This is a genomic window from Vibrio floridensis (assembly GCF_021852965.1).
GTDB classification, from domain to species: Bacteria; Pseudomonadota; Gammaproteobacteria; order Enterobacterales; family Vibrionaceae; genus Vibrio; species Vibrio floridensis.
Genome location: NZ_JAKGCY010000007.1, coordinates 173015 through 213530 on the forward strand (window position 1 = coordinate 173015; position 40516 = coordinate 213530).

Annotated in this window: 32 protein-coding genes; 24 read left to right on the forward strand and 8 right to left on the reverse strand. The window is 47.2% G+C overall.

Annotation, left to right across the window (positions count from 1 at the left end; genetic code table 11):
* Window positions 1-122 precede the first annotated feature (122 nt).
* From LZU85_RS12900 to LZU85_RS12920, 5 genes are all read left to right on the forward strand, one after another.
* Window positions 123-923 (forward strand): GGDEF domain-containing protein, encoded by an 801-nt coding sequence (locus tag LZU85_RS12900; RefSeq protein ID WP_237287225.1) that lies wholly within the window; start codon window positions 123-125, stop codon window positions 921-923.
* Between the two features lie 236 nt (window positions 924-1159).
* A complete protein-coding gene (locus tag LZU85_RS12905; protein WP_206625271.1) occupies window positions 1160-2644 on the forward strand; it encodes an AGE family epimerase/isomerase in 1485 nt (494 codons plus the stop codon).
* 210 nt (window positions 2645-2854) lie between these two features.
* The gene (gene cadC, locus LZU85_RS12910; RefSeq protein ID WP_176298611.1) at window positions 2855-4435 is read left to right on the forward strand and encodes a lysine decarboxylation/transport transcriptional activator CadC; all 1581 of its coding nucleotides are present in this window, start codon (window positions 2855-2857) and stop codon (window positions 4433-4435) included.
* A gap of 821 nt (window positions 4436-5256) precedes the next feature.
* Window positions 5257-6594, forward strand: coding sequence for a cadaverine/lysine antiporter (gene cadB, locus LZU85_RS12915; protein ID WP_237287226.1), 1338 nt, complete (start codon window positions 5257-5259; stop codon window positions 6592-6594).
* Window positions 6595-6707: 113 nt separating this feature from the next.
* Window positions 6708-8843 carry a lysine decarboxylase CadA gene (locus tag LZU85_RS12920; protein ID WP_011079948.1) on the forward strand — a complete coding sequence of 712 codons (2136 nt, stop codon included), beginning with the start codon at window positions 6708-6710 and terminating at the stop codon, window positions 8841-8843.
* A gap of 115 nt (window positions 8844-8958) precedes the next feature.
* Here LZU85_RS12920 and LZU85_RS12925 read toward each other — a convergent pair whose 3' ends face one another.
* On the reverse strand, window positions 8959-9945 hold the full coding sequence (locus LZU85_RS12925) for a sensor domain-containing diguanylate cyclase (RefSeq protein WP_237287227.1): 987 nt from the start codon (window positions 9943-9945) through the stop codon (window positions 8959-8961).
* A gap of 195 nt (window positions 9946-10140) precedes the next feature.
* Between LZU85_RS12925 and LZU85_RS12930 the strand changes: the two genes are divergently transcribed.
* The 3 genes from LZU85_RS12930 to udp all read left to right on the forward strand — a co-directional run bounded on the left by LZU85_RS12930 (window position 10141) and on the right by udp (window position 14015).
* Complete coding sequence (locus LZU85_RS12930) at window positions 10141-10557, forward strand: CBS domain-containing protein (RefSeq protein ID WP_011079950.1); 417 nt, start codon at window positions 10141-10143, stop codon at window positions 10555-10557.
* A 135-nt stretch (window positions 10558-10692) separates the two neighbouring features.
* Window positions 10693-13008 (forward strand): zinc/cadmium/mercury/lead-transporting ATPase, encoded by a 2316-nt coding sequence (locus tag LZU85_RS12935; RefSeq protein ID WP_237287228.1) that lies wholly within the window; start codon window positions 10693-10695, stop codon window positions 13006-13008.
* Window positions 13009-13256: 248 nt separating this feature from the next.
* Window positions 13257-14015 (forward strand): uridine phosphorylase, encoded by a 759-nt coding sequence (udp, locus tag LZU85_RS12940; RefSeq protein WP_011150849.1) that lies wholly within the window; start codon window positions 13257-13259, stop codon window positions 14013-14015.
* Between the two features lie 109 nt (window positions 14016-14124).
* On the opposite strand, the gene LZU85_RS12945 is transcribed toward udp, so the two are convergent.
* Together LZU85_RS12945 and LZU85_RS12950 are read right to left on the reverse strand one after the other, a co-directional pair.
* Window positions 14125-15285: a DUF1887 family protein gene (locus LZU85_RS12945; protein ID WP_065090198.1), complete on the reverse strand. Its 1161-nt coding sequence runs from the start codon at window positions 15283-15285 to the stop codon at window positions 14125-14127.
* Window positions 15286-15450: 165 nt separating this feature from the next.
* Complete coding sequence (locus tag LZU85_RS12950; RefSeq protein ID WP_237287229.1) at window positions 15451-17442, reverse strand: methyl-accepting chemotaxis protein; 1992 nt, start codon at window positions 17440-17442, stop codon at window positions 15451-15453.
* A 235-nt stretch (window positions 17443-17677) separates the two neighbouring features.
* Here LZU85_RS12950 and hinT point away from each other — a divergent pair, with 235 nt between their 5' ends.
* The 7 genes from hinT (at window position 17678) to LZU85_RS12985 (ending at window position 23836) form a co-directional block, all read left to right on the forward strand.
* Window positions 17678-18028, forward strand: coding sequence for a purine nucleoside phosphoramidase (hinT, locus tag LZU85_RS12955; protein ID WP_176298607.1), 351 nt, complete (start codon window positions 17678-17680; stop codon window positions 18026-18028).
* A gap of 113 nt (window positions 18029-18141) precedes the next feature.
* Window positions 18142-19488 carry a COG3014 family protein gene (locus tag LZU85_RS12960; protein WP_176298732.1) on the forward strand — a complete coding sequence of 449 codons (1347 nt, stop codon included), beginning with the start codon at window positions 18142-18144 and terminating at the stop codon, window positions 19486-19488.
* Window positions 19488-19877: a YcfL family putative periplasmic lipoprotein gene (locus LZU85_RS12965; protein WP_176298606.1), complete on the forward strand. Its 390-nt coding sequence runs from the start codon at window positions 19488-19490 to the stop codon at window positions 19875-19877. The genes LZU85_RS12960 and LZU85_RS12965 overlap by 1 nt, the downstream gene beginning before the upstream one ends.
* An 18-nt stretch (window positions 19878-19895) precedes the next feature.
* The gene (gene lpoB, locus LZU85_RS12970; protein ID WP_011079958.1) at window positions 19896-20486 is read left to right on the forward strand and encodes a penicillin-binding protein activator LpoB; all 591 of its coding nucleotides are present in this window, start codon (window positions 19896-19898) and stop codon (window positions 20484-20486) included.
* 17 nt (window positions 20487-20503) lie between these two features.
* Complete coding sequence (thiK, locus tag LZU85_RS12975; protein WP_237287230.1) at window positions 20504-21379, forward strand: thiamine kinase; 876 nt, start codon at window positions 20504-20506, stop codon at window positions 21377-21379.
* 180 nt (window positions 21380-21559) lie between these two features.
* On the forward strand, window positions 21560-22102 hold the full coding sequence (gene ycfP / locus LZU85_RS12980) for an alpha/beta hydrolase YcfP (RefSeq protein WP_038939822.1): 543 nt from the start codon (window positions 21560-21562) through the stop codon (window positions 22100-22102).
* A 444-nt stretch (window positions 22103-22546) separates the two neighbouring features.
* The gene (locus LZU85_RS12985) at window positions 22547-23836 is read left to right on the forward strand and encodes an NAD(P)/FAD-dependent oxidoreductase (RefSeq protein ID WP_237287231.1); all 1290 of its coding nucleotides are present in this window, start codon (window positions 22547-22549) and stop codon (window positions 23834-23836) included.
* A gap of 85 nt (window positions 23837-23921) precedes the next feature.
* Here the strand turns inward: LZU85_RS12985 and LZU85_RS12990 are convergent, their stop codons facing one another.
* The 4 genes from LZU85_RS12990 to LZU85_RS13005 all read right to left on the reverse strand — a co-directional run bounded on the left by LZU85_RS12990 (window position 23922) and on the right by LZU85_RS13005 (window position 29400).
* The gene (locus LZU85_RS12990) at window positions 23922-24470 is read right to left on the reverse strand and encodes a GNAT family N-acetyltransferase (protein ID WP_011150842.1); all 549 of its coding nucleotides are present in this window, start codon (window positions 24468-24470) and stop codon (window positions 23922-23924) included.
* 114 nt (window positions 24471-24584) lie between these two features.
* Complete coding sequence (locus LZU85_RS12995) at window positions 24585-25352, reverse strand: peptidoglycan binding protein CsiV (protein WP_176298603.1); 768 nt, start codon at window positions 25350-25352, stop codon at window positions 24585-24587.
* A 7-nt stretch (window positions 25353-25359) separates the two neighbouring features.
* On the reverse strand, window positions 25360-28821 hold the full coding sequence (gene mfd / locus LZU85_RS13000) for a transcription-repair coupling factor (protein ID WP_237287232.1): 3462 nt from the start codon (window positions 28819-28821) through the stop codon (window positions 25360-25362).
* 9 nt (window positions 28822-28830) lie between these two features.
* Window positions 28831-29400 (reverse strand): PilZ domain-containing protein, encoded by a 570-nt coding sequence (locus LZU85_RS13005; protein WP_176298602.1) that lies wholly within the window; start codon window positions 29398-29400, stop codon window positions 28831-28833.
* Between the two features lie 263 nt (window positions 29401-29663).
* Here LZU85_RS13005 and lolC point away from each other — a divergent pair, with 263 nt between their 5' ends.
* The 3 genes from lolC to lolE are packed head-to-tail and all read left to right on the forward strand — an operon-like array spanning window position 29664 to window position 32801.
* On the forward strand, window positions 29664-30869 hold the full coding sequence (lolC, locus tag LZU85_RS13010; protein ID WP_237287233.1) for a lipoprotein-releasing ABC transporter permease subunit LolC: 1206 nt from the start codon (window positions 29664-29666) through the stop codon (window positions 30867-30869).
* Window positions 30862-31545 (forward strand): lipoprotein-releasing ABC transporter ATP-binding protein LolD, encoded by a 684-nt coding sequence (gene lolD, locus LZU85_RS13015; protein ID WP_011079967.1) that lies wholly within the window; start codon window positions 30862-30864, stop codon window positions 31543-31545. The genes lolC and lolD overlap by 8 nt, the downstream gene beginning before the upstream one ends.
* Window positions 31546-31556: 11 nt before the next feature.
* Window positions 31557-32801, forward strand: coding sequence for a lipoprotein-releasing ABC transporter permease subunit LolE (gene lolE / locus LZU85_RS13020; protein ID WP_237287234.1), 1245 nt, complete (start codon window positions 31557-31559; stop codon window positions 32799-32801).
* Between the two features lie 195 nt (window positions 32802-32996).
* On the opposite strand, the gene LZU85_RS13025 is transcribed toward lolE, so the two are convergent.
* A complete protein-coding gene (locus LZU85_RS13025; protein ID WP_011079969.1) occupies window positions 32997-33506 on the reverse strand; it encodes a DUF2062 domain-containing protein in 510 nt (169 codons plus the stop codon).
* A gap of 83 nt (window positions 33507-33589) precedes the next feature.
* Between LZU85_RS13025 and LZU85_RS13030 the strand changes: the two genes are divergently transcribed.
* The 6 genes from LZU85_RS13030 to LZU85_RS13055 all read left to right on the forward strand — a co-directional run bounded on the left by LZU85_RS13030 (window position 33590) and on the right by LZU85_RS13055 (window position 40388).
* Window positions 33590-35767, forward strand: coding sequence for a DNA internalization-related competence protein ComEC/Rec2 (locus LZU85_RS13030; protein WP_336886308.1), 2178 nt, complete (start codon window positions 33590-33592; stop codon window positions 35765-35767).
* A gap of 31 nt (window positions 35768-35798) precedes the next feature.
* Window positions 35799-37550: a lipid A ABC transporter ATP-binding protein/permease MsbA gene (msbA, locus tag LZU85_RS13035; protein WP_237287236.1), complete on the forward strand. Its 1752-nt coding sequence runs from the start codon at window positions 35799-35801 to the stop codon at window positions 37548-37550.
* Window positions 37550-38557 (forward strand): tetraacyldisaccharide 4'-kinase, encoded by a 1008-nt coding sequence (lpxK, locus tag LZU85_RS13040; RefSeq protein WP_237287237.1) that lies wholly within the window; start codon window positions 37550-37552, stop codon window positions 38555-38557. Before msbA ends, lpxK begins: the two co-directional genes overlap by 1 nt.
* Entirely contained in the window at window positions 38538-38717 is a 180-nt protein-coding gene (locus LZU85_RS13045) for a Trm112 family protein (protein ID WP_011079973.1), read from the forward strand. Before lpxK ends, LZU85_RS13045 begins: the two co-directional genes overlap by 20 nt.
* Entirely contained in the window at window positions 38717-39469 is a 753-nt protein-coding gene (gene kdsB, locus LZU85_RS13050; protein ID WP_176298598.1) for a 3-deoxy-manno-octulosonate cytidylyltransferase, read from the forward strand. The genes LZU85_RS13045 and kdsB overlap by 1 nt, the downstream gene beginning before the upstream one ends.
* Before the next feature lie 118 nt (window positions 39470-39587).
* The gene (locus tag LZU85_RS13055; protein WP_237287238.1) at window positions 39588-40388 is read left to right on the forward strand and encodes a GGDEF domain-containing protein; all 801 of its coding nucleotides are present in this window, start codon (window positions 39588-39590) and stop codon (window positions 40386-40388) included.
* The last annotated feature ends 128 nt before the right edge of the window (window positions 40389-40516 follow it).

Here is a 40516-nt window from a genome sequence, read left to right on the forward strand (position 1 = left end):
CTTCTTCATTCATGCTTGTGCTAGGAAGTTTTTCGGCGTGCGTAAATTTCATCGGCGTTTGGTTACTAAAAGAGAACAAAAATGCCATGGCATCGAAGTGGCTTTCGGTGATGATAGTGGTTATGTCTAGCTTGCTATATATCGCAAACACTAACGGGCACAACAATGAAATATTGGCGATTGCATTTACGTTGGTTGTGCCTGTTTTTGCGATATTTGTGTTGGGTTATCGAGTTGGCTCCATTGTTGCCGCAGTCAATTTTTTCGTTATTTTGTATATTTGCAACATTAATTCAACGGGATGGGTTTTGGGAACTGCCGAAACTTACAGGTTGATGCATTTAACGACGATTTACTTCTTACTCTCGGCAATATCCTATTTTTACGATTCTGGCCGCCGTCGAGTGATGACGTTATTGAAGCTTTCCAACTCAAAGTTGCAGCATTTGTCGGTGACCGATGCACTGACTCAACTTCCCAATCGTTACTATCTAGAAGAGAAGATCATCAATTCTGATGATGTACGTTGGATAGTGGTTTTGGATATTGATAATTTCAAGTTGATCAATGACACCTATGGTCATGATAAAGGTGACGATGTTCTGCAAAAGGTGGCAAGACAAATACAAACTAAGGTTGGTCAAGATGGCGTTGCATGTCGTTGGGGAGGCGAGGAGTTTCTTATTGCGTTTTATACACAAGAGAAAAACGATTTGGTGAGAAAAATTAATGAGCTACAGCAAGACGTTAAATCGTTGGATTGTGGTTTAGATGCACCGGTGACGTTTAGCTGTGGTTGTGCCTATCTAGGTTGTGAAGATTATAAAAGAGTATTCCGTCGAGCCGATGAGGCGCTCTATCTCGCTAAAAAAGCCGGTAAAGACTGCTTTAAGTTTGATACCTCTTACGCATTGCCGGTATGAGCCTGAAAATTGCTTCTGCGCAGCAAACGGTGTACGTGCGACAGCAAGATGCCCTGTTGAATAAGTTTATTGTTTGATGTCATTCTGAATCACTCTTTTGAAGATCAGCCCAGCCCATATCGGCTGGGCTTTTTTTGTCTTGTATTTACTGAGCATGCCAGAGTGTGACAACGGCAATGATATGTGCAGGCGGTCTTGGCTATAGTCAGCTCTCGTTCAGTTGTTGAGTAATAAAAATGATTAAAAACAAAGTGTTGTCCAAATTTTCTTTTGCGCTTTGCCTTGTGGTGAATACATCAAGTGTTTACGCTGACTCTCAGCCTCTTTCTTTGCCCAGTGGTGAGGAATGGCTAACGCATGCCGCGCAGGGGCTCGCGCCTTATTGGATGATGGAAAGCGCGCAGGGTGTGCCTGTGGGCAATTTCCCCACCTTTCGCTGTGATGATGGCTCGGTATTAAAGCGGGACAGTGTTTGTCCGGAGTTAGATCGAAGTTGGATTTCTCCCTACTTTACAAGGGACTACACGCGAATGAAATCGCGACAGATCTATGGTTATAGCGTGCTGTACCATCTTACGGGCGATACTGAAGCGCTAAAACTGGCCAAGCAAGGGGCTGACTATCTGATTCGCCATTTGCGAGACCAAGAGCATGGCGGTTTTGTCAGCTATACCGAGCAAGGCAAACCAGGCTTGGCGTGGCAGCAACGTACATCGCAAGATCAAGCGTATGCTTTGGTGGGTTTGGCGATGCTTTATTACCTAACCCGCGATGAACAATTGCAAGCTGTATTAGTAGAGCAGCAGCGGTTTATTTTTGACCAATACCGATTGTCAGATGGGCAAGGTCTGGCTTGGGTGCTGGCCGATGGTGATGAGCAAAGTACCAAACAACGTGAGTTGGTGGCGCAGCTTGACCAAATTAATGGCTACTTATTGTTGGTGGCCCCTTTACTGCCAGAGCCGCACAAAACGCGCTGGTTGAAGGATCTTGCTTGGTTAACCGACATTATGGTTAACCAGTACCACTCCAAAGAGGAACAACGTTTTTATGGGGCGATTCATCACAAAGCGATGATGATGCAAGAAGCGAAACACAATGACTTCGGTCACACCATTAAAGCGTATTGGATGACGTATCTGGCTGGTGAAAAACTGAACCGATCTGATTGGCAGGCGTTCGGTAAACAAGGTATGCAAGTGACCTTGCAGCGCGCGGAGTACGTTCCTTATTGGCCTGATATTGAAGCCTGGATTCCTGACGATTTGAAAGCGCGTTGGCAAGGGCATGACATCTCTACTTGGCGTGGCCGACCTGACAGCAATGGTATTTCCTCGTGGGAATGGGCAGAGTTAGATCAAGCTGCGCTCACGGTGTCGATGCTGGAGGGTAAGCCAAAGCCAGTGTTGTATTACACCTTACCGAGTTACCTGCAAATTTGGGTGGATCCAAAACACGGTGGCGTTGGGCTAGACCCGCAAAGTACCAAAGCGTTTCATTGGGGCAATGCTTATCATCAATTTGAACATGCACTCGTTGGGTATGTTGCAAGCCAAGCTTTAGCAAAGCAGCCCGCCATTTTGTATTACGCGATGTCCGCGCAGAAGGCTGATAACTTGAACCCTTACTATTTTTCAGGGGATGCCGTCAGCGTTGAATCTATATCATCCAATAGCGCGGCGCCGAAAATCAAAGTGACGTTTAGCAACGTTCGGCCGTAATCGTTTTAGGCTTAGCAACCGCTAAGCCTTTTCTCTTACCGTCTTTGCGCTACGTCGCTTTTTCGCCTGATTAAACCGCGAAACTTAGTTTACGTTTTTCGCGGCTATCATTCTTAGGTGAACAGGCGTAACGGGCTTATAATCTCGCCCTCATTGGGTGAGAGAACCTCTCTGTATCCAATGCTATCTGCCTGATACAAAGAGCGTTCTATGATTGGAATCTATTTTCAAATCAATGACTGGGTTTTGTGCATTGATGAGAACAAGCTGTATCGACAAGATAGGGAAGTCTCCGTCGAGCCACGTCTAATAAATTTACTGCATTTCCTTGCTGAACACGTTGGAGAGGTGTTTGGTCGCGAGGAACTGATCCAGCACGTTTGGGATGGGGCCATTGTTACCGACCAAGTGGTAACGCAATCCATTTTTGAGCTCCGCAAATTACTGCGCGATGGGCGAGAAGAAAATCTCAGCTATGTGGTGACCGTACCAAAGCGCGGTTACAAGCTGGTGGCCAATGTTGAGCGTTTAACGGCCAATCCTTATTTGTTGCGTCAGGCAGAACCTGCCGAGGTTGAGTTGTTGGAGCCGGCAATGACCGAGCCATTGACCGCGGTGCTAGCAGCCGAAGCCCCCAGCGCAAATGAAATGGTTTTTCCAGCAGGGCCACTCACACGCGCCATGTGCCAAAGTCAGCAACAGAAAAAGCCGAATCGACCCAATATCTCTCGTTGGCGTGTGAACGCATTCAATGCGCTGTGGATTGGTTTGGTGATCATTGCGATGGGCTTTTTTACCATCAAACAATCACAAGTGCGCATTACGCAAGTCGTGGATACTCATCTGATTGAATTCATGTTTCAAGATGACTATCACGCCCAAGCGTTAAGCCACGATCTGGCCGATGGTATTGCACAGAAGCTGATGGCCGACATCACTCAAGTGACCGACTATCGCGTGATGTTGAGTAAAACCGCGTTTACGTCTGGCATTTTGCCCGGTAAATCGATCATGGTTCGAGTGAGCGATAAAGAAGGTCACGCCTTTATTGAACTGGAGTTAAAAAACAACTCCTCGGGCGCGGTGTTGTTTAGCCGCCAATACCCGTTGGATACATCGCATCTTTCGTCGGTTTTGCACCGAGCGGAAGTCGATATTATGCAGGCGTTACGTTTGCCAAACGCAGAGCAACAAGCGCAAATCTTGCTGGTGGATTTTCCTCAGCAGCCAGCGGCGTTGGCCTTGTATGTGCGAGCGAATCACTACCTCAATCTCTCTGATCAGCAGCAGGTACAAAAGGGGATTGATTTGCTTGAACAGGTGCTTAACTTAGAGCCGAACAATCATTATGTTCAGGCGGAGCTCTTGATTGCTTACCATGTTCAGCAAGCCTTGTCGGACATGCCGACGCTAAACCAAGAACGCATTTTATTGCTGAGCAGCAAATTGCAAAGCGCCAGTGAAGCACTGGACGCAGTGGTTCAACCTAGAATTTACGAAGCGTTAGCGCTGCAAGCGACAGTGGATGAAGATCTGCCCTCGGCTGAGCGGTATTTAGCCAAAGCGCAGCAATTGCGTGAGTCGGTGCTCTCATATGTACTGCAAGGAAAACACGCTGAACTGCGTGGTGATCTTGATGGTGCCAGTGATGGTTACAGCGAAGCTTTTTATATGGACACATCACTAGAAACCTATTTGTTGTGTGAGAGGCTGGTATTTCAATCGAATCTAAAATCGATTGATTACGCCATGTATCGCTCAGTGCATCCTTCGGTGGTGCGTTTGATGTAACGACCCAGTTTGGGTTTGCCTTTGACCTTTGCTCTCAGACATCGCTGCGTCTGAGAGCGGTTCATTTTCTTATCTTTCCCTTCTTTGTGTGTGAACCTCATTGTGAGTTGCACGTCTTGTTCCATCGTCTATACCCTTCCTACTTGAAGCTGCAGCGGTGTTGGCTACGCTCGTTCACTGGCACGCCAGCCCGGCCCAATCACATAGTCTGTCTATGTTCATGGGGATGACCTCACTTGCCGCCTACCTGCAACTCCAAGTAGTTTGGGTATATTCTCTTATTCTCTTATTCTCTTATTCTCTTATTCTTTTATTCTTTTACTCTTTTACTCTTTTACTCTTTTACTCTTTTACTCTTTTACTCTTTTCCTAGCTTCCTAGCTTCCTAGCTTCCTAGCTTCCTCGCTTCCTCGCATTTCGGCTTGGATAAATTCGATATCAACGCATTATCAACTTCCCCCTTAATGGCAAGTTGATGTACTTGATGGCTAATGAAAGAGCGGGTTGATAATTTTATTGCCATGAGTTTATGTTTTTAGGTTTTTTCTTAACTATCTGAAAACGTTGGTTTATATGCTGGGTGTTTATCACCTTGATATCAAGAAACTCATTTTTGTCTCATCATTTTATTGATAATCGTAAGTTTATTTTTTTTATCTGCTTTGGGCGTAATCTCCACTTCGAACATTAACGAGGTCACGGAGAAAGTTTTCTCTCTATCGCGTTAATAACATCAAAAGAGCAGCGACAAGGTTGCTTCGCGTTGCGGTTATTTATTCGTTTGAGTTTTGTAACTTAAGTTGAATCGAGTTGGAGATGTTATGTCATCTAATACTAATAAAATCGGCCTAATTGCCTGTACAGGTGTCGTGGCTGGTAACATGATGGGCAGTGGTATTGCCTTACTTCCTTCTACACTGGCGAGTGTAGGTTCTATCTCTATTTTTAGTTGGGCGATTTGTATTGTTGGTGCATTGAGCCTGGCATTCGTGTTTGCTCGTTTGGCAACCAAAAACCCTCAAGAGGGTGGCCCTATTGCGTATGCAGGTGAGGTGTCACCAGTGTTTGGTTTCCAAACGGGCGTGCTTTACTACCACGCGAACTGGATTGGCAACTTAGCCATTGCCATTACCGGTGTTTCTTACCTATCGGTTTTCTTCCCAGTACTGAATGACCCAATTCCAGCAGGCCTTGCGACCATCGCTTCTGTTTGGGTGTTCACGCTGGTTAACTTGCTCGGTGGTAGCTGGGTAAGCCGACTCTGTACCGTTGGTTTGGTACTGATTTTGGTTCCAGTATTAGGTACAGCGCTCTTTGGTTGGACGCACTTCGACAGCGCTATTTACAGCCAAAACTGGAACGTTTCTGCAGGTAGCGATGGCCATGCGATCATCACTGCGGTACTTATCTGTCTTTGGTCTTTCGTGGGTGTGGAATCTGCGGCGGTATCATCAGGTATGGTTGAGAACCCAAAACGCACAGTACCACTTGCGACTATGCTAGGTACTGCGATTGCTGGTGTGATTTACGTGCTGTCTACTCAAATGATCAGCGGTATGTTCCCAGCTTCTGAAGTGGCTGCATCAGGTGCACCATTTGCGTTGGCGACCACTGAACTGTTCGGTAGCTGGACTGCGCCATTTGTCTCTGCGTTTACTGCGTTGGCGTGTTTCACCTCTCTTGGTTCTTGGATGATGTTGGTGAGCGAAGCGGGTAAACGTGCCGCAAACGACGGTAACTTCCCTAAAGTGTTTGGCGAAACCGACAAAAACGGCGTGCCTAAGAAAGGTTTGGTTATCGCGTCTAGCATGATGACGATGTTGATGTTGGTACTGATGTTCTTTAGCTCAGAAACCGCGCACGCTTCAGACATGTTTAACCAATTAACCACTGACGCAGTACTACTCACCATGCTGCCTTACTTCTACTCAAGCATTAACTTGATTCGCTTCGAAGGTATGACAACTCGCAATACATTCGTGATGTTGTTCTCGGGCATTGCTAGCTTGTTCTGTATGGTTGCCCTAGCAGGTGCAGAAGGTTCAACCCTCACCGCAACTTTCATCATGTCTCTCATCATCTTGATGTTCTACAGCAAGAAAACAGGCTTGGCACAATACATGGCTGCCCATCCTGAAGAAGCTTCGGCTCAACACTGATTGATTCCGCTGGCGGACTGCCACGCCAGCGTTTCCTAATTTCATCACGGCGCTCGTCTTACTCACTGTGACTAATCACAGAGAGCGCCCTTTTTCGTCTTGGAGATGTCCAAATGAATATTTTCGCTATCTTGAACCACATGGGTGTGTTCTTCAAAGAAGAGCCAGTTCGCCAATTGCATGCAGCACTTGAAAAAGCCGGTTATGAAGTTGTTTATCCAGTGGATGACAAAGATTTGATCAAGATGATCGAAATGAACCCACGCATTTGTGGTGTGCTGTTTGACTGGGATAAATACTCGCTTGAGCTTTGTGAGCGTATTAGCCAAATCAACGAAAAACTGCCAGTACACGCGTTTGCTAACGAGCAATCAACGCTGGATATTTCGCTTACCGATCTACGCCTAAACGTGCATTTCTTTGAATACGCTTTGGGCATGGCGGACGACATCGCCATCAAGATCAACCAAGCGACACAAGAATACAAAGACGCAATTACACCGCCATTCACCAAAGCGCTGTTTAAATACGTGGAAGAAGGCAAATACACCTTCTGTACTCCAGGTCACATGGGTGGTACGGCTTTTCAAAAAAGCCCAGTCGGCAGCATTTTCTACGATTTCTACGGTCCAAATACTTTCAAAGCGGACGTGTCGATTTCGATGCCAGAGCTAGGCTCACTGCTTGACCATTCAGGTCCACACAAAGAAGCGGAAGAGTACATTGCGCGTACGTTCAACGCTGACGCATCGTACATCGTGACGAACGGTACTTCGACATCAAACAAAATTGTCGGTATGTTCTCAGCGCCAGCGGGCAGCACGGTATTGGTTGACCGTAACTGTCATAAATCATTGACTCACCTAATGATGATGACGGACGTAACACCCATTTACTTCCGTCCAACCCGTAACGCTTACGGCATTCTTGGTGGTATTCCACAAAGTGAATTCAGCCGTGAAGTGATTGCTGAGAAAGTCGCTAAAACACCAGGTGCGAGCGCGCCAAGCTATGCAGTAATCACCAACTCAACTTACGATGGTTTGTTGTACAACACACAATTCATCAAAGAGTCTCTCGACTGTAAACACATCCACTTTGATAGTGCGTGGGTGCCTTACACTAACTTCAACCGTATTTACGAAGGCAAATGCGGCATGAGTGGCGAAGCGATGCCAGGCAAAGTGTTCTACGAAACACAGTCCACTCACAAACTGTTGGCGGCGTTCTCGCAAGCGTCAATGATTCACGTAAAAGGTGAATTTGACCGTGAGTCGTTCAACGAAGCCTTTATGATGCACACCTCCACCTCGCCTCAATACGGCATTGTGGCATCAACAGAAACCGCGGCGGCAATGATGCGTGGCAACACGGGTCGTAAGTTGATGCAAGATTCAATCGATCGTGCGATTCGTTTCCGTAAAGAGATCAAACGCTTAAAAGGTGAAAGTGACGGTTGGTTCTTCGATGTTTGGCAACCAGAGAATATTGAGACAACCGAATGCTGGAAACTTGACCCTAACCAAGACTGGCATGGCTTCAAGAACATGGACGATGACCACATGTATCTTGACCCAATCAAAATCACCTTGCTGACTCCTGGAATGAGCAAAGATGGTGAATTGGAAACCAGTGGTATTCCTGCTTCATTGGTGGCGAAATACCTTGATGAACGTGGCATTGTGGTAGAGAAAACAGGCCCTTACAACTTGTTGTTCTTGTTCTCAATTGGTATCGATAAATCAAAAGCAATGCAATTGCTACGTGGTTTGACTGAGTTCAAACGTGGTTACGATCTGAACCTAACGATTCGCACCATGCTGCCTGCGCTGTACCGTGAAGATCCAGCGTTCTACGAAGGCATGCGTATTCAAGAGCTGGCACAAGGCATTCACGATCTGACTCGTAAGTACCGTCTACCAGAATTGATGTACAAAGCGTTCGATGTGCTACCAGAGATGAAAGTCACGCCACACGCAGCTTGGCAACAAGAGCTTCGTGGTCAAACCGAAGAGATCTTGCTGAATGATATGGTGGGCCGTGTCAGTGCCAACATGATCCTTCCTTACCCTCCAGGTGTGCCTCTAGTGCTACCAGGTGAAGTGGTGACAGAAAGCTCTCGTCCAGTACTGGATTTCTTGGAAATGTTGTGTGAAATCGGCGCGCATTACCCAGGCTTCGAGACCGACATCCACGGCCTATACCGCCAAAAAGATGGCCGTTACACCGTAAAAGTACTGAAAGACTGATTTGCCTGAAATCAGGTCAATGATTTAACGCAACGTGACTACCCCAATAGACGCGTGACCCAAAGAGAGCCAAACAAATGGCTCTCTTTTTTTTTTGCTCGGCAGATCCCAACGATTAATGAGAGAGAAAGTGAACAGTGCCACGTTGGGTGTTTTTGGCGTAAAACAGCGCTTTATCCGCTTTGGAAATAAACTGTTCGAGATCTTGGCTATCGCTCGTTAGGCTGGGGTAAAACTGAATGCCGATGGTGAGGGTTAAGGTGTCGGCCACATGAGAATGTTGATTAGGAATGGCCAGTTTCTGAATCGACTGTTGCAGTGAATGCGCCCTAGACTGGCATTCCTCTTGCGAAATATCTTGGATGAAAACCAAGAACTCATCGCCGCCATAACGAAAGCAAATGCCATTGTGACCACTCCAGTGTTTTAGCGCCAGCGAGACCATGCGTAATGCTTTGTCGCCAGTAAGATGACCATAGGTGTCGTTGAGATCTTTAAAACAATCAATATCAACCATAAAGAGCGCGGCACTTTTGCCAGATTGTGCGGTATTGGCAATGGCGCTAGGAAGGTGCACTTCAAGCGCATAGCGATTGTAGAGTTGAGTTAAATGATCAAGGCAGGAGAGTTTCTCCAACTCCAGTTGTTGCCGTTCCAGTTTTTGCAGCGCCGTTTTGTATTCAGTGATGTTTCGCACGGTCCACAGCACCTTGTTTTCTCCAAATACCGGAATGACAAAGGCACTAAAATATTGCAACTCAGTCGGCCCCGCGACACCTTCAAAACAGTTGAGATCTTTCGGATGCAGCGCATATTCCAACTCTTGTGGAGCTTGGGATTCGATCACTTGCGTGATCACGTCAGAAAACCATCGAGCTTTATCGTGAGGGAGCACTTCGAACTGATTTAAGCCAATCACATTGGCTGGATCGTGGTGACGAGAAGTGTCGGTGCCACCCCAAGCCTCAATGTAATAGCCATCGCCATTGATCAAAAAGGTTGGTTCAGGAAGCGCATCAAAAATGTGGTGAATGACCGCCGGGTTGTTGGCGATAACACGCGAAAAAATGGACTGTTCTACCATGCAGCGTACTCCTACCATTTCATTAACTTATAGCTCAATAGCGTGAGCGCCGCGTGACGGGGAACAAAATATTTGTCTTATTTGTAGTACAAGCTCGATCTATTCATTGATAGGTGAGGCCAATAAAGAAAATTGCCGATTCCTATTTAGTAAAAACAAGAAATTAGACGACACTTAAAGAAAGGGCAAAATGACACCGCAAAGGAGCACGCGATGAACTCACTCAAAGTAAAAGATTACATGACCCTACAAGCCGTCACCTTCACAGTTGACATGTCTTTAAGTGCCGCATTGAACAAAGTCATGAAAAGCGTGGTCATGGGTGGTCCGGTGATCAATGAAAAAGAAGAAGTGATAGGTTTCCTTTCAGAGCAAGACTTGCTGGATAAATTGGTGAAGGCCAGTTATCACTGCCAAGATTCGTACACCGTTGGTGAGTGCATGCACAGTGATGTGTTATCGGTTTCGTCCGATATGTCGATCATCGAACTTGCCGACATGATGAAAGTCGGCAAACCGAAAATGTACCCGGTGGTCGACAACAAAAAATTGGTCGGGGTGATCACCCGTCGCGATGTGTTAAAAGCGATTGGGCAAAGTCTCGACGATTGTTTCAAACATCCCGTTTAACCTTCCTTATTACGATGAGCCCTCTAACGAGGGCTTAATTTTATTGCCGATTCCTTGCCGAGTGAAATAACGCTTGACCTTGGAGCTGACTCTAAGGTTTATGCTGACGCCGTACTCACCAATAAGGAAAATGTTATGTGCTCAAAACATACAGCTTGCCAGTCAAATAAAATCATTGCCAAACCTGCTGCGGTATCGTGCTGCAGCCCGAGCTTAGCGGCTAGCAAAATGACCGCAATTTCATCGGTAGCAGACAGTTGTTGCAGCTCAGATGCGTGCTCAAGCTCAGATCCGAATGAAGAGAGTGAGCGGCGAGAGGCACCCTTAGCTCAAAGCGTGTCGGAGCGACAAAGTTGGCTCATCTCCGGTATGGATTGCCCGTCTTGTGCTCAGAAATTGGAAAAAGCCGTCTTGGGTGTGGCCGGAGTTCAGCAGGCGAAAGTGTTGTTTGCCACCGAGAAGTTGGTGGTGGATTTCGCTTCTACGTCATTAATGGCAGAGATTGAACAAGTCGCGGCAAAAACAGGTTTTCCAATCACGCTCGTTGGCTCATCGGCAGCGAAGGCAACTACGGCGCCTCAACCTCAAGGTTGGCTCGGTTTTGTTTACGCCAACTGGCACATTTTAGCCATTGCCTTTTCCATGGCTATCGCCGCTCTATTGGCGACGGTTTCCGAACCGTTAAGTAATGGTTTATTTGTTCTAACCTGTTTGGCGGGTTTATACCCTGTGGCGAAGAAAGCCGTGCGCCTTGCTCGCAGCGGAACCCCTTTCGCCATTGAGACGCTGATGAGCGTGGCGGCCATTGGTGCACTTTATCTTGGTGAAAGCGTGGAAGCGGCCATGGTTTTACTGCTGTTTTTAATTGGTGAGAAATTGGAAGCGTACGCCGCCTCAAGAGCAAGAAGTGGCGTTCAAGCGTTAATGGCCTTAGTGCCGGAAAACAGCATTAAAATTGTCGATGGTCAACGAGTAGAAGTGGCGGCAAGTGAGTTAATGCCAGGTGATGTGGTTGAAATTGCGCCCGGTTCTCGTTTGCCTGCGGATGGCCTGCTCCTTACGCCGACGGCCAGTTTTGATGAAAGTGCCTTGACGGGAGAATCGGTACCCGCAGAGCATACCTCTGGCGCGAAGCTGATGGCGGGTGTGGTGGCTGTCGATAAAGTCGTGCGAATCGAAGTCACCTCAAAACAAGGTGAAAATGCGATCGATCGTATTTTGCATCTCATCGAAGAGGCGGAATCGCGCAAAGCACCACTGGAGCGTTTCTTAGACAAATTCAGCCGCTGGTACACACCATTAATGATGTTGGTGTCGTTGGCCGTGATCGTCGTACCGCCAATGCTCTTCGCCCAGCCTTGGGAAACGTGGGTATATCGCGGTTTGGCTTTACTACTGATTGCTTGTCCTTGTGCTTTGGTGATCTCAACGCCGGCAGCAATTACTTCTGGCCTTGCGGCGGCAGCCAAACGTGGCGCCTTGATCAAAGGTGGCGCGGCGTTAGAACAGCTTGGTAAAGTCGAAGCGGTTGCCTTTGATAAAACCGGCACGCTCACACAAGGCAAACCGCAAGTGACTGATGTGGTGTCATTCCTCTATGACGATGAAACTATGTTGAGTTTGAGCGCAGCGGTGGAAGTGGGTTCGAGTCACCCTTTAGCGGTTGCGCTGGTTAATCACACCGAGAGTTTGGGTTACGCCATTGCGGAAGCAACGGACAAAATGGCTCAAGTCGGGGCGGGCGTTTCCGGTTTCGTCGATGGTAAAAGCGTGGAGCTGGTGGCCCCTTCACGAGCCCAATTTGCACTCTCCTTGCAATTAGAAAGAGAAATTGTCCGCTTAGAAGGGCAAGGGAAAACCGTGGTGATTGTGCGTCATGATAGTGAAGCCATCGGGCTCATCGCATGGCAAGATACATTGCGCAAAGACGCAGCTCAAGCGGTGGTCGCGCTGGGTAAACTGGGCGTTTCTGCGGTGATGTTGACAGGTGATAATCCTCGCAGTGCTCAAGCCATCGCTCAGCAGATTGGCATTGATTACCAAGCGAGTTTATTGCCAGCAGACAAAGTGCACTATGTGGAGCAGTTTGCCGCAAGCAAAACCGTTGCCATGGTCGGAGATGGCATCAACGATGCGCCTGCCATGAAAGCGGCGAGTATTGGTATCGCCATGGGCGGAGGAACCGACGTCGCCCTTGAAACGGCGGATGCTGCGCTGACGCATAATCGCTTGGTTGAGTTGCCAAGCATGATAGAGCTCTCACGCGCAACAATGAGCATCATCCGTCAAAATGTCGCCTTGTCATTGGGTCTAAAAGGGGTGTTTCTTGTCACCAGCTTGCTTGGCATCACCGGGCTATGGGTGGCGGTATTAGCGGACAGTGGCGCAACGGCATTGGTCACACTAAACGCATTGCGATTGTTACGATTCCGTTCCTCAAATGAATACTAGACAGTGTGAATCTATAAAGCCTGTATTTACGATGCGGGCTTTTTGTTGTGACACCTTATGCAATTAAGCTTTTGATTGCATTTAAAGTGTGATGTAAACCGGTTTTTCCAAGTAATAAATATTTGTTACATTTACCTATTGTGATGGTGATCACTCCAAGTTGTGAGGAGGTTGAGTAAAGTGCATTTTTAGACCCCTACAAATTTATCTGAGCTTATTTTCAAGTAAGCCGCAATAAGGAGTGACTTATGTCTCAAGCTGTTTTCCACTTAGGTGTTACTGAAGCAGATCTTAACGGTGCAACGCTAGCGATCATCCCAGGTGATCCTGCGCGTGTACAAAAAATTGCTGAAGAAATGGAAAACCCAGTATTTCTAGCTAGCCATCGTGAGTACACCTTGTACCGTGCAGAGCTAGATGGCAAACCAGTGGTTGTTTGTTCAACGGGTATCGGCGGTCCTTCTACTTCTATTGCGGTTGAAGAGTTGGCTCAACTGGGTGTGCGTACTTTCCTACGTGTTGGTACCACGGGTGCGATCCAGCCGCATGTTAACGTGGGTGACATGATCGTCACGACAGGTTCTGTTCGTCTTGATGGTGCGAGCTTGCACTTTGCGCCAATGGAGTTCCCTGCAGTAGCTGACTTTGACGTGGCAACGGCAATGAAAGCGGCTGCATTAGAAAGTGGTGCAACAGTTCACACCGGTGTTACTGCGTCAAGTGATACCTTCTACCCAGGTCAAGAGCGTTACGATACCTTTACGGGGCGCGTAGTGAGCCGTTTCCAAGGCTCAATGAAAGAGTGGCAGGAGATGGGCGTACTGAACTTTGAAATGGAATCAGCGACGTTGTTGACCATGTGTGCAAGCTCTGGCCTACGCGCGGGTTGTGTTGCGGGTGTAATCATCAACCGTACACAAAAAGAGATCCCAGATCACGCGACGCTAAAAGAGACGGAAGCTCGCTCTATCAAAGTGGTTGTCGAGTCTGCGCGTAAAATGCTGTAATCACATTACACTGATTGAATAAATAAACCCCGAGGCGATCGCTTCGGGGTTTTTGTTTGTCGGTTGAAAAAGCAATTGGTCTTTTAAGCCCCTTCAAGCAAGACGGGAATTAGATCCCGTCGCTACCACCCGCTTGTGCAAACCACTCTGTGAGATGCTTTTTCAAATCTTTCAATTCATCTGGGCCGATCAGCGCTAAGCCAAGATCCTCTGCACGGGTAATATCGTTGTGACGCAGTGGACGGAAGCTCACCAACATGGCTCTTGCCTGTAGGCCACCGAGCAGATCACGCAGTGATTCAAGCTTATAAAGCGTATCGTCGCCGTCATCACGCATGCCCTTCGTCTTACATTCGATGATGTGCAGTTTATTGTTAACCACAGAGGCGACATCAAGCTCATTACGCACTTCGCGCTCGCCAAGTTGACGATAGACCTGAACATTGAGCGAGTGGTCTTGAATGGTGGGCATATCATCTTGGATCTGTTTGACGGTGCTGTGAACCAGAGTCTCTAACCATTCGCCATTGGAGAAACGACGAGCGTCTTCATTGGCAAAGCTAAGAATGCCGTTTTCGTAAGTGGCGATCTGCGCTTCCACTAAATCTGCCAGCAGCATGTTCAGCTCGCGATAGCCTTGCTGTTTGTCTGATAGTTCGACATCCAAACGTTGCTCCTTGCGGCAGGTGGTCGCGAGATAGTTTAAAGTCGCCAAACCAGGGCCTAATTCCAAAGCGTGACTGGCCCAACGCTCGCCGAGTTCATGCAATTTTTGGTCAAGTTGAGGTGGCAGTTCGACCTCATTGAACTCACCGCGCGCACCAAAGATAGTGAGATAATCAGCAACGGTAATGCGATCTTGTACTTGAGTGTCTTCACGGCCATCAGGATAGAGCCAGCACAGTTTGTCGCTGTTTGGTTCAACCACAAAAATTGGCCAATGGTAAGTGCGGAATACCTCATAAACAGAAAGAAGGCGATGACGCAAGCCACAGCTGGCGTTCAGTTTGACATCTTCCCCACGGCTTTTGAGATCTTCAGCTAAGGCCTGAATAGATTGTTTGATCAAACGAGTATCGACGACAGAGGGGATGACAAACAGTTCGGAAGTGATATCACGCTGAGCAAGCACAGAATGAAGTCTTTGATACATATCGCGTTGAGACTCATCACCGATAAACACGATATGAGTGCTGACGGTACGCAGATCGAGGAGAGGAGTCACCAGTCTGACAGGGTCCTGATCAATGATACCAACGTGTACAGCCATAACATTTCCTTCTCAGTACGGCTTGCAAAAAATGAGGATGTGAAAGAGAGTGCAAGCGCCTGATCTTCATATGTAGACACAGCGCATAAAAAACAAGGGCAACTTTGTCAAAAGTTGCCCTTATCCGATGACTTTATAGGCCTAGTGACCGTTTTCTGTTGAACCTTACAACTTGAAGCGGTGAACAAGCTCGGTTTGCTGACTTGCTAAGCTAGATAAGTTCTCGCTGGTAGAAGCGATTTCTGCCATCGCATGATAACTGCGGTCGGCAATGTTATTGATGTCTTCCAAACTACGAGCGATAGCAGTAGAGGTTTCACTCTGCTCCGCAGCTGCTTGAGAGATATGCGTGCTCATTTGACTGATCTCGATAATCAGTGCTTGAATTTCTTCCATTGCACCGTTGGCTTTTGACGCCTGCTCAACCGACATTTCCATATCCTTCATACAGCTTTGAATGACACTGTTTGCGGATTGTGAACTCGATTGCAAGTTGCTGATCATCGATTCGATTTCGGTGGTTGATTGTGTCGTTTTAGAAGCCAAAACACGGACTTCGTCTGCAACCACCGCAAAACCTCTGCCTTGTTCACCAGCGCGAGCCGCTTCGATCGCTGCGTTGAGCGCAAGTAGGTTGGTTTGCTCTGCGATACTGCGAATAACATCGAGTATCGAACCAATTTGACCACTCATTCGTTGCAGTTCAGAAACGGCGCAAACAGATTCGTTAAGACGAGCTTCGAGCTGATTGATGGTCGAGATATTGCTGCTCATGATGGTACGGCCAGATTCAGATGCCGTTTCCACTTTTTGCACCATTTCTAGTGAGCCTTGTGCGCTCTGGGCCACTTCTTGAACGGAGTGGCTCATTTCGGTCATCGCTGTCGCCACGCTGGCGGTCTGCTCGCGTTGAACGTTGAGTTGATGTTGTGCATCGCCAGATGTGCGCTCATTGTTTGCTGCGGTGTCGGTTAGGTTTTCTGCTGCATCATTAAGCTTAACCAAGATATTATGCAAACTGTCGGCTAACGTATTGATGTGTCCACTCACTCGACTGAACTCGTTGTTGTAACGAATATCGATACGCTGGGTCATATCACCGTCAGCAAGGCCTTCAAGGGTGGAAAGAATGCGCGTTAACGGCTCGCGTACACTGTGGGCAATATGATAACCCACAGCTGCTGCGAAAATGGTCACCGCAATGCCAATCACAATCGCTTTGAGTAAGCCTTGGTCGTACACTTCACCCGCTTCCACCAAAGAGGTATTGAGATTGTCGGTTGCCGTTGTAGTGAAGGTTTCCAACAAACGCATTGCTGAGTCAACTTTGATGGCAAGGTTGGCAATGTTGCCATACAAGGCATCTTTGGCTTCAAGGTAACTGGCGTGTTGATCCAGTACGCCCCCTTTTTGACCCACGTCTTGCGTAAACTTCTCGACAGAAGCATTAAACACATCTTTTAGTGATGGCAGTTGGGTAGTGAGACCACGGTATGCGTAATTCAGATGAGTGACCGCTTTCTTGTTTTTGTTGACGGCATTTTTTACAAACTCTAGATCTGAACTCGCCAGTGCATCTGAGGTGATTACTTCGGCATCTTTGAGTTTGACGAAATAGCTCTTTGCCATCACTTTGACAGATATGCTGGATTGGTCATCGACGTACTCTTTCATGCCAACGCTCAGCTCAGAGTGCAGTTTTTGGAAACGACGTGACGATTTTTGCACTTCTGCTTGAGCGGTGAACATCGCTTCGTAGTTGTTCATCGCTTCATTGGCTTCGGCAAAATAGCTGCTTTCAACTTCTTTCAACTGAACTAACGACTCTGCGAGTGCTGGGTATGCCTTGCTGGCATTTTCTAAACGGCTGAGTGTCTGGTTAAACTCGGTCTGAGACTTGCTAAACTCTTCACGCATCTGCATCATGCGCTCTTGGTTTTGTGTAGTGAGAAAATCTTTAAAGGATTTATCGGCGGATAAGAGTTCAACGCTGGTTTGATTCGACAATGAAACCAGAGGCAATGAGCTTGTCGAAACGGTCTCAAAGTTGGAATGAATCTGATTCATGCCATTGGTCATGATGGTGATTGTAACAACGAACAAGACGATGATCAGCGCGAAGCCTGCATACATCCTTTTAATGACTGAGCCATGCATAATTTAAGCCCTCTCCCACGTGTAACAAAAAAAGAAACGGAAGCCGTCTCAAAAAACTAACAAAATTGACATCATTGTATTGAGATCGTGATGAGCATTTTGTGGCGAGGGCGACAAAAAAGAGTTTATAGCAGGATGTTCTGTTGATAATGTTACTTGAACACTGTTTTTTATTGAGAAGAAGTGAACGTTGGCGCATACTGGTGCGGTTAAACTGAGACGTTATGGAGTACACATGGCCGAAGAAACTATCTTTAGCAAAATCATTCGCAAGGAAATCCCTGCTCAAATTCTATTTCAAGACGAACTGGTTACGGCGTTTCGTGACATTAACCCACGCGCCCCTAAGCACATCCTGATTATTCCAAATAAACTGATTCCAACAGTGAATGATGTTGAAGTCGATGACGAAGCGATGATGGGCCGCATGTTCACTGTTGCAAAACAACTCGCAAAGGAAGAAGGTATTGCAGAAGATGGTTATCGCTTGATCGTCAACTGCAATGCCCATGGTGGCCAAGAGGTTTACCATATCCATATGCATTTAGTGGGCGGTAAGCCACTGGGTCCAATGCTATTGGGCTAAATGACAGATGCGCGGCCAGTTATGGACTGGCCGTTTTTGTATTGAACACTTTTTTGGAGTGACCAGTGAAGCAATACCGGAAACGAGTTGGTGTACTGGTTTTTACCCTGCTGATGACAGGGTGTGCGAATATGTCTGCCGGTAATCTTTTCAGCCACTACAGTCAACAAAACCGTGCTGTTTATCAGGCGGTAAAAAGTGGCCATTATTCACAAGCCATAGAAGCGCAAACGGAAGGGATGGCAGGTAATATTCTCGACAATATGGAAAGGGGCCGAGTGGCGTTTCTTTCTGAGGATTATCCTGAGAGTAAAACAGCCTTAGAAGCGAGCGATGTGGCGGTACGTGAATGGCAAGACTTAGCCAAAATTTCCTTGTCACAAACTGCGACCAGTATTGGTTCGCTCGCCGTTAACGACAACCTGAACAACTATACGCCAGCGGATTATGAGCTGGGCTTTCTTCATTTGTATCTTGGTTTGAACTACCTCCAGCAGAATAGTTTGGAAGGCGCATTGGTTGAAATGCGTCGTGCCAATCAAGTTCAGGAAGCCGCGCGTAAAGTACGTGAAGATGATCTCCAGTCGGCTGAGCGTGATATGCAAAAAAATGGCATGTCGACCAATTTAGGCAGTGTGCTGGCGAACTACCCTGATGCAGGAAAAACCTTACAATCGGTGCAAAATGGTTATCTGTTTTTCCTCTCGGGTCTTTTGTATGAAGCCTCAAAAGATCTCAATGGTGCTTATGTTGACTACCGCAGAGCCTTGGCGGTGAGTCCCAATAACCCTGCGGTGATTGAAAGAACCATGCTGGTGGCGAAAAAGCTGGGCATGCGTGAAGATTTGGCCAAGTTAGAAAAACACTATGGTAAGCACAACGACACGTTGGAGGGTGGACAAGGCCGCGTGATTGTTATTGAAGAACAAGGCGTTGTTGAAGCGCTACAAGGCTGGCGGATAGATTTACCTGTTTATGACAGTCGAGGTGTTGGAGCACTGTATTCTCTCGCGCTGCCTTATTATCCAAGCCAAAACAGTGAGCGTTTTGCACCACTACGTTTAAATCAAAAAGCTCTGGAGAGTCATCTTTTGGTGGATGTCGACCAGATGGCGAAGTATGACTTAAGTGAACGCCTGCCATCGATGGTGATTCGCCAAGCTTTACGTGTTGTTGCTAAAGACCAACTGCGCAAAGAGGCGGCGCAAGGTGATGACGTAGGCAATTTACTGTTCAACGTTTGGAATGCGTTGACTGAGCAACCAGACACGCGCAGTTGGCAAACATTGCCAGCGAAAGTGAATGTCATGACAACCGTGTTACGTTCTGGGGAACAAACGCTGACATCGGGTGACAAAGATTATTTGTTCACTGTCGCGGATAAACAAACAACCTTGGTGTGGATCTCTCGTCAGGGAAACAACCAAACCGTTTGGCATAAACAATTAGGGAGGCTGTAATGAGAACTTGGTTAATTTCGGCACTGGTTTTGCTTGGATTAGCAGGCTGTGCAGAGAATACGGCAGGCATGCGAGTCGACGGTGAAACGCAGCACGTCTTCTTCCATGACAATGTACTTGGTGGCAGATTGCTGGTGGATGACATTGCAACCACAAAGGTGGATGACAGAGCTCGTGCAGTCGTTCGTTTAACCAGCGATTTCAAAGGGGATCAAAATATCCTCTATCGTTTTGCTTGGTATGACGACAATGGATTGGAAGTGAACACCAAGCCAGGCCCATGGCGCCAAGCCATTGTTCGTGGCTTTGAATCTATTACCCTTTCGGAAGTCACCGTAAATCCGAATGGAACTCAGTATCGCTTGCAAATCCGTGCAGCAAATGAATAAAAAATGTGAGGACTAAAAATGAATAAAGGTGTTGTCGCCTTACTAGGCTTAGCTGTTTTACTGGGTGGTTGTTCTAACCGAGTTTCTTATGGTGATGCGCAAGCTACTGAAACCACCACCATCGACTTTGGTTCGACAGACTTACAAACCATCGCAGGTCAAATGGTGGATAGCATGATGATGTCTGGCTCTGTGGCGGCGATTACGCGCGACAGTCGCCCAATTGTGTTTGTGGAACGCATTAAAAACAAAACCAGTGAGCATATTGATACGGAATCCATCACCGACACCATTTCAACCAAAATGCTTAACTCAGGTAAGTTCCGTTTTGTCGACATGGATCGCGTAGAAGCGGTTCGTGAACAACTGAACTTCCAAAACAATGATGAGCTTGTGAACCAATCTACCGCGATTCAGTTTGGTAAAATGGTCGGCGCTCAATACATGCTATACGGCAACTTGTCGAGCATCGTGAAAAACGACGGCAGCGACAAAGACGTATACTACAAAATGACCATGCGCTTGATGGATCTGGAAACTGGTTTAATTGAGTGGGCGGATGAAACTGAAATCCGTAAGCAGCAGTCTAAGAGCTTGTTAGGACTATAAACAATGTGAGGTCACCTATGGCATGGTTTTCTTGGCAACAGGCAAAACAACTGGATCCGAGTTTAAACGCGGTAGGTGACTTTTTTGTACCCGCACCCATGCAGGTACAAACGGTGACTGGCGGTTTAACCAACCGATGTTGGAAAATCAACGATCACGCAGGCAAATCTTACGTTTGGAGGCCGGCAAGCAAAGTTTGTCAGGCCTTTTCTATCTCTCGCTACAGTGAATACCAAATTCTCAATGCCATTGCCGATTTAAAACTCGGCCCCAAGCCAGTGCTAGTCAATGAGCATGGCGTCTTAGTGGAATGGCTAGAAGGTGAGACGATGCGTGATGAGGTTGCGCCCGACACCTTACTTAAAACCGCGATCAAAATTCATCAGTTTGATGCCCACCCCCTACCTTTAGCACCCTTTAGTTATACCGCTCGAGTGGATCACTATTGGATGCAATTGGAAGGGAAGTATCTGGGCAGTGAATACGAAAACCTCTACCAACAGTGGCGCAGTGCGCCATCTGTCACTCCACTTCCCGTTGCCCTTTGTCATTTCGATTTAGGTGGATACAACATGGTGAAAGGGCCGGACGGGGTAAAAGTGATCGATTGGGAATACGCGGCATTGGCGGATCCTCGCTTGGATTTAACCCTGACGATTCAGCTATCCGGTGAAGATTGGTTTGAAATGGTCTGCCGTTACTGCCAACTTCGCGAGATTGACGAGGTTGAGGTGTGGATTGAGGGGGTTAAAGCATGGCAACCAAGAACCACTATGATGGCCATGTTGTGGTATCTACTTGCACACAAAATCTGGGGTGATGATGAATATTTGCTCACTGCCAAACAAATGCTTCACTCATTATGCCATGAGGATCACTGTTTGCACGGTTGAGACAAGTTCGCACTTTAAACCCTTGTAATTCGTGGTAGATTGAAAGCATTAATCAAGTCACTCCAAGATGCACTGTTTGCGCTGCGTGTTATCGCCCGTTGCCCACACTGTGTTGCTGTTTGCGAAGGTATCTTGAAGTCACTTGGGATAAGTACCAAGAATAGTTAGGGAGAGGTACACATGATTATCTACCTTCACGGTTTCGACTCAACAAGCCCAGGTAACCACGAAAAAGTATTGCAACTGCAGTTTATCGATCCAGACGTGCGTTTCATTAACTACAGCACGCTTCATCCGAAACACGATATGCAGCACTTGTTAAAAGAAGTTCATAAAGCGATTGAACAATCAAACGATCCTGAACCGATTATTTGTGGCGTTGGTCTCGGCGGTTTTTGGTCAGAGCGCATCGGTTTTCTTTGCGGTATCAAGCAAGTCATTTTTAACCCTAATCTTCATCCAGAAAACAACATGGCAGGCCGCATTGACCGTCCGGAAGAGTATGAAGATATTGCAACTAAATGTGTCGAACAGTTTCGTATGAAGAACAAAGGGCGCTGTTTAGTGATCTTGTCACGTGATGATGAAATCCACGACAACAGTAAAACAGCACAAGCGCTTGAGAATTACTACGAAGTGGTGTGGGATGACAAAGAAACCCATAAATTCAAAAAGATATCTCAGCACTTGCAGAAGATGAAAGCATTTAAAGAAAACAACTGAGCGCTTTTATCACCTCATTTGAACCTCTAAATCCGACACACAAGCACCTAGCGATAGGTGCTTTTTCTTTATCTGTTATAGGGGCTACAAAAGCGCCATGCGATGTCGATGCTTTGTTTTGAGGTGAGAGCAGTAGAAAACATCACCATTCCGTATGGGTAGTAAGGATTTTTGTTGCGGTTGTGATTTCGCGCTATATAATGAACCACCATAAAATAATTTGATAAATATCAAAAAAAATTGAGAGCGAGTAAAAAACTTGCCCAATTCGTATTGTCGAGGCGATCTCCAATACGCTTTTATCCAAACGTTTAAATGCCCTTTGATAACCCTGAACTTTACGTTCACAAGCGCAAGATTTCTCTGTAGGACGCGTTGCTGGTGATAACACCGAATGACCCGTCGTGCAGGACCCTTTTTATTATTTTGTAGAGGATTATCACTGTGACACGAATTATCGTTGTAGGTGGCGGTGCAGGTGGCCTAGAGTTGGCAACCAAATTAGGTCGCACGTTAGGTCGTAAAAAACGCGCTCAAATCACCTTAGTGGATCGCAAGGCGAGCCATTTATGGAAGCCATTGCTGCATGAAGTGGCGACAGGCTCTCTGGATGAGGGGGTTGATGCACTAAGCTACCGTGCTCATGCCAAAAACCACTGTTTCGATTTCCAAATGGGCATCCTAGAGAACATTGACCGTGAACGTAAGGTTGTGATTCTAAGTGAATTAAAAGACGAGCACGGTGAGCTATTGATGCCAAGCCGTGAGCTCGAATACGATCTCTTGGTTCTTGCAATTGGCTCTACATCAAATGACTTCAACACCCCGGGTGTACGTGAGCACTGTATCTTCCTTGATAGCCCAGAGCAGGCGCACCGTTTCCGTCATGAAATGAACAATCAGTTTCTTAAACTGCACGCCAAAAATGGTCACGGCACTGTCGATATTGCCATTGTTGGCGCTGGCGCTACCGGCGTTGAGCTTTCTGCAGAATTGCACAATGCCATTAAAGAACTACGCACTTACGGTTTTGGCGATCTCGATTCCAGCAAACTGAACGTCAACCTTGTTGAAGCGGGCGAACGAATTCTTCCTGCATTGCCACCGCGCATTTCCTCCGCCGCTCACAGTGAATTGGTGAAGCTAGGGGTGAATGTTCGTACCGCAACTATGGTGACAAAAGCCGAAGCGGATGGCTTGACCACCAAAGATGGCGAGAAGATCCCTGCGCAAATCATGGTTTGGGCGGCGGGTATTAAAGCGCCTGATTTCATGAAAGACATTGCGGGCTTGGAAACCAACCGCATTAACCAGCTCGTGGTGAAAAATACGCTGCAAACCACGCGCGATGACGATATTTTCGTGATCGGTGATTTGGCTCAGTGTACTCAAGCGGATGGCAAGTTTGTGCCGCCACGTGCGCAAGCTGCACACCAAATGGCGAGTCATGCGTTTAGCAACATCATCGCCAAACTCAATGGCCGTGAGCTGAAAGATTACGTGTATAAAGATCATGGTTCATTGGTTTCACTCAGCCGCTTCTCTACCGTGGGCAGCTTAATGGGCAACCTGACCAAAGGCTCAATGATGGTGGAAGGCCGTATCGCGCGCGTTGTGTACATTTCGCTGTACCGCATGCATCAAATGGCGCTACACGGTATTTTCAAAACGGGGTTGATGATGTTGGTTGGTCGTATCAACCGCGTATTACGTCCAAACTTGAAACTTCACTAATTGAAATACGAAGTGACGAACTGACCCAAAAGGAGCCAACGAGCTCCTTTTTTAATGGCTGATATTTCTCCCATTCGTGTCGGTATTAATGCATATCTTGGGGAATCAATGAATAGACCACACCATCTTGTGGTTTGTCGTGGAAAACAAAGCGATTACGGGCGATGGTCTCTTGTTTGGCATGGCAAGATTCAATCAGTTTCTGGCTAGCTTGGTTATCAATTGCGCACACAATTTCCAATCGGGTTAGTTTGAGTTTGGCAAAGCAAAACTCCGCCAGCGCCCACATGGCTTCTTTGGCTAGCCCTTGGCGCTGATGATCGTCGGCGATCCAATAACCGAGACTGGCCATGTTGAAGGTGTGGTAAAGCTCATTGATGGCCACCATGCCAACCAGCTCGTCACTGTCTTTGAGAAATATGCCAAACCCATACGCGTCAGCTTTCACCCAGTTCAATCGGGTCATGAGAAGAAAGCTTTGCGCTTCTTTTTCGCTGTAATTCGGGTGACACCAATCGATCCATTGATGGAGAGAGGTTGAACGACGAATTAACTTCGCCAACTCACTCGCACGCTCGGCTTCGATTAAACGTAAGATCACTCGTTGGGTTACGATATGGAAATCGGGACTCATGGCAGTTCCGTTATAGGCATTTGAGTAAAGTATAAATGATGACTTTGTGAATTGGTTGAGAAAAACAAAGCCCCCGACACAGTCGAGGGCTTATGAGCAAAGGGCGAGTAGAGGTTATTCTACGCGACGCACTTGAATCACTATTCCAAGCAGTGGGTGGTCGAGGTAGTGAGTTTCACCACTACGCATACGACGTTTTTGATCCATTCGATAGCTCTTTAAGAACTGCTCGACCGTCACCGTTGGAGTGACTTCGGTTAAGTTACCCAACTGAACATTACCATCAACTTGGCCAAGTTGTTCCGAGTGTTGATCGAGCTGTGTCGCTTCAAGCGTAATCTCCCGCACGCTTGGTGCTTTGAGATCCAGCGTCGTTTCCGCAAACAGGTAGTGTTGAACGTAAACTTGCAGTGTGCCATCTAGCTCGTAAAGTGGATTGTCGATACTTACTTCAGTCACGCCGTCCACTGGTGTTTCTGTCGCAGTGAGTTTTTCAGAACCATCTGGGTTGTATTCTTTTGAATAGTCCTTACCACCACGAATATGGAAAATGGGAGCAGCGCCTTTACCTTGGTCACCTTGTCGCCATGCCTTGTGCAGCAACACTTGGAATCCCGCGTGTTTCTCTAGTGCTTCTTTCTGCGTTAGAAGCTCATAGCTAGAGTAAGGAAGCATCGAAACCCCTTTACTTTGGCGGAACTGGGCATCCTGAAAATCGCCGGCGTAAGTCATGGTGATCTCTGGCAATTGATTCGGCCAGGACTCATTAGTTTGCTCTGCATCTACGGCGCGTTTAAAGATGATCACTTCAACATCAAATTGTCTCTGTGCCCAAGAAGGCATTGAAACACAGAGTAGTAACAGAGGAATGAGAAATCTCATGGAATAACTAGCTCACTGGTAATAAATTCTGGTTAAACTCATTCAGCAAATCTTGGATAAACTGAATACGTTGGCGTCTGTCCGTCAATGGTACGCTAAACTTAAACTTAGTTGGACCTTCCATTGCAAATTTTTTCGGCTGAGATTGCAGTAGTCTAACCAAATACGCTGGGTTTATGTCAGCGTGTGGATAAAACTCGATAAATCCACCTTTGTCGTGAGCCTCGATCTTCTTCGCCTTGATTCGGTGGGCACTCAGTTTGAGCTCCGCGACAGCAAGAAGATTTTTCGCCGCCTCCGGTAGTAAGCCGAATCGGTCGATGAGCTCGACTTTGACTTCGTTTAGCTCTTCTAAATCGGCCACACTGGCGACGCGTTTATACATCGACAAACGTGTGTTGACGTCTGGAATATAATCGTCTGGCAGCAAGGCTGGGATACGAATTTCCACCTCAGTTTGCTCGCGAAGTAGATCATCCAGCGCAGGTTCTTTGCCTTCTTTCAATGCTTGCACGGCTTGCTCAAGCATTTCCATATACAGCGTAAAACCAATCGATTGAATTTGACCACTTTGCTCATCACCGAGCAGTTCACCCGCACCGCGAATTTCTAAATCGTGCGTGGCGAGGGTGAAACCGGCACCCAGATCTTCCAAAGAAGCGATGGCATCCAAGCGTTTAATGGCATCTTTGGTCATGGATTTCGGGTGTGGCGTGAGCAAGTATGCATACGCTTGGTGGTGCGAGCGACCCACACGCCCACGGAGTTGGTGTAACTGAGCAAGCCCGAGATTGTCTGCGCGATCCATGATGATGGTGTTGGCGGTTGGCACATCGATACCCGTCTCGATGATGGTGGTACACACCAATAAGTTAAAGCGCTGATGGTAGAAATCGTTCATCACACGCTCCAACTCGCGTTCTCTCATTTGACCGTGAGCGATGGTGACGCGTGCCTCTGGCACCAATTTAGTCAGGTCCTCTGCAACTTTCTCAATGGTTTCGACTTGGTTGTGTAAGAAGTACACTTGTCCACCACGCATGATTTCACGCAGAATCGCTTCGCGGACCACGGCATCGTCACTTTCGCGGACAAATGTTTTGATGGCTAAACGGCGAGCGGGTGGGGTGGCAATAATCGACAAATCGCGCATGCCACTCATCGCCATGTTGAGCGTTCGCGGAATTGGGGTGGCCGTGAGGGTGAGAATGTCGACATCGGCTCTCATTGCCTTCACTTTCTCTTTTTGGCGCACACCAAAGCGATGTTCTTCATCGACGATCAACAATCCAAGATCACTGAACTTTAGGTCGGAAGAAAGCAGTTTGTGCGTGCCCACTAAGATATCGACCTTGCCGTTGGCCACATCTTCCATGATCTGCTTTTGTTCTTTTGCCGACTTAAAACGCGACAGTACTTCGACACGAATCGGCAGGTTGGCAAAACGGTCGCGGAAGTTTTCGAAATGCTGCTGAGCAAGCAGGGTGGTCGGGACCAAAACTGCTACTTGTTTGTCGTTATCGGTGGCAACAAACGCAGCGCGCATCGCCACTTCGGTTTTACCAAAACCTACATCACCACACACTAAGCGGTCCATCGCTTTGGCTTGACACATGTCAGACAGCACCGCGTTGATGGCCATCGATTGGTCATCGGTCTCTTCAAATGGGAAACCCGATTTGAAGGTCGCGTATTGGCCACGATCCAAAACAAATTTGTAACCCGGTTTGAGTTCACGTTTGGCATAAACGTCCAAAAGCTCAGCGGCAACATCTCGCACTTTTTCAGCGGCTTTGCGACGCGCTCTGGTCCAAGCATCGCTGCCCAGTTTGTGAATCGGCGCGCTCTCTTCTGCACCACCAGAGTATCGGCTGATCAAGTTCAATGCCGCCACAGGTACGTAAAGTTTGGCCTCGTTTTGGTACTCAAGCATCACGTATTCAGCTTTGATGCCGCCCGCCTCAAGCGTTTCCAAACCAATGTAACGGCCAATACCGTGGTCGATGTGTACTACAGGTTGCCCAGGTTTCAGCTCCGCCAGATGACGAATCACGGTATCGCTGTTGACGTTGCGCTTATCTTTTTTGCGACGTTGGATAACGCGATCGCCAAGCAAATCGCTTTCACAAATAAAGGCGAAGTTCAGCGTGTTGTGAATAAAACCGTGCTCACTGGCGCCAATGACCAAAGTGAATTTATGGTTATGTGCAAGGGCTTCACTGAGTGAGGTACAAGCGTGTGGCTTGAGCTTAACGCCCTGTAGCAACTCACTGAGCGCTTCGCGACGGCCTTCCGATTCAACGGAAAAGATGATTTTGCCTGAGAAACTTTCACTAAACTGACGCAACTGCGCCAAAGGCTCTTTATTTTGCTGTTGCACCGCGAGAGTTGGCAGTGGGCTCAATGGCTGGTTGGAACGCCCGGCTTTTTCGTCGATGGCGTCAACACACAGCCAGGTTTGGCCAAAATTTTTCAGATGCGCATACAGTTCATCTTTTTTAAGCCAAAGTTGCTCGGGTTTCAGCAGTGGGCGCAGCGGGTCGACTTTTTTCTGATCGTAGCGGTAATCCACATCTTTTAGGAAATGATCGATGGTGGGTTCAATATCCCCCAACACCAGCAGTTGCGAGTCACGATTGATGTAGTCAAACAGCGTTTCCGTTTGTTCAAAGAAAAGGGGTTGCCAGTATTCAATCCCCGCAGGCCAAACGCCTTTGCTCACCTGCATATAGACCGATTCTGGCTCGCGACGGGCATCAAATTGGCTGCGCCAGCGGATACGAAACTCTTCTATTGCCGCCTCGGTAGTTGGAAACTCGTGCGCAGGCAATAGGCGGATCTGTTGGATCTCTTCAATAGAACGTTGATTCTCAGGGTCGAACGTGCGAATGGTGTCGATTTCATCATCAAAGAAATCGATACGGTAAGGGTCGCGACTGCCCATCGGAAAGAGATCAAGAATCGAACCGCGGCTAGCGTATTCTCCGGGCCCAAACACTTGGTCAACGTGACGGTAGCCCGAGTTATCAAGTTGTAGGCGCAGTTTTTCGAGCGAGTAGCGATCACCAACATTGACCATCAACGTATGCTGCAGCAAAAAATCGCGTGGAGATTGACGTTGCAGCAGCGTGCTCACCGGCACAATGGTAATACCGTCGGTCTGAGAGGGAAGCTGATATAACGTGGCGATACGATCGGAAATGATCTCTTGATGAGGAGAAAAGTTATCGTACGGCAGCGTTTCCCAATCGGGAAAAATCGTCACGTGAGCGGTGTAAAACTGCTCGATCTCGCTTTGCAACTTCAGCGCGGTTTGAGGATCTGGAACAATGAGAACCGTGTGGTTGGCATGGGTATTTGCCAGTTCGGCCACAGAAAGGGCCAGTGAGGCGCCAGGCAGCTGGCCCAAGTATTTTTTGTCTCCCGCCCCTTTGGGCGTGGAGACTTGTAAAATCGGTTGATAAGTCATAATCGAATGTTATTTGGTATCTCTTTCTAGCGAACGTTGACGCAATAGACGTTGTTGTTGGTGTAAGGCCGCTTTGATTAATAGGTCTTGGTCTGAATCGCGAAGCAATACGTACTTCATTGTTACTTCATGGTGTTGATCTTTAGCTTCGCAACTGGCGACTTGCGCGTAGCAATAAATAGCCGCAGCGGGGCTTTCTAAGAACAGTTTCACGCGTGTGGAGCGACCAATCGCCATAATGTCGGCGGACAAAAACGAAACCTGACTGGCACCAAAACGGGTGGTTTTGAAGCGAAGGTTTTCTTGGTCTTGCTGCGATAACATAAAGCTCAACAACAAATTGAGTTTCGAATTTTGCGCATCCAGCAGGTTGATGACGTTTTTGAGATCGCTATTTTTCAGTTCAAGTCGCGCGCTTTCAGCGAGTTGGTCCAGTTGGCTGAATTCACTGGCAACGATAAATGGTGCTGGAATTTCCGCTTCAAATGCTTCAGGTGACGGTAAGTGATAGCCTTCAGGCAACAGCTCAACGTTGATCGTCAACGTTGAATTTACGGTAAAAAACTCTTGTTCTGTCATGCTGTTATTCCTTTGGCCGATGAGATTCTTGGTAAGAATCGATAAGCTACTGATTATCGCCAACTGGCGACGCTTGGCAAGCGATGTTATTTCGCACACCGTGATTTTCGCAAATTCGTTTTTTAAACCGAGAGTCCTATACGTTCTGTAACACGTAAATGGGCAAATTTGCTGTTAAATCTCAGACATATGAAATATTTTAGCTATATTCGTGCCAGTTTTCTGGTTACATTAGCCCGCTGAACTTATTGACGGTTTTTAGAATGTTTCATCCTGTCTCTATATTTATTGGATTGAGATACCTGCGCGGACGCTCCGGTGACAGGTTTAGCCGATTTGTCTCCTATATGTCGACCGCTGGCATCACGGTTGGCGTGATGTCATTGGTCACGGTGTTATCGGTGATGAACGGCTTTGAGGCGCAATTGAAAGAGCGCATTTTGGGTGTGTTACCGCAAGCGGTGGTGTCGATGGATGGTGGAAAAACGCCACACACCACGCCGCCTGACTTTGTGCGTGCCTTGTCTCCTCGCTATCAACCCACTCCTTTGGTGCGTAGTGAAGCGGTGATTCAAAGCCCTTCACAACTTTCTGTGGGTTATTTGATCGGTATTGAGCCTTCGGCAGACGATCCGATTGAAAACCACCTCATTGCCGGCCGCTTAAGCCAATTGGAAGCAGGTAAGTATCAAGTATTTCTCGGCCACTCTTTAGCACGATCATTAAATGTTTCAATGGGCGACAAAGTCCGTTTGATGGTGACCAGTGCCAGTCAGTTTACGCCATTAGGCCGCATTCCAAGCCAACGAAATTTTACCGTTGCAGGGATGTTTAATACCGGTTCGGATATCGATGGGCAGTTGATGGTGACGCACATTGAAGACGCGGGGCGTTTATTGCGTCTTCCGTCAAAGACCATTTCTGGCTGGCGACTCTATTTTGATGATCCTTTCCAAGTGACCGAGGCGGCCAATACGCCACTGCCTGATGGTTGGCAATGGAGCGATTGGCGAGCGCAACGTGGAGAGCTTTTCCAAGCGGTAAAAATGGAAAAGAACATGATGGGCTTGATGCTTGGACTCATTGTCGCTGTGGCGGCCTTTAATATCATTTCAGCGTTGATCATGGTGGTGATGGAGAAACAATCTGAAGTCGCGATCTTAAAAACTCAGGGCATGAACAGCTTTGGTATCATGGCCATCTTTATGGTGCAAGGTGCCAGCAGCGGTATAATTGGTTCGCTCTTCGGTGGAGCCGCTGGCGTGCTCTTATCGCAAAATCTCAATACTATTCTCGAAACCGCAGGTGTTGCCTTGTTCACCTTTGGTGGTAGTTTGCCTGTGCTGATTCAACCATTTCAAATTGTCGCTGTGGTTGTGTTAGCCGTTTTATTGAGCCTGTTGGCGACGCTTTACCCTTCTTACCGTGCATCTTCTGTTAAACCTGCTGAGGCCCTCAGATATGAATAAGCTTTTACAATGTCACCAAGTTAGCAAAATCTATCGAGAAGGGGAGTTTGAAACGGAAGTCCTCAAAGGGGTTGATTTCGAGCTAGAGCAAGGCGAGTTGGTCGCGATTGTTGGTACATCGGGGTCAGGCAAAAGTACTCTGCTGCATATTTTAGGTGCGCTTGATGATGCCACTCATGGTGAGGTCGCGTTTCTTGATTATCAGTTGTCTGCGTTAAGCGGTAATAAACAAGCACAAGTGCGCAATCAGCATCTGGGTTTTATCTATCAGTTTCACCATCTATTGGCGGATTTTACTGCAGTGGAAAATGTGGCGATGCCGTTACTGATTGGTGGGAAAAGTCCGAAGCAAGCGAAGTTAGCCGCCGAGGCATTACTGGAAAAAGTGGGTTTGCAACATCGTATGCATCATCGTCCGTCAGAGTTGTCTGGGGGTGAGCGCCAACGTGTCGCAATTGCGCGGGCATTGGTCAATAAGCCTGCATTAGTGCTGGCGGATGAGCCTACGGGCAATTTGGACCACAAAACCGCGTTGCAGATTTACGATTTGATGCGCGAGCTCAATCGAGAATCCGGCACCGCGTTTTTAGTGGTGACACACGATAACGAGCTCGCGGCAAAAATGGATAGAATCCTTTATATGCAAGATGGTGTGCTTGCGTCGGACAATCGTTAGGAGACGAGTCGATGTTTTCATCTTTGGCACTGTTGATTGGCCGTCGCTTTAGCCAAGCCAAACAACGTAACAAAATGGTGTCGTTTATTTCTCTCTCCTCGACCATCGGTATTGCGGTGGGCGTGGCGGTGATCATTATTGGTCTTTCGGCAATGAATGGTTTTGAGCGCGAGTTGCAATCTCGCGTGCTGTCGGTCATTCCACACGCGGAGCTGGAAGGTGTTCGTGCACCGGTGGAAAACTGGCAATCGGTGATGTCTCAAGCAGTGGCCAACCCCAAAGTGGTGGCTGCGGCCCCTTATGTCAAATTTACCGGTTTGGTTGAGCGGGGCAACAAGCTCAAAGCGGTGGAAGTGAGAGGTGTCGAGCCGGATTTTGAACAAGCGGTCTCGACCATGTCTCAATTTATTGACCAGCAAGCGTGGAGCCAGTTTTTACCGGGGCAAAATCAGGTCATTGTCGGGCGAGGCGTAGCAAACGAGCTGGGTGTGGACGTTGGCGATTATGTCACCTTGTTGATTCCTCAAACCGGTGAAAGCACTAAAGTTCAAGCGCCTAAACGCGTTCGAGTCAAGGTGACGGGTATGCTGACACTCAATGGTCAAATTGATCACAATTTGGTGTTGCTGCCGATGGCGGATGCACAGCAATACAATCATCTGGGTGAAGGTGTCACTGGCATTGCGCTGAAAACCAATGATGTGCTTAATGCACAAGCGATTGTGCGAGAAGTAGGACGACAGATTGACGTTTATGTCTACCTTCGTAGCTGGCAACAGCAGTTTGGTTTTTTGTATCGAGACATTCAACTCGTCAGAACCATCATGTACTTAGTCATGGTGCTAGTGATTGGGGTGGCGTGCTTTAACATTGTTTCCACCTTGATGATGGCGGTGAAAGATCGTGCGAGCGAAATTGCCATTTTACGCACCATGGGGGCTGGCGATGGTTTGATTAAGCGCATTTTTGTCTGGCAAGGGGTGTTTTCTGGCGTGCTTGGCAGTGTGTTAGGCAGTGTTGTCGGTGTCTTAGTGGCGCTGAATCTTACCACTCTCATTAAGGGCCTTGAGCGAGTCATTGGTCATCAGTTTTTATCCGGTGACATTTACTTTGTCGATTTTTTGCCTTCTCAACTGCGTTTAGATGATGTGTTATTGGTGTCCGGCACGGCCATTGTTCTGAGTATTGTTGCCACTTGGTACCCCGCAGCAAGAGCGGCAAAGCTTAAACCTGCCGCTGTACTGAGCAGCAAATAGCCGACAACAGAATGATAGATAAACAAAAGGACCAGAATGGTCCTTTTGTTTTAGGTGTTCGGTTAGCGATTGGCAACCTTGGTGTTTTTTGGTGATCCACGAGATAAATCAAACTTTGATTACCCGACGTTGCAATGGAAGTGGCATTTCTATCGGAAAATCACACTGACTCTCTGCAATGGAGGGTGAAGATCGTTATCTTGTTTGACGCTTTTGCCAACTTCTCACCACGGAATAACGCCACAAGCCTCGTATGCCAAAGTAGCCGACGATGGCAGAAACAACACCACAAATGGCGCAACCCAATAAAAATGGAGGACCAATGGTACTCATTTGGTCGAGAATGAAATCCCAAGAAAGCTCAAAGTGAAATGGCTGCGGTGGCACGTTCATCACAAAGGCGCCGAGCTTATACGCAAAGTAGAACAGCACGGGCATGGTGACTGGGTTACTTACCCACACGAGAGCGACAGACAGTGGCAAATTTACGCCAAGAAAAATGGCTAGCCCAGCCGACATGATCATCTGGCTCGGCAGAGGGACAAACGCCATAAACAAACCAACGGCAAACGCACCCGCAGCGGAGCGACGATTCAAACACCATAGATTAGGGTTGTATAAAACATTGCCGAACACTTTCAGCGCTTTTTGGCGTTTGATTACTTCATGGTCAGGCATAAAGCGTTTAATTAGCTTTCTAGGCATGGGACAACATGACTCTCTTAGGTAACAATTGGTTATTGGCTTCTTTTTCAGCAACCCTTATTTCGGCAAGCTACTGGCCGCTTATGCCTTCCTGGCCTTGGTTAATGCTAATTGTTGTTGCCATCTTTATCATTATTGTGCGTAAAACGTGTCGTTACTTGCTGGGGGTGACCATCGCACTTTTGATTGCCATTTCGGCTGGTAACCTTATGCAATGGCAAGTAAAGACCCTATTTCAGGCAGGGGGGAATATTACCATAAAAGGCGACGTTGACAGCTCTTTTAAAAAAATAAGTCACGCTTATGAAGGTGTTGTGACTATCACCTCAATCAATAATCAGTCGTTCATAAAATACTTTAGTCCAAAAATTCGTCTTATTTCACCTATCCCTCTCAAACAAAATGATGAATTAAAAGCGAATGTGGCGTTGAAACCCATTTACGGTTTACTCAATGAAGCGGGATTCGATGCCGAACGCTTTGCAATAAGCCAAGGCCTTGTGGCGCGAGCAAGTGTTGATGTTTCACAATCTTGGTATCGAGTCAGTCGTTCAACCTTAAGGCAAGATCTCATCGACAAAACTCAACTCGCGCTGGCGACGTTACCACATTCGGGGTATTTGCTTGCTTTGTGCTTTGGGCAGCGAGACGACATCTCTGCTGAGCAGTGGCGCCTGTTAAAGCAAAGTGGATTGATCCATCTTCTCTCGATCTCTGGCTTACATATTGGGATGGCATTTGGTGTTGGCTACTGGCTTGGCCATTGGTTACGTTTTGGACGAATGAATCTTGTTTGGCTGCCCATGATGGTCGCGTTAGGTTTGAGTTGGAGCTACGCATGGTTGGCGGGTTTCACCATCCCTACTCAACGGGCTGTGACTTTTTGCACAGTGGCGATGACACTGCACTTCTTCTCACTGACGATCAGCCGTTGGACATTGTTGCTAGCGGTACTGGCAATATGCTTGTTACTCACTCCTTTTGCCGCATCATCTGCCAGTTTGTGGCTTTCCTTTCTTGCGGTGGTTTGCGTTTTTCTCACCATCACATCACTTACCACTGCCGATTCACTGTGGGGGAAAATTAAGCGTCTTCTGTTGCCCCAATGTTTGCTGATCATTTTACTGTCACCGATCACCGCCTATTTTTTTGGTGGCTTTAGTCTCACCGCTCTTGCTTATAACTTGGTTTTTATTCCTTGGTTCACCGTTGTGGTTGTACCTCTTATGTTTGCATCTCTCGCTTTTACGGCGTTGAATGTTGAAGAGTTAGCGGGAATGTTTTGGAAAGTCACTGACCTGGCCCTGCAGCCTTTAACGCTAAGTTTGCCTTATGCTGAGTTTGGATGGTGGCAAGTCTCGGGACAAACCGTGGTGCTGCTAGGTTTACTTGCGCTTCTCCTCGTCTTTCGTCATGCCGTTCGCAGGTCGAGCATTTTAGTTTGTATTGGCTCTGTTTTGATCATCAGCGTGTTTCGCTATGGCGGCCAAAGTACTCGTATTGACGTATTGGATGTCGGACACGGTCTCTCAGTATTGATAGAAAAACAGGGTAAAGCGATCGTTTATGACACAGGTAAAGCATGGCAAGAAGGGAGTATTGCAGAGCAGGTCATTGAACCAATTTTAGTGAAAAGAGGAATCCATGCTCTCGATGGCATGATCATCAGTCATCAAGATAACGATCATGCGGGCGGGGCAGATTATCTTGAAGTCGCAATGCAACCCAAATGGATGATGAGCAGTGATATGGATAGTGAATCGCCATGTGTACGTGGTGTGTCATTTGAATGGCAAAGTTTATACTTTGAAGTACTTTGGCCACCAAGGCAGGTGAAACGCGCGTATAACCCGCATTCATGTGTTGTTCGCATGTGGGATCGGAAAAATCAGTTTTCATTTTTGATGACAGGCGATATTGACGCTCTGGCTGAATGGATATTAGTAAGAGAGCCTCAAAAGCTCGCCAGTGACGTGGTGTTAGTGCCGCATCATGGTAGTCATACATCCTCAGTGCCCATTTTTGTCGCCAGTGTCAAGGCTCAGCTTGCTATTGCATCGGTAGCAAAAGGAAATCAATGGAATATGCCGAAACCTGAGGTGGTTGATACCTACTTGGACAATGGGACTCAGTGGTTAGATACGGGCGAAGAGGGTCAAGTCACGCTGGTGATAGACAATGGTCGTTGGCACGTATCTTCGATGCGAAAAGACAGTTTCACTGCTTGGTATAGGCAGATGCTGCGTAACCAAGTAGAATAAAGACCAACTTAAAGAAAAGAATCATTAATTTATGTCAATTAATACTGATGAGTCGACTTGGTGTACTTTTAAGCGCTTGTGGACTTTTATTCGCGTCTATAAGTCGGGGCTTGCTGTCGCTATTGTGGCTTTGATCGTCACTGCCGCCTCAGATACTTACATGATTTCCCTGCTCAAACCTTTACTTGATGAAGGTTTTGGCACCGCAGAATCGGACTTTTTACGAATCCTGCCTTTTTTAGTGTTCGCGATGATGTTTATCCGAGGCGTGAGTGGTTTTATTTCCAGCTATTGCTTGAACTGGGTGTCTGGCAATGTGGTGATGAAAATACGTCGCATGGTGTTTAATCATTACATGCAGATGCCTGTTTCCTATTTCGATAAAGAAAAGTCGGGTAGTTTGCTCTCACGTATTACTTATGACTCCGAACAAGTATCGGCCGCAACGACTCAAGCCTTAGTGAGTATGGTTCGTGAAGGTGCGAGCATTGTGGGTCTGTTGGTGTTGATGTTCTATAACAGCTGGCAACTATCATTAGTCCTGTTACTGGTTGCGCCTGTCGTTGCTTGGGCGATTGGTGTCGTCTCCAAACGCTTCAGAAAAATCTCAAAAAATATGCAAACCACGATGGGTATTGTGACCAGTTCGGCGGAACAGATGCTGAAAGGGCACAAAGTGGTGTTGAGCTACGGTGGACAAGAAATCGAAAAATCGAGATTTGACACCGTGAGCAATCAGATGCGTCAGCAAACGATGAAACTGGTGACAGCGCAAGCTGCTGCAAACCCTATCATTCAAATGATTGCCTCTATCGCGCTTGTCACCGTGCTCTATCTAGCGAGCGTCGACTCAATCAAAGAGCAGTTGACCCCAGGTACCTTTACCGTGGTTTTCTCCGCGATGTTTGGTTTAATGCGCCCATTAAAAGCGCTAACCAACGTTACCTCTCAGTTCCAGCGTGGTATGGCTGCGGCGCAGACTTTGTTTGCTTTGGTCGACCTAGAGCCAGAGAAAAACACAGGGACTCACAAGCTTGAAAGAGCCGAAGGTGCTGTTACGGTGAAGGATGTCACCTTTACCTACGAAGGTGCAGAAAAACCCGCCTTATCTAATGTCTCCTTTGATATGCCTGTCGGTAAGACGGTGGCATTAGTTGGACGTTCTGGCTCAGGCAAAAGCACCATCGCTAGTTTGTTCACGCGTTTCTATGATGTGGATTCCGGCGAAATTCAGTTGGATGGTGTGGATATTCGTGACTACGAACTGAAAAATCTGCGTACCCAGTTTGCGCTGGTGTCGCAAAATGTGCATTTGTTTAACGATACCATTGCCAACAATATTGCTTATGCTGCGGGTGATAAATACAGCCGAGAAGACATTGAACGAGCGGCAGAGCTTGCGCATGCGATGGAGTTCATTTCGAAGATGGAAAATGGATTGGATACCATGGTTGGCGAAAATGGCGCGAGCTTGTCGGGTGGTCAGCGTCAACGTATTGCAATAGCGCGTGCCTTGTTGCGCGATGCCCCCGTTCTTATTCTGGATGAAGCAACGTCTGCGTTGGATACGGAGTCTGAGCGAGCCATTCAATCGGCCCTAGATGAGTTGCAAAAGAACAAGACGGTGTTAGTGATTGCTCACCGCTTATCGACCATCGAAAAAGCTGATCAGATTTTAGTGATTGATGAAGGTTCGGTTGTTGAGCGAGGCTCTCATACTGAGTTGATCGAAAAAAATGGCGTTTACTCGCAATTACATCGCATTCAGTTTGGTGAAGGTTAGTGATTGAGAAAATCTGGTTCGATAACCATCCGTTGAAGTATTTCATGTGGCCACTTTTGTGGCCGCTTTCACTGTTGTTTGGTTTGATCAGTCGTCACAAGCGACGCGCTTACCAAAGTGGGAAAAAAACAGCGTATCAGGCACCAGTGCCTGTTGTGGTGGTCGGAAACATCACTGCTGGCGGGAATGGCAAAACCCCCGTTGTGATTTGGCTAGTGGAAAAGTTGCAAGCACAGGGGTTCACCCCTGGTGTTGTTTCGCGAGGCTATGGAGCCAAAGCACCGAGTTACCCATTGGATGTCGTTCATGAAACGTCGACGGCGCATTGTGGTGATGAACCTAAATTGATTTTTGAGCGAACGGGGGCACTTGTTGCTGTTGATCCTGTTCGAGCTAATGCAGTGAAGTGTTTGGTTGAGAAAGGCGCGAATATCATCATTACCGATGATGGATTGCAGCATTATGCGTTGCAAAGAGATATCGAACTGGTGGTGGTCGATGGACATCGACGTTTTGGCAGTCAACAGCTCATCCCTTTAGGGCCGTTGCGTGAGCCAGTTTCTCGCTTGCAAACGGTCGATTTTGTTATCACTAATGGTGGAGAAGCGAACGACAACGAGCTCCCGATGACGCTGGAGCCTGATTTGGCTGTTAATTTGAGTACGGGTGAGAAAGTTGCGGTGAAAGAGCTGGTTGAGTTGGTGGCGTTTGCTGGCATTGGTCATCCTCCGCGTTTTTTCGCGACGCTCGAAAAACTCGGTGCAGATTTGATTGCCACACAAGGGTTCGCTGATCACCAAGACTTTGAACTTGATGCTTTGGCAAAGCTAGCTAATCAAGGGAAAAACGTCATAATGACAGAAAAAGATGCCGTTAAATGTCGCCGCTTCGCCAAAGAAAACTGGTGGTATTTGCCTGTATCTGCTCATTTCAGAAGTGAAGATGAGCAAAAAATCTTAGAAAGAATTACAGAGGTAGTAAAAGAATATGGATCATCGACTGCTTGAGATCGTCGCGTGCCCAGTGTGCAAAGGTAAGCTAACGTTTGATAAAGAGAATCAAGAACTGATTTGCAAACTTGATCGCCTTGCTTACCCAATTAAAGAAGGCATTCCTGTTCTGCTTGAGCCAGAAGCTCGCAGTATGGGGATGGATGAGGGTCGCTAATGCCTTTTACTGTCGTTATTCCAGCTCGTTATCAATCAACGCGCTTACCAGGTAAACCTTTGGCTGATATTGGTGGTAAACCAATGATTCAATGGGTTTATGAGCAAGCACTTCAAGCAGGTGCGGATGATGTTATCATTGCCACGGATGATCAACGTGTCGCAGAGGCCGTTACCCATTTTGGTGGCAAATTCTGTATGACTTCTCCAAATCACGAATCAGGAACGGAACGCTTAGCTGAAGTAGTGAAGCTGATGGGTATCGCCGATGATCATATCGTGGTCAACGTGCAAGGTGACGAGCCTTTGATCCCCCCAGCCATTATCCGTCAAGTTGCGGATAATCTTGCGGGAAGTTGCGCACCAATGGCAACGCTGGGCGTGGCGATTACTGCAGAAGAGGAAGTCTTTAACCCGAATGCGGTTAAAGTGGTCACTGATCAACAAGGCTACGCACTCTATTTTAGCCGAGCTACAATTCCTTGGGATCGCGATGCATTTGCGCGTGGGGAAGTACTGACCGTAAACCCACTGATGAGACATATCGGTATCTACGCGTATCGAGCGGGGTTCATCAATACCTATGTAAACTGGCAGCCCAGCACGCTTGAACGTATTGAATGTCTAGAGCAGCTCCGAGTGCTTTGGTACGGTGAAAAAATTCACGTTGCTTTGGCGAAAGAAGCGCCGCCAGCAGGGGTTGATACGCCTGAAGATTTGGAAACGGTACGCAAGATAATCGCAAGTAAGTAAACGACACTCTTGTGCCCACTTGATTAAAAGGAGCCAAGCTAGCGCTTTGGCTCTTTTTTCGTTTTTATTGCTTTGGTCTATGCTTTAACTGAAAGCCACGAGCGGGGAATAAAGCATAATGATAATGACGAAATGGAGTCGTTCCAAAAGCGCGCTATCTTTTGCAGTGTTCTGTTTCTGTTCTCTTAATTTACTCCCTTTTTTCCCTTTTTTTGGTGTCACAGACCATGTGGATGTGCTGACAGAATCCGCGTACCTCTGCGTCTTAGTTTATGTTCGCCTTGTTCTCAGTTCTTCGCTTCAATCGAAACGTCTCATTCCGCTTGGTCTCAACGTGCTGATGCTGGCTGCTTTGTATGATGTGCTTACGGAAATCGAATTTTTGGTACGTTGGAGCCAATATCATGCCGTCTTAGACAACATTATTGAACAAGGAGGCATGTTGGTTGCTGTTTCTTGTATCGCAATTGGTATTGATCGCCTGATAAAAGCGAAAGATCATGAAATCCATCGTGATGCATTAACCGGGCTCTACAATCGACGATATTTGGATCGATTTAGCCAAGAGCAACTGGCTTTGGTTTATATCGACTTGAATGATTTGAAAATAGTCAATGACACGCAAGGACATGAAGCGGGTGATGAACTGATCATCCAGTTCTCTCAGCTGCTCACCAAATCAACGGAAGATGATGAGTATGCGTTTCGTGTCGGTGGTGATGAGTTCATCTTGTTGTTAAAGCCCAACAGGATCTCTTTGGTACTTGGTGCGTTGAAGAGTATGTGTCTCAAGCGGGCAATCAAGTTTTCATATGGCTTTTCCGAGTTTACAGAAGGTAGCCTGTCAACAAGAGTCAAATTAGCCGATGAACGGATGTATCAAATGAAGAAATGCAAAATAAGAAATAATTTTAGATGAGCTGAACGCCGTTGAGAGCGTTTTTTCTGAGGAATTTTTACAAGAAAGAAAATGGTGGAGGGGGACGGATTCGAACCATCGAAGGCGGAGCCGGCAGATTTACAGTCTGCTCCCTTTGGCCACTCGGG

Excerpts from the sequence above, each read along its gene's own strand:
- msbA (WP_237287236.1), top strand. The coding sequence starts at position 35,799 with ATGTCAATTAATACTGATGAGTCGACTTGGTGTACTTTTAAGCGCTTG.
- LZU85_RS13045 (WP_011079973.1), top strand. The coding sequence starts at position 38,538 with ATGGATCATCGACTGCTTGAGATCGTCGCGTGCCCAGTGTGCAAAGGT.
- lolE (WP_237287234.1), top strand. The coding sequence starts at position 31,557 with ATGTTTTCATCTTTGGCACTGTTGATTGGCCGTCGCTTTAGCCAAGCC.
- lolC (WP_237287233.1), top strand. The coding sequence starts at position 29,664 with ATGTTTCATCCTGTCTCTATATTTATTGGATTGAGATACCTGCGCGGA.
- udp (WP_011150849.1), top strand. The coding sequence starts at position 13,257 with ATGTCTCAAGCTGTTTTCCACTTAGGTGTTACTGAAGCAGATCTTAAC.
- LZU85_RS12935 (WP_237287228.1), top strand. The coding sequence starts at position 10,693 with ATGTGCTCAAAACATACAGCTTGCCAGTCAAATAAAATCATTGCCAAA.
- kdsB (WP_176298598.1), top strand. The coding sequence starts at position 38,717 with ATGCCTTTTACTGTCGTTATTCCAGCTCGTTATCAATCAACGCGCTTA.
- LZU85_RS12990 (WP_011150842.1), bottom strand. The coding sequence starts at position 24,470 with ATGAGTCCCGATTTCCATATCGTAACCCAACGAGTGATCTTACGTTTA.
- ycfP (WP_038939822.1), top strand. The coding sequence starts at position 21,560 with ATGATTATCTACCTTCACGGTTTCGACTCAACAAGCCCAGGTAACCAC.
- hinT (WP_176298607.1), top strand. The coding sequence starts at position 17,678 with ATGGCCGAAGAAACTATCTTTAGCAAAATCATTCGCAAGGAAATCCCT.
- LZU85_RS12960 (WP_176298732.1), top strand. The coding sequence starts at position 18,142 with ATGACAGGGTGTGCGAATATGTCTGCCGGTAATCTTTTCAGCCACTAC.
- lpoB (WP_011079958.1), top strand. The coding sequence starts at position 19,896 with ATGAATAAAGGTGTTGTCGCCTTACTAGGCTTAGCTGTTTTACTGGGT.
- LZU85_RS12900 (WP_237287225.1), top strand. The coding sequence starts at position 123 with ATGTCTAGCTTGCTATATATCGCAAACACTAACGGGCACAACAATGAA.
- LZU85_RS12920 (WP_011079948.1), top strand. The coding sequence starts at position 6,708 with ATGAATATTTTCGCTATCTTGAACCACATGGGTGTGTTCTTCAAAGAA.
- LZU85_RS12965 (WP_176298606.1), top strand. The coding sequence starts at position 19,488 with ATGAGAACTTGGTTAATTTCGGCACTGGTTTTGCTTGGATTAGCAGGC.
- cadC (WP_176298611.1), top strand. The coding sequence starts at position 2,855 with ATGATTGGAATCTATTTTCAAATCAATGACTGGGTTTTGTGCATTGAT.
- LZU85_RS12925 (WP_237287227.1), bottom strand. The coding sequence starts at position 9,945 with ATGGTAGGAGTACGCTGCATGGTAGAACAGTCCATTTTTTCGCGTGTT.
- LZU85_RS12905 (WP_206625271.1), top strand. The coding sequence starts at position 1,160 with ATGATTAAAAACAAAGTGTTGTCCAAATTTTCTTTTGCGCTTTGCCTT.
- LZU85_RS12995 (WP_176298603.1), bottom strand. The coding sequence starts at position 25,352 with ATGAGATTTCTCATTCCTCTGTTACTACTCTGTGTTTCAATGCCTTCT.
- LZU85_RS13030 (WP_336886308.1), top strand. The coding sequence starts at position 33,590 with ATGCCTTCCTGGCCTTGGTTAATGCTAATTGTTGTTGCCATCTTTATC.
- mfd (WP_237287232.1), bottom strand. The coding sequence starts at position 28,821 with ATGACTTATCAACCGATTTTACAAGTCTCCACGCCCAAAGGGGCGGGA.
- cadB (WP_237287226.1), top strand. The coding sequence starts at position 5,257 with ATGTCATCTAATACTAATAAAATCGGCCTAATTGCCTGTACAGGTGTC.
- LZU85_RS13055 (WP_237287238.1), top strand. The coding sequence starts at position 39,588 with ATGATAATGACGAAATGGAGTCGTTCCAAAAGCGCGCTATCTTTTGCA.
- LZU85_RS13025 (WP_011079969.1), bottom strand. The coding sequence starts at position 33,506 with ATGCCTAGAAAGCTAATTAAACGCTTTATGCCTGACCATGAAGTAATC.
- LZU85_RS13005 (WP_176298602.1), bottom strand. The coding sequence starts at position 29,400 with ATGACAGAACAAGAGTTTTTTACCGTAAATTCAACGTTGACGATCAAC.
- LZU85_RS12945 (WP_065090198.1), bottom strand. The coding sequence starts at position 15,285 with ATGGCTGTACACGTTGGTATCATTGATCAGGACCCTGTCAGACTGGTG.
- LZU85_RS12930 (WP_011079950.1), top strand. The coding sequence starts at position 10,141 with ATGAACTCACTCAAAGTAAAAGATTACATGACCCTACAAGCCGTCACC.
- thiK (WP_237287230.1), top strand. The coding sequence starts at position 20,504 with ATGGCATGGTTTTCTTGGCAACAGGCAAAACAACTGGATCCGAGTTTA.
- LZU85_RS12950 (WP_237287229.1), bottom strand. The coding sequence starts at position 17,442 with ATGCATGGCTCAGTCATTAAAAGGATGTATGCAGGCTTCGCGCTGATC.
- lolD (WP_011079967.1), top strand. The coding sequence starts at position 30,862 with ATGAATAAGCTTTTACAATGTCACCAAGTTAGCAAAATCTATCGAGAA.